The sequence below is a fragment of the Bosea vaviloviae genome (assembly GCF_001741865.1).
In the GTDB taxonomy this organism is placed as follows: domain Bacteria; phylum Pseudomonadota; class Alphaproteobacteria; order Rhizobiales; family Beijerinckiaceae; genus Allobosea; species Allobosea vaviloviae.
The window spans coordinates 1,173,197-1,228,642 of the sequence record NZ_CP017147.1 but is presented as its reverse complement, the minus strand read 5'-3'; the positions used below and the strand labels follow the sequence as shown (position 1 = coordinate 1,228,642).

Below are 55,446 nucleotides of genomic sequence, written 5' to 3'. Positions count from 1 at the left end.
TTGCAGCGACAAGGTTAGCGAATCGTAGCGAACCTTCGGAGGCACCAATCATTCGCGACCTCAGCGACTGCGACCTCAGCGACGCCTGGACTTCGCCAGCGTCAGCTCGAATCCGGTCACGCCGATCGCCACGTTGATCCCGCGCGCGCCCTGAAGCGAAAGCGGCTGCAGGGTGACATCGCCGTTATTGCCGCCAACGAGCAGATTGCCGGAGCCGCCCGCCCCTGCGGAGCCGCCCACCGTCGCCCCGCCATAGCGGCCGGCGAGCGCGCCCAGCGGGGCCCGGGCATAAGGACCGTAAACCCGCCATGACATCGTGCTGCTGCGGATCGTGCCGAGATCGAGGCCGAAATTCCTGACGACGCCGACATAGCGCTGCCCCGGACCGCGGCGCGGCGTGAAGCGGCACTCCATCGGGCGTTGCGAGGTCACCACCAGACCCAGACCCGCGCCGACGCTGCAGTTGAGGCGCCCCGCCGGCGGGCCTGACTGGGCGAAGGCTGGAGCCTGGAATGCGAGCAGGCCCGCAGCCGCGGCAGCAAGGATCGCAACGGTTTGAAACCGGGGAAGCGGGGCAGGCATATTGAAACTCCTCACAATCGAATGACGCTGAAACGCCGCAAACACTCCACAGTTCCTCATTAAACGGAACCCGGTCGGAGGTGTTGTGTTATACTCGGCATCGAGACGGAAAACCCACATGCTCATCAGCTTCCTCCAGGATGATGCGTCTGCCAAGGCATCAACTTGCAAGGCATCAACTTGCAAGGGACTGGCTTGGCGAGGCGAGGTGCGCATGCCGCCGTTCTGGGAACTGGAAGAGCTGATCGCGCAGGGCCATGACACCAGAACGGCTCTGGAGATCATCGCGATCAGGCGCAGCGAAGCCGAAAGCCAGGACCGCCACCCCGCTTGCGACATTGCCTCCCCCTCGCGCATTCCCGCTTGAAGCCAGCGGGTTCCAAATCTCTCCTGGAGCCAAATCTGCCCTGGAGCCAAATCTGCCCTGGAGCATTGATTCTGTTCTAACTCTTTGATGAAAGACGGATTCACTGGCAAAACCGTGTCGACGGCGAACGGCGCGCCTGGATGTCCAGATGCAGGTGATTGGCATGGGCGGCATCCGCGCCCGGCCCTATACTGGTGGTGAAAGCGCCGCAGGCGGCCTGCCTCACCGCTAGGAGGAACCGCTGCTGGACGGTATCCTCGGGGCGTTCGACGCTGACCTTCAGGCCGCCGGCCTCCCCCGCCAGGACAAAGGCGAAGATATCGAGCGCCCGGCCTGTCGCATGCTCGCTCAGCGGCCCGGTCGCCGCCCTGTTGCGACGCCGACATTCCTGGCCGCCTCCGGCCCGCAGACCAACCAGATCCCGGCCGAAATAGCCTTTCGCCAGCGGTTGAACGCTGATCAGGAGAAACTCAGCCGCCTTTGTCGCCATCTCGCAACTCAAGGTGACAGGCGGCTCGAAGACGACCGGCACGGACCCCATCTCAAGCGCCTCGACCAGGACCGGACTTTCGACGCGGCAGGCGGCATCCTCGGATTTGGCGGTATCAGCATTGGCCGCACGAACGCGCGTGCCATAAAGCGCCCGCAGCCCCGCCAGGCAGGCGGCTCCACTCTCGGGGTTCGGCAGGTCTGGCGAGCTCGCGCCAGCGGGGTGTGCAGAGGGGTCGGTGGGCTCCGACGAAGGCAGCGACTGCTGCTGTGGGTGCAGATCAGCCGGGCGCGGCGGCGGCAAGGTCATGATCCCTGCCCCGCTTTGGCCGTTGCTTTCCGCGCCATGAACTTCCGCGCCATGAATGCCGCCCGCCCAGATCGCGACAGCCGCAATGGCCAGGGCGAACCGACCAAGGCTTCGCAGCCATAGAGCATTGCGCGAAAAAGTGGGTACCGGTCTTTCGCTGGAGCAATGCTCTAAACTCCAGGAATCGATCACGTTTTTCGCATTCGGACGGAACCGTCCGAATGCGACGTGATCTAGCGACCGACATATCCGCACTGCCCCGGATGACACTCCCATTCCGGGCACGTTTCGGAAGGCTGTGATGTGCGGATTCAGCTGTCGAGGGCGGCGGCGCTGAGCACCGCCAGGACCGTGGTGCCGGCCAAAGCGAGCGACAAGGCTTCCGCCGTCAGCGCGCCTGCGGATACGACGCCACCAAACAGAACCACCGCCATCGAACCGCCCGCGATCAGGGCTGCAACAAACGTCGTCGCCATGGACCAAGACCTCCCGAAAGGCGGCCGGTTTGGTCCGGCCTGCCGTTGCGCGAAACGCCGGAGCAGCCCGCTGGTTCCCGCCCGGTTCATGCGTTCTGATCAGGCCATCCATGCTTCCCGGACGGCCTATGCCGACAGCCCGAATACCGACAAAAGCTGGCGGCATGAGCATGCCGCCAGCCCGGGATCGTGAACGCTGAGAGCAAGCTCAGGCTGCCTTGCGGCCGGCCCGGCGATCGAAGAACAGAGCCTGGCTGATCGCAGCCTTCACCGCCTCGGGCTGGAACGGCTTGGTGATCAGAAAGGCCGGTTCCGGCCGGTCACCGGTCAGCAGGCGCTCGGGATAGGCAGTGATGAAGATCACCGGAACATCGATCGAGGAGAGGATCTCGTTGACGGCGTCGAGGCCGGAGCTGCCATCGGCGAGCTGGATGTCGGCGAGGACGAGGCCAGGGCGCTTCTTGGCGACGAGCGCGATCGCCTCGCGATGCGTGCGGGCGACGCCCGTCACGGTATGGCCGAGCTCCTCCACCATGGTCTCGATGTCGAGCGCGATGATCGGCTCGTCCTCGATGATCAGCACGTCGGTCGCGACCTGCTCGGCGATCTCCTGGCCTGCCGCCTGGATGAGGCCGGCGGCGTCGGATGCTGAAATATCCATGATCGTGGCAACCTCCTCGATCGAAAACCCTTCGACGGTGCGCAGCAGGAAGGCCTGGCGCGGCCGCGGCGTCAGCGCTTCGAGATTGCGCTCGGCCGAGGGCCGGTCGGTCTCGGCGGAGCCGGTGCTGATGGCGTTGAGGCTGACCGAGGACCACAGCTTCAGGAAGGTATGGTAGAGGCCCAGCCTGGGATCGAACCCGCGCGGGAACGAAGAGGGATCGGCGACGAGCGCTTCAAGCATCGCGACGACATAGGCGTCTCCGCTCGCCTGCGTCCCGCTCAGCGCCCGGGCGAACCGGCGCAGATAGGGCAGGTGCGGTGCAATTTCTTTCGCGATCGACATGCAAAGGTCCCTTGTAACAAGCCGAAAATGAGCACCTGCAGCGGCTTTCTGACAAGCAATTTATTTTTTGTTCTTCCTGGAACCTTTTCCGGCGAAGCCTGTTATCTGGCCGTATGAGTGCCGGCTTGGGCGGGCCGGCATGATCAAGCGCGGGACCAGCTGGAAAAGCAGGCTCGCTTTCGTTGCGAGGGCTGACATGAACAACGCGAGCGCGTCGATGACGGAATCCGGTGGGGGTAGTAATGACGAGGTCGAACTAATCCTTGATCCCAGGGTGCAGGAATCGATCGGGCGGTCGCTGAAGGCGCATTACGACGATATCGTCAACGCGCCGGTGCCCGACAAATTCCTGGTGCTGCTCGCCCAGCTCGAAGCTCAGGAAACCCGCGCCGCTTCGGGGGATATGTCCGATGAGCGCCTCTGATTTCAAGGACGGGCTGATCAAGGAGATTCCGAATCTGCGCGCCTTCGCGGCCTCGCTTTCGGGCTCGATGCAGCTCGCCGACGATCTCGTGCAGGACACGCTGCTCAAGGCCTGGGGTAATTCGGACAAGTTCGAGCCCGGCACGAGCCTGCGCGCCTGGCTCTTCACGATCCTGCGCAACACCTATTACTCGCTCTACCGCAAGCGCGGGCGGGAGGTGCAGGACAGCGAGGGCACCTATGCCGAGCGCATGGCGACGCATGGCAACCAGGAAAGCCATCTCGACCTCGCCGATTTCCGCAAGGCGCTCGCCAAGCTGCCTGAGGAACAACGCGAAGTGCTGATCATGGTCGGCGCGACCGGGCTGTCCTATGAGGAAACCGCCGAGATCTGCGGCGTCGCCATCGGCACCATCAAGAGCCGGGTCAACCGCGCCCGGACGAAGCTGGCCGAACTGCTTTCGATCGGCGGACTCGACGATCTCGGGCCAGATCGCAAGAGCGCCGCTGCCATCCAAAGGGTCGGTTCCGAAATCGTCGGCCTCTGATGCGGCTGGCGCGCTTCAAGACCGTCAGAGGGCGCCTGCTCGCACTGCTGATCGGCATAGCGCTGCCAATCGCCGGCCTGACCGCGATCACCGCCGTCACCACCTACCAGACCGTCACCGCCGCGATCCGCACATCCCAGATGCGCACGGCCGAAGACTACGCCGTGCGCACCCGCGTCTGGTATCGCGGCGCCTTGCGGTCGCTGCTCGCCGGCGGTTCCGCATTGGCCCTGAACGGTCGCGAGAGCAGCGAGTGTGGCAAGGTCGGCGGCCAAACGCTCGCTCGGATCGCCGGCTATCGCGCCATCCATATCCTGCCGCAGGGCGGCGACGCCTGCGCCTTCTCGCTCGATCCCGAGGTCAGCGCCGCCGATCTCGCTGCGGCGGCGGCAATGTTGCGGGCAAAGCCGCCGGTCCAGACCTGGGCCGGGGCGGAGTTCGCCCAGGCGCGCTACGACCATGTGACGCTGGGCGGGAAGCGCTATCTTGCCGTCTACGCGCGAAGCGACGATGCCGGCAGCCCAATGCGGGAAGGCCTGCTGCTGGTCGATCCGGAGTTGCTGGACCAGGTCTTCGACCTCGGCGACGGCGAACCCGGGCTCGTCGTCGCCCTGGCCGGCCGCGACGGGGACATCATCGTCTCGCGCGGCACCGTGCAGCCGGACGACGCGTCCTGGCTGCCGGCGCGGGACCCGGCCTCGCTCTCGAAGGAGCCCTCGCAGACGCAAAGCCGCGCCGGCGTCTCGCGCGTCTACGCCAGCCGCATCGTCACCGACCCTGATTTCTATATCGTCGCCAGCTTCGACGATGCGTTGGGGCAGGCGGCCCGGACACAGTTTCTGGTGCTGCTGCTGGCGCCGCTGCTGACGCTGGCTCTGCTCTGCGTGGTCTATCTGCGCGCGATCGACAAGCATTGCGTGCGCTGGCTGCGCGGCATCGAGGCGGCAGCCAGGACACGCTCGACCCTGACGACGGCACGCGCGGTGATCGCCGACGATATGCCGAGCGACATCCGCAGCGTCGCGGAAGCCTTCAACGTCATGGTCGAGGAGCAGGAGGTCAGGCAGCGCAAGCTGCAGACGGCGCTCGACGACAACCGCTTCCTCGTTCGCGAACTGCATCACCGCGTCAAGAACAGCCTGCAGGTGGTGCAGAGCTATATCGGCCTGACCAAGCGCGACTACCGCGGCGAGGCACGGATGGCCTTGGCCGATGCCGAATGCCGTGTTCACGTGCTCTCGGCCGCCTATCGCTTTACGCTCGCCGACGGCGAGATGCAGCCCGTGCGCGTCGACCTCTTTGTCGACGATGTCGTGACAATGATCTCGAACCTGCTGCGCCGCCGCGACCAATGGGTCACCAGCACCGTCAACACGCGCGCCTCCCTCTCGGTCGACCGGATCATCCCGCTCGGTTTCCTGATCGTCGACGTGATGTCGCGCGCGCTGCGCAGCACGCCGGGCGTCAGCATCCAGATCTCCGTCTCCGATATCGACGACGGGACGATCGAGATCGCCATCGAGGCGGATCGCGAGATCGCCCATAGCGAGCCACCCAAGCTCTTCGCCGGCCTCGTCACCCAGATCGAAGCGGTTCAGGCGGCTGCACCGGAAGGGTCGCGGCTTGGCGCCTGGAGGGTCGCCCATTCCGCCTAGTGATGCCTAGGTTCGGCAACTCCGGGTCATCCTGGACAAGCGGCGAAGCCGCGCAGCTCCGGGATCCATCGTAGAGTTCCGGAGCCCTACGATGGATCCCAGGCCTCCGCGGAGTTTATCCTTGGGCCGATCGAAGATCGGACCCGAGGGCTACGCCCAGGACGACGCAGCGGTTCCGAGCATAGACCGCCTGCTCAAGCAGCGCCGTGCCATCAGGCTGGCTTGTCGATCGGCTCGATGTTGACGCCGACGCTCAGCCCGAGGAACGAACCTGTCCCCCCGGTGAAACTGCCGGAGACCGGCGAGGCATCCTCGGGCACGCGTGCGACGGCGACGCGCAGAAGCTGCCTGTCGGCGACGAGATCGTTGGTCGGGTCGAACTCCACCCAGCCATCGCCGGGGATGAAGACATCGGCCCAGGCATGGGTCAGGCCGATGCTGGAGACCAGCCCGGCCGCGTCGGGCGAGCGGTCGTGGATATAGCCCGTCACGAAACGCGAGGCGAAGCCCATGCGCCGGGCAAGCTCGATGAAGAGCCAGGCATAATCGCGGCAGGAGCCGGCCAGTTGGCGCAGCGTATCGGCGGGATGCTGCGTGCCTTCGTCGAAGCGCACCGCATAACTCAGCCCGGCATAGAGCGCATGGGCGAGGTCGCGCAGCAGATGCCCCGAACCATGGCCGATGCGGGCGCGAAAATCCGCCAGCCATTGGTCGAGCAGGCCGTCAGGATCGGCTGCAGCGAGATCGAGATAGGGCTGGAGCACGGCGCGCTCCGCTTCGCTGTAGACCACACCGGTCACGGCTACGGAATTCTCGATCTCGGTGCGCAGCAGGGCCGAACCGAAGCGCTGGATCACCAGTTCGCTGACGATGTCGAGCGTATTGGCCGGAGCGTCGAAATTCGCGACCGCGACCGAATTGCCATAGGCGTCGTGCATCCAGCGCAGCCGCGCTCGCGGAGCGATCGACAAGGCCGTGTCGACCACCCGCAGATCGAAGGAATCGCGCGGGCGCAGCATCAGCCGATGCGGCCCGAATTGCACCGGAGCGGCATAACGATAGGTGGTGGCGTGGCGGATACGCAGATACATCGTGTTCCCAAGAGCCTTTCCGCGTTTCTCCGAATCGCGAAAATACTCTATCTCCTTGTTTTATCGCATTTTCTTCACGCGAACCGGTGTCCACTTCGCTCGAAAATGCTCTTGAGCATTGCGCGAACAGGTGGGTTCCGGTTTTTCGCGGGAGCAATGCTCTAAACTTTTAGAATCGATCACGTCGCATTCGGACGATGCCGTCCGAATGCGACGTGATCTGGCGGCCCAATCTGCACCAGCACCCGCGACGACCAAAAAACAAGCCGCCCGGAGGCGGCTCGAAGTGCATCGCGCGAGGGAGCGCTGGGTTGTCAACGTGCAACCCTGAAAACGGTTCCTCCCCCGCGAACATAAATCTAATCAGCGGATAACCACCTTTGGGCCGCTCTCCAGCATGGCCTGCTGCGAGGTGGCGATGGCGCGCTTGGTACGATCGACGACCTTCTGGCCGGGGTTCACGGCGGCGAAAAGGATATCGGTCGGCTGGATATCGGTCGGTTCATGGCGCTGGATCTTGGCCTGCGCGACCGTGCTCGAGCTCTGGTCGTCGGGGCGCTGCCAATCCGCACCCATCGTCAGGCTGGCGACGGCCACGCCCATGAGGCCGAAGAACAGGCCAGCGCGTTTGATGGGGGCAAGGCTGTCATTCAACATCTGTCTCTCCCAACGCCACAACCAGCCACCATCAGCCGGTTTATGCAGGAGTTAACGCAAGGATCGCCTCACAGTTCCATTTCGGTACGATCGGGGATCGAACCGGCGGTCACGTCGACGTGACCGCCTCCACTCAGGCCGCGTCGTCATTGGCGGAGCTGCGGCTGCGGAACAGCCGCCAGAGCGACTTCACAAGTCGCCGCGAGCTCAGGCGAGCGCCGGCGAGGCGCTTCTCCAGCGTGATCTTGCGGTCGTGAAACTCCTCGAGTCCGATCCGATGGCCGACGCTGATCACCGTCGCATGGGCGAGTTCGCCCTCGAACAGGTCCAGCAGGGAGTTCTGGCTGTCCTCGTCGAGCGCCGAGGTCGCCTCGTCCATGATGACGATGTCGGGCTTCTGGATGAGGAGGCGGGTGAAGGCGACGCGCTGACGCTCGCCGCCGGAGAGGATCTGATCCCATTTGTCCTCGTCATCGAGGCGCTTGGCGAGATAAGCCAGCCCGCAGCGCTTCATGGCGGCGATGACGACATCGTCTGGAACCGCCATATCCGCTTGCGGGTAGAGCAGCACGGTGCGGAAGCTGCCCATCGGCAGATAGGGCTTCTGCGGCACGAAGGCGATCGACTTGCCACGCGGCATCTCGATCCTTCCCGAACCCCAGGGCCACAACCCCGCCAAAGCGCGGATCAGCGTGCTCTTGCCGGAGCCGCTTTCGCCAACGATCAGCACTTTCTCGCCCAATTCGATCACCACCGAGGCATCGGCGATCACCACGCGGCCATTGCTGTGGGCGATCGAGAGATTCTCGATATGGATCGCGCCGTCCTCGCTCTCGCCGAGGTCGATCTGGGTTTCACCTTCCATGATCGTGCCGATATCGAGCGCCTCCAACGCCTCCTGGAGCTCGTCGACGCGGGCCACGGAGGCGAACCACTCGGCCAGCCGCACGATATTGTCGACGAACCAGATCAGCGCCGCTTGCACGGCGCTGAAGGCTGCGACGACCTGCATCACGGCACCCAGCGTGACCTCGCCGGAAAGATATTTCGGCGCGATCAGCAGCAGCGGCACGATCGGAAACAGCGCGCCATTGGTGTTGAGCACCAGCGCGATGACGCCTTGCCGGCGGATGACGCCCAGCCAGGCCGCGACGACGCGGCCGTAATTCTCGCCGACGGAGGTCCGTTCGTCGGCGTCGCCGCGGATCAGCGCGATGCTCTCGGCGTTCTCGCGCAGCCTTGTCATCTCGGCGCGAAACTGCGCCTCCGCTTCGTTCTTCGCCGAGATGCGGCCGACCAGCGGCCGGCCGGCAACATAGGCGGCGAGCGAGGCGATGATCGCATAAAGGATCGCCGCGATCGCCATATAGCTCGGGATCACGATGTCCGCGCCGCCGAGCACGACGCGGGCCGAGCCTGCGACATGCCAGAGGATAGCGGCGAAGGTGGCGGCAGTGACGGCCGCGCTGATCAGGCCGATCGCGAATTCGACAAGCGGCTCGATGGCAAGGCGGACATCCTCCGCGATACGATATTCCGGCGCGCTCTGCTCCTTGGCGGTGAACTGCATCCGGTAATAGCGCTGGTCGGCGATCCACCAACCGGCGATGCGACGCGTCAGATTTTCACGCCAGCGCATCTGCAGCAGCATGCGGCTGACCACCAGCGCCGACAGCGTCAACGCCGAGACCGCAACGAGCAGCGGCAGCCAGGCGACCGTGCTCCAGACCGCCGCGACATCGCGCTTTTCGAGAGCGTCGAAGAACAACCGGTTCCAGGCATTGATTCCGACGGCGGTCGCGATCTGTGCCGCGACGAAGACGAGCACCAGGATTGTCAGCCCCCAGGCGCGCAGCCGTCTTTTGCCTGTCCAGAATTTCAATGCCGTTGCGAAGAAACGGCGCATACGCGAGCGTTGCGGGACACTCGGCGTGTCGGACATGCAGCGGCCACTCCAGAATCGTCACGGCACCATGACGGACGCTGATTTTAGAACGTCCCGCCGCAGCGCAAGTTCCCCTGCCACCCCATGTATGCTGCGCCGCACAAGGCGGGAACGCGTGCGAGACGGGAGACGGGAACAAGTGATGGGATGCCGGGTTATCCTGTCCGGCCAAACGCGCACGCCAGCCAGACGCGCATGCCGGCAGCCATTGCGAGAGCGGATCGATCAGACACGATGGCGACAAGCGCGAATCAGAGCCGCATCGGCGTGCCCTGCCTGGCCTGTCCGCTCCGGCTCAAGCCGGCCTTCAAGGACAAGACCGACGACGAGGTGCGCTTCATCCAGGCGATGAAGATGGAGCATCGCCTGCTGCCGGCCGGCGCCGACATCATCCAACCCGGACAGGAGGACGCGGCGCTCTACACGCTCTTCTCCGGCTGGGCGTTCCGCTACAAATCCCTGCCCGACGGCCGACGCCAGATCCTGAACTTCCTTTTGCCGGGAGATCTCGTCGGCCTGCAGGCCTCGCTGCTGAGCGCCGCTCAGCACGGCATCGAGGCCCTGACCGAGGTCGAGCTCTGCGCCTTTCCGCGCAAGCGGGTCTGGGATCTGTTCGTGCGGATGCCGAGCCTGTCCTATGAGATCGCCTGGCTCGGCTCACGCGAGGAGAGCCTGATCGACGAGAACCTGACCTCTGTCGGCCAGCGCAATGCCGCCGAGCGCATCGCGGCGCTGCTGATCTCGCTCCACCGCCGCGCCGACGCGCTTGGCCTGGTGAGCGAGAACAGCTTCCGGTTTCCGCTCTCGCAGCAACAGCTCGCCGACGCACTCGGATTATCGCTCGTCCACACCAGCAAGACATGGGCGAAGCTGCGCCGGGCCGGCCTTTTTTCGGTCTCGGGCGGGCGATTGACCCTGCTCAATCCGCGCCTGACCGCCCGCATGGTCTCGCTTTTCGAACGGGAGCTCGAGCCGAGACCGCTGATCTGAGGGCGCCTCCTGCCTCAATGAGCAGCAGATCTTCGTGCCCTCAAGGCTCTTGAACCCTATATGTCAGGCAGGTAACGTCATTATTTCGTCATGGTTGCCGCATGTTGCGTCAGCACTAGGGGTCAAATGTCTCAAACTCTCCAGCCTCGTCGCCCGCGCACCGGCTCACTAGCTGCAAGGCTAGGGCAGTCGAGCATGGCCGTGCGCATCGAGGATGAGGTGCGCGTGACCGCTGCCGACCTCGTCGACAGCATGGCCGAGGCGCGCCTGAGGGTCGCCGCCGTCCGCTACAAGGTCGAGGGCGAGGTCCGCCAGAAGGCCGAGAAGTTCAAGACCCATGTTTCCAGGGTTGCCGGCGAGGCCAAATCGAAGCTGAGCGACGAAGCCCGTTTCATCAAGTCGTGGATCGACGATCCTGGCCGCACCGGCTCCGTGACGCCGTCCAGCCCGTTCCTGGCACGGCGCATGGCGTCCTTCGTCGACCCCGCCATTCCCGGGCCGGTGATCGAGATCGGTCCCGGCACCGGGCCGGTGACCGAGGCGCTGATCGAACGCGGCATCAGCGAGGAACGGCTCATCCTGGTCGAGTACAGCCCGGAATTCTGCGCGCTGCTGCGCCAGCGCTTTCCCCGCGCGACCGTGGTCGAGGGCGACGCCTATGCGCTTTCGACGACGCTGGCAGGCCATCTCCAGGAGAAGGCGATCGCCGTCGTCTCCAGCCTGCCCCTGTTCAATCGCCCACCGGCGATGCGCAGCGCGCTCGCCAAGGACGCCTTCACCTTGCTGGTCGAGGGCGCACCCCTGATCCAGTTCACCTATTCGGTGATCTCGCCCGTGCCCCGCAAGGGCTCCGGGCTGAAGGCCTTTGCCTCGGATTGGGTCTTGCGCAATATCCCGCCCGCGCGCGTCTGGGTCTATCGCCAGGGGGCGTAGGGCTTCGACATAGGGCTTGGACGTAGGGCTTGGGAGGCGGCCTTCCCGACGATCTGACCGCTCGGACATAATCGCGCGCTTCATTGCATCCGCGCAATCGTGACATCGCGCTCGGCGGTCTTGGCGTCGCGGGGGCAACGGCATAGCTTTCGCCTCAGTTGCTCCCAACCGTCCTGATCCGACCGAGGCCGTCATGTCCGCACCCAAGATTCTCGTTTTCTCCGGCTCGTCGCGCCCCGGCTCGCTCAATGCGAAGCTCGCGGCCCTGGCGGCAAAGAAGCTCACGGCGGCGGGAGCGCAGGTCACGCTGATCTCGCTCGCCGATTACCCCTTGCCGCTGGTCGATGCGACCGGATTCGGCCACGCGCCGCAGCCGGCCCATGATCTGCGTGCGCAGATCGACGCCCATACCGGCCTGTTCATCGCCAGCCCGGAATATAATGCGGGCTATGCGCCGGCGCTGAAGAATGCGCTGGACTGGACGAGCGTCGCCAAGCCCGGAGCGCCCGCAACCGGCCTCGCCGGCAAGGTCGTGGCGCTCGGCGGCGCCTCGCCGGGCGCGCTCGGCGCCTATCGCGGTCTGACGCAGTTGCGCACCGTGCTGGAGCTGGGTTTCGGCGCGCTGCTGATCCCCGAAATGGTCGCGGTCGGCGGCGCCGACAAGGCCTTTGGCGAGGATGGCGAGATCACCGACGCTCGCACCAGCGGCTTCCTCGACGCGGCTCTGGAGCGATTGGTCAAGCTGTCCAGCCAGACGGCCTGAGCTCGACCCTCGTCACTGCAACTCGCAAGGCCCTTTCGCGGGCGAGAGCCGCCAGAGCATGTCGTCGGGCTTGCTCGGAATCTTGACGGCCTTGTCCGCGATCTCCTCGGCATCATAGGGGTTGGGGTTGGCGACGATGCCGTCGTTCCTGACGTCAAGCGTGCCGCCGGGGCCGGCGTCGATGCGCCAGGACCCGGCCTCCCATTCCGGCTGGCAGCGCAGGCCCTTGCCATTTGGCCGGCAGAAGCCGCCGAGCTGATAGTCATAGCCTGTCGCCGCATTGCGCCGGCGCAGGTTGATGTAGAACTGGACATAGCTGCCGCCTGGCTCCGGCGGCGCGGCATCGGGCAGGTGAACCAGCCGGATGCTCGCCACGCGCTGCCCCGGATGCGCCTTGAGATGGGCTGCGTCGTAGTCCCGCTCCCAGCAAGCAGCCTGTTTCGGCGGCAGCTCACGTTCGAGCGGGCGCGCCGAGGCGGGCAAAGTGAGACAAAAGCCCAGCATCAGGGCAGGGATCGCGGCCATCCGCATCGCATCGGCTCCCAGCGGTCTATTCTCCCAGGCCGAAGATCACGACAGATTCGGGCGCGGCGCAACGGCTTTCATCCGAGGCGCGCTTGACCCACCAGGATCACTCGGGCTTGTTGCGCCGGGACGGGCTGCAAGGTCGGACTGCAAGACCGGCGGGGTGGAAAGCTTGACGGACATAACCCGACTGGTCCGCGATATCGCCCAGGACATGGCAGCAGCCGAGGACCGCGGTGCGGTCGCGACCTATATTCCGCCTCTGGCGACGATCGACCCCAGCCGCTTCGGGCTCTGCATCGTCACGGCGGATGGCGCGGTCCATGCCGCCGGCGACGCCGAGCAGGCCTTCTCGATCCAGAGCGTCTCGAAGGTGTTCGCGCTGACGCAAGCGCTCGGCAAGGTCGGCGACACGCTCTGGCGTCGCGTCGGCCGCGAGCCCTCCGGCACGCCCTTCAACTCGATCGTCCAACTCGAGCGCGAGCAGGGCATTCCGCGCAACCCCTTCATCAATGCGGGCGCGCTGGTCGTCGCCGACATCAACCTCGCCGGCCATGAGCCGCGCGTGGCGATCGGCGAATTGCTGCGCTTCGTGCGCTATCTCGCCGATGACGACGCGATCACCATCGACGAGGCGGTGGCGCGCGCCGAACAGGCAACCGGATTCCGCAATGTCGCTCTCGCCAACTATATGAAGGCCTTCGGCAACATCCAGCACGCGCCGGAGCTGACGCTCGGCGTCTATTTCCACCAATGCGCCATCGCGATGACGTGCCGGCAGCTCGCCATGGCCGGGCGTTATCTGATGCATGGCGGGCTGTATCGGCCCGGCGGCGCGCGCGTCGTCTCGGCCCAGCGGGCGCGCCGCATCAACGCGCTGATGCTGACCTGTGGCCATTACGACGCCTCGGGCGACTTCGCCTTCCGCGTCGGATTGCCGGGGAAATCGGGTGTCGGCGGCGGAATTCTGGCAATCGCGCCCGGCAAGGCCTCGATCGCGGTCTGGTCGCCCGGGCTGAACGCCAATGGCAATTCCAAGCTGGGCACGCTGGCGCTGGAGCGCGTGGCCGAAGCGACGGGCTGGTCGGTTTTCAGCGCGGCGTAGAGCCGTTGCTCAATACTTGATCCGTGAAACCGCCCGGAGTTCGTCTGCGGTGGCCGCCGGAAATCCGAAGAACTCCAGATAGGCCGGGATCTGCTCGAACAGCATGTCGGTGCCGATCTGGAAGGCGCAACCACGGGCGCGGGCCGCCGCCAGGAAGGGCGTGATCTCCTGCTTCATCACGACCTCACCGACAAAGGCCGAGGGCGCGATACGCTCGACATCGAGCGGCAGCGGATCGCCCTCCTTCATGCCGAGCGGCGTCGCATTGACGACGATGTCGTAGCCGGCGGGGTCGTTGGAGCCGACCGAGACCTTGAGCTTGGGATAATGGGCGCGCAGGCGCTCGCCCAGCCCTCCCGCCATCGGGGTGTAGGCGTCGAACAGGGCAAGCTCGGCGACGCCGGCCTTGGCCAGCGAGGCCGCGATGGCGGAGCCGACGCCGCCCGCGCCGACCACGAGCGCGCGCGCCCCCAGCAGCGTGCGGCCCTTGCGCAGGACGCCGCGCACAAAACCTTCGCCATCGAACATGTCGCCGATAAGCGACCCATCGGGACCAAGGCGGATCGCGTTGCAGGCGCCCGCGACCTTTGCCGTCGTCATGACCTCGTCAAGGAGCGCGATCGTCGCAACCTTGTGCGGCATGGTGACGAGCGCGCCATGAATATTGGAGAGCCTGAACAGCGGCTTGAGAAAGGCGGCATAATCCTGCGCCTTGCAGCCCATCGGCACGACGACGGCATCGATGCCGTGCTGCTCGAAATAGGGATTGTAGATCATCGGCGCCTTGAAGGACTCGGTCGGGTAACCGAGATGGGCGATGAGCTTGGTCGTGCCGCGTATCATGGCGAACAGGCTTTCATGGTCTTGCTTGGCCGATTCTCATCCCGTGATCGTCACGGCCGCGCCCGAGCGTGCGCTCTGGCCGATCGCGTCCAGGGTCAGGGCGATGTCGATGGATTCAGCGGGCGTCGCGCCGGTCCACTGCGCGACGCCTTGGGTCACGAGGCGCTGGAAGGATTCGGCTTCGGCCAGGAAGCCGTTACCGGGCGCGACCTCGACGATCTCCGGGACAGCCGCGATGGTCGTGCCGCGCCGCAGCGTGAGGATCGGTGGGCCGCCGGCCGGAGGATGGTTGAGATAGCTGGTCTCGATCGTCCCGGCATCGCCGGCGATCAGGGCATTGCGGTGATAGGCCGTAGCGAAGCTGCAGGAAATCTGCGCCAGCGCGCCGCTCGGGAATTCCAATGACGCCACGACGCTGAGATCGACGCCGGTCTCGCTCCAACGGGCCATGGCGCTGACGCGCTCGGGCCGCTCGCCCGCGGCCAGCAGCGCCAGGCTGACGGCATAGCTGCCGGCATCGAGCAGCGCGCCACCGCCGACCTCCGGCTTCAGGCGGATATTGCTCGGATCGGAAAAGGCGACGCCGAAGCTGGAGCGGATCAATTGGACCTTGCCGATCGCGCCTTCCGCCAGCAATTCGCGCAGCTTCAGGGTCTGCGGCTGGGCGCGATAGGGATAGGCCTCGACGAGGTGGCGCCCGAGCCGCGTTGCGGCTGCGAACATGGCACGCGCCTCGGCCGCCGTCATCGCCAACGGCTTTTCGCAGAGCACATGCTTGCCCGCTTCCATGGCGCGGATCGACCATTCCGCATGGAGCGAATTCGGCAGCGGATTATAGATCGCGTCGATTTCCGGATCCGCCAGCAGGGCCTCATAGGAGCCGTGCGACCGCGGGATCCCGCATTCCTGCGCGAAGCGCTGCGCCTTGCCGGCATCGCGGCTCGCGACAGCCACGACCGTCACGGTCTTTGAAGGCGCAACCCCGCTGGTGAAGGCGCGCGCGATGTTCGCCGCGCCCAGGACGCCGATGCGCAGCGGCCGCGATCCCGTGTCATCCATGATGCATCTCCTCGAAGAGGTTGAGTTGTCCGGCCGCGAGAGCCAGATGCTTCAGTCGATCGCGACCCTAGAGCAGGATGCGAAAAAGTGGGCACCGGTTTTTCGCATCAATCCTGCTCTAACTCTTTGATGAGAGACGGATTCAGATTTCAGATGGGATCACTTTGTGACCCCATCTGAAATCATCCGGCTCTCGCGCCCGTCGCGGCATGTTCGGCATGGCGCTTGCCGATCAGGCCGCCTTCTCGTCGATCAATCGCGCGACCCGCCGCAAGGCGAGCGTGTAACCCTGCGTGCCGAAGCCGGCGATGACGCCGTCGGCCCGCAGCGAGACATAGGAATGGTGCCGGAAGGCCTCGCGCTTATGAACATTGGAGATGTGCACCTCGACGACCGGCGCCTCGAAGGTGTTGAGCGCATCGAGGATCGCCACCGAGGTGTGGGTGAAGGCCGCCGGATTGATGACGATGCCGCCAGCCTCCTCCCGCGCCGCGTGAATCCAGTCGATGATCTCGTATTCGCGGTTGCTCTGGTGGAAGCGGAGGTCGAGCTTCAATTCGCCGGCAAGCTTGCGGCATTCGGCTTCGACATCGGCCAATGTGACATGGCCGTAGATATGCGGCTGGCGCTTTCCGAGCAGGTTGAGGTTGGGTCCGTTCAGGACATAGACGAGGCGGCTCATCATCGGCTCCGGTCGCTGGCGCGCAAGATTCTAAACGTTGAGAGCATTGCTTATGCGAAAAACCGGTACCCACTTTTTCGCGCAAGGCTCTAATGCCCACGCAGGATCTCGCCGAGAAACTGCTTGGTGCGGACGTGGCTGGGCTTGCTGAAGAAGATTTCGGGCGGGGCCTCCTCGACGATCTCGCCTGAAGCCATGAAGATGACGCGGTCGGCGACCTGTCGAGCGAAACCCATCTCATGGGTGACGCAGATCATGGTCATGCCCTCCTCGGCGAGCGCGACCATGGTGTCGAGCACCTCCTTGACCATCTCGGGATCGAGCGCCGAGGTCGGTTCGTCGAAGAGCATCACCTTGGGCCCCATGCAGAGCGCGCGTGCGATCGCGACGCGCTGCTGCTGGCCCCCGGACAGCTGGGCCGGGTATTTGTCGGCCTGCTCGAGGATCTTGACCCGGTCGAGCAGGCGGCGCGCCGTGGCTTCGGCTTCCTTCCGGCTCTGGCGCAGCGTGCGCATCGGGGCGAGCGTGCAGTTCTGCATCACGGTCAGATGCGGAAACAGGTTGAAGTTCTGGAAGACCATGCCGACCTCGCGCCGGACGGCATCGATCGTGCTGGAATCATCGCCGAGCGCGATGCCGCCGACGCGGATGGCGCCCTTCTCATAGGCTTCGAGATGGTTGATGCAGCGGATCAGGGTCGATTTACCCGAGCCCGACGGCCCGCACAGAACGATCTTCTCGCCTGCGCGGACCGAGAGATTGATGCCGGTCAGGGCCTTGAACCCGCCATACCATTTCTCGACGCTCTCCATCACGATCATGGGCGTGTCCGTGGTGGCGGGCGCGGTCGTGGCATGGCTGGTCATGACTGAGGGCTCCGGCTGCTGGAGGGGGCGTCAGCTGACGACGAAGGAGACGCCTTCGAGGCTGGCGGGGAAGTTCGGCAGCGGCACCTTCATCCATTTCGCGTAGATCTTCGCGAGCTCGCCATTGCCCACGATCTTGTCGATGAAGGCGTTCGCCGCCGCGTTGATCTCCTTCTCGCCGAGCCGCGTGCAGGCACCGTTGTAGAGCCGCGTGAATTCGAGCTTGTCTTCGAAACCATCGGGCTTCTGCGCATTGAGGCGCTGGACATAGAACATGTTGCCGCCCACGGCCTGGACCTGGCCCGAAAGCAGCGACTGGATGGTCGCAGCATCGTCGTCGAAGCGGCGGATCGTGGTGCCTTCGGGAGCATTCTTGGTGATCTGCGCGTCCTGGACGCTGGCGCGCGGCACGCCGATGACGAGCTTGCCCATGTCGGCATTGGTCTTCACCACGGTCGCCTTCGGCGCGACCAGCGTGATGTAGTTCGCGACATAGGGCTTGGAGAACTGCACCGCCTTGGCGCGCTCCGGCAGCATCGCCATGGTCGCGAACAGGATGTCGACGCGGCCGGCGGTCAGCGCGGGAATGCGGTTGGCCACGGCAAGCGGCACGAATTCGACGGCGACGCCGAGCTCCTTGGCGAAGAGCTCGCCGACATCGGCGTCAAAACCTTCCTGCTTGCCGCTGGTGTTGACGAAGCCGAAGGGCGGATTATCGCCCTGGATGCCAATGACGAGCTTGCCCTTGCTCTTGATCTCGGCCGGCGTGATCGCCAGCGCGGGCCGGGTCAGCAGGGCGGGCGCGGCAACGGCAACCGAAGCGCCGAGCAGCAGGTGACGGCGGTTCAGCGTCGCGCGGGTCAGATCAGTCATGGTCTTTACTCCCTGGGTTGGCTTCTTGTTGGGGCAGGCATGTTGAGTCAGGCATTGGCAGAGCGTTGTGCCGGCCGCCTCACCGCGTCGCCGTGGCGAGGCGGCGTTCGAGCCAGGCGCCGTAGAGCGACAGTGGCCAGCACATGGCGAAGTAGAGGGCGCCGACGACGCCGAAGACGAGCAGGGGCTGGAAAATCTGGTTCGAGACGATGCTGCCGGCGCGCGCCAGCTCGGTGAAGCCGACGATGGCTGCCAGCGAGGTGCCCTTGATCAATTGCACCAGGAAGCCGATCGTCGCCGGCAGCGAAATGCGGATCGCCTGGGGCAGGATGACGTCCTTCATCCGCGAGACGTAATTCAGGCTCAGCGCCTTGGCGGCCTCGGTCTGGCCGCGCGGCACGGCCTCGATCGAGCCGCGCCAGATCTCGCCGAGATAGGCGCTGGCATGCAGCGTGAAGCCGATCGCGACCGCGACCCAGGCGTCGAGCTTCAGCCCGACAAGTGCCAGCCCGTAATAGACCACGAAAAGCTGCATCAGCAGCGGCGTGCCCTGGAACAGGCCGATGTAGCCCGCTGCGACGCGCTCCAGCGGGGCGATGCCCGAGGTCCGCGCCAGCGCGACGATGAGGCCGGCAACGCCTCCGCCGACGAAGCCGATGGCCGACAGGGCCAGCGTCCATTTCAGGCCGGCGAGGAGGAAGAGGAATTCGTTGAGACCCATCACGCCCTCCCTCACTTGACCGGATAGCTGAGATAGCGCGACTGGATCAGCCCGAAGATCCGCATCAGCAGCCAGGACATGACGAGGTAGAACAGCGTCACCGCGCCATAGACCTCGAAGCTGCGGAAGCTGTCGGATTCGATCCTCTGGGCGACCGAGGTCAGTTCATAGGCCGCGATCGCCGAGGCTACGCTCGTGGTCAGGGTCAGCAGGATGAACTGGCTGGTGAGCGAGGGGTAGATCGCACGCAGCGCCGGCTTCAGCACGATGAGGCGGAAGACCTGGGTCTTGTGCAGGCCGAGCGCGAGACCGGCCTCGATCTGCCCCTTGCCGATCGATTGCACGCCGCCGCGGATGATCTCGATCGCATAGGCGCCGCCATTGATGCCGAGCGCGATGATCGCCGTCGGCGTCGGATCGAGCCGGATGCCGGCGAGCGGCAAGGCGAAATAGATGAAATAGATCTGGACAAGAAAGGGGGTGTTGCGGATCAGCTCGACGAAGGCGATGACGAGCCAGCGCACCTGCCTGATGCCGGAATCGCGCAGCACCACGCCGCCGATCCCGATGATGATCGCGAGGATCATGCCGCCCAGAGCCAATCCGAGCGTGCCGAGACAGGCCGCCAGCAGGCTGGGCAGCCCGTCGATGACGGGCAAGAAGTCGAGCGTGTAGTTCACGGCGTTTTCCCTGGAGCGGCCAACCTTCTGAACGGGTCGGTCCGAGCACTATATCGTCATTTTCGGCGCCTCTGAGCGGGCGCCTTAGCCGGTATCGCCGCGCTCGGCGCATCGCGCGCCATGCCTGCGATAGATCCGTGAATTTCAATTGTACTAGATAGTTCAATTGGTCAAGTGAAATTAACGGTCTGGTCCATTTACAGCAGCGCCAGGCGCGCTAGGGTCGCGACCGGTTTGGAACGTAGCGAGATGAATCGGATGGTGACCGCCCCGCCCCTGCCGGCGAAGCGCCGCAAATCGGCGAGCTGGACGCAGGATCCCGAAGGCGTGCGCCGCGACATCCTCGCGGTGGCGCGCGCCGAATTCGTGGAGAACGGCCTCAGCGGCGCCCGCGTCGACGAGATCGCGGCCAAGACCTCCAACAGCAAGCGGATGATCTATTATTATTTCGGCGACAAGGAGGGGCTCTACCGGGCCGTGCTGGAGGAGGCCTATGCCCGCATCCGCACCTTCGAGCGCAGCCTGGATCTCGCCGCCCTGCCGCCGCGCGAGGCGATCGCCACACTGACGGGCTTCACCTTCGATTATCACGCCGACAATCCGGATTTCGTCCGCCTCGTCATGGTCGAGAACATCCATCACGGCCGCCATCTCGCGAGCTCCACCAAGATCAGCGTGCTGAACCTCTCGGCGATCGACATGATCCGCGAGGTCTATGAGCGCGGGCTGGCGGATGGCCTGTTCCGGGAGGGGCTCGACCCGATCGACATCCACCTGACGATCAGCGCGCTGAGCTTCTACAATGTCTCCAACCAGGCCAGCATCCGTCAGGTCTTCGGCCATGACATGGCGGCCCCCGAGGCGCGCGAGCGCCGCCGCCGAAGCGCCATTGAAACCGTGCTGAGGATGGTCTGCCGCTGACGGGCAATGATTGGGTGCCTGTGTCATCGCCTCAGGCCGATCCAGCCAGATCGCGGGCCGCGATCACCGCCATCGCGGCATCGAAGACGGCTTGCGCATGCTCCAGCGCCGGGGCGCCATGATTGGGCACCTCGACCGAAAGCGTCACATCGGCCGGGAGCTCGGCCAGCAGATCCTGCAATGGCAGGACGCCTTGCCCCGGCAATAACCGCCCGCCGCGCGCTTCCTGGATGATCGCCTCGATCGATACGGGCCGCCCGGCTCCTGCATCGCAAAGCTGGGCGCTCCTGATGAGATGTCGCGGCATCTCCCGCAGATCCGCCGGGCTTCCGCCGCCGCGCGCGAGATGCAGTGCATCGACGAGCACGCCGCCATTGGTGCGTTCTGCCTCCAGCACGACACGCGCCGCATCCTGTATGGTCGCCACCTGCCGCCAGGGCATGTTTTCGAGATCGACGCCCAGGCCGAAGCCGGCCGCCAGGTCGCAAAGCCCGGCGAAGTTGGCGACAAGCCGGCCAAGCTCGGGATCGTCACCGCAGACGCTCAGCCGCTGCGCTCCGAGTTCGGCCGCGCTTTCGAGAATCGGCGCCAGGCTGACCGGCGAGAAGCTGCCGTCGATGACGACGAATTCGATATCGTGGACGCGCAGGCCCGTATTCGCGAGCAAAGCCCGCATCGACGCCATCAGCGCGCTGCCCGGCCGGATCTCGTAGAACGGCGCGCCCGGGAAAGCCGGGTGGAGCCGCAAGCCCACCGTGGCGTAGCCGATCTTCGCGGCAAGGGCGACGAAGTCGAGCGGTGCGACATCGATCGTGGTGAAATGCGCGATCCCGAGCGGTGGCAGCGAGGCGGATGACGGCTGCATCGGGATCGCGCTCCCTCGGCTCAGGGCTGAAGCTGGTCGGACAGGCGGGCGCGCAGATTGGTGCCGGTGCGCAGGATATGCTCGCGCAGCTTCTCGCAGGCGTAAGTCCCATCGCGCGCCACCGCGCCCTGCGCGATCTCGCTGTGCTCGGCGGCGACATTGCGATCGCCACCCTGCGCCACCAGAAAAATCCGGCGATAGCGATCGTTCAGATTGTGCAGCATGGCGCAGAAATTCAGCAGCAGCGGCAAACCGCAGCCTCCGATCAGCGTCATATGGAAGTCGCGATGGGCGTGTTCCCAGGCTTCCAGCGTCGCCGGGTCACCAGCAACCCGCTCGGTGCGGTTGAGGCGATGGAGCGCACGCATGACGTCGCTCTCCCAGCTCAGATCGCCATTGGCGATGGCCGAGGAGAGTGCGAGGCTCTCGAATTCGACCCGCAGCCGGGTGATTTCCGCGAGATTGCTCAGCGAAACCGGCGCGACCGAATAGCCCTTGTTGTCGTGCAGTTCGACGAGGCCGACCGCGATCAGGCGGGCCAGCGCCTCGCGCAGCGGGCTCAGCGAGACATCGAGTTCGCGCCTGACCGCGTCGAGATTGATCTTGGTTCCGGGGCGCAGCTCGCCCGACAAAATCGCCTCGCGCAGCCGATCGACCAGACGCGAGGCCTTGGTGTTCTTGCTGTCGCTCGAACCATGGGTCGGTGAGCTGGGCATGGATGCGGGTTCCTCGGAAACGGGACTCCCACCTCTGGCAAATCCAACCTTCGACGCCAATGCATCGGCCGGCTCATCGGCGACAAAACTCATGCTGCCACCTCCTTCCGCCATGCCGGTTCAACCATCACCGATAGCTAGAATAATCGATTATCAATGTCAAATATCAAGACCCGAAAAGCCAAGGCGCGCCAACCCGCATCGTCAATATTTGGCAAGGCAGTCAAAAATGATGTTTGAAATAAGCGCATTACCCCGAAAGTTGATGAAGCGTGCCCGGCAGGCACCCAGCCCCCGGCGCCTGCTCGGGCTCTCTCAAGTTGACAGATAATCGATTTTACTCGATGGAAAGGCGCAAGGAGGACGCCATGATCATCGAGACTCATCACGATGTGACGCGCGATGCGCTGGCCGTGATGGCGCGCACGAAAAACCCGCGTCAGCGCGAAATCCTGGCCTCGCTCGTGACCCATCTCCATGCCTTCATCCGCGATGTGCGCCTGACCGAAATCGAGTTTCGCGAAGCGACCGCGCTCCTGAACGAGATCGGCAAGCTCACCAGCGACAGCCATAACGAGATGGTGCTGATGGCCGGCTCGCTCGGCGTCTCCTCCCTGGTCTGCCTGCTCAACAATGGCGATGGCGGCAACACCGAAACCTCGCAATCGCTGCTCGGCCCGTTCTGGCGATTGAACGCGCCGCATGTCGCGAATGGCGGCACGATCATCCGCTCCGATACGCCAGGCGATCCGCTGCTGGTGACGGCCCGCGTCGTCGACCAGGCCGGCGCGCCCATCGCTGGCGCCGAGGTCGATGTCTGGCACGCCTCGCCGGTCGGGCTTTACGAGAATCAGGATCCCGAACAGGCCGAGATGAACCTGCGCGGCAAATTCACCACCGATGCGGATGGCCGCTTCTGGTTCAGCACGGTGAAGATGGTCGGTTACCCGATCCCGACCGACGGCGTCGTCGGCCGGCTGCTGGCGGCGCAGGACCGGCATCCCTACCGCCCGGCGCATCTGCATGCGCTGGTCGTCAAGCCGGGCTTCAAGGTCCTGATCTCGCAGGTCTACGACCCCAAGGATCCGCATATCGACAGCGACGTCCAGTTCGGCGTCACCAGGGCCCTGCTCGGCGATTATGTCCGCCATGACGAGCCGCACCCATCCGATGCCGGCATCGCCACGCCCTGGTACGCGCTGGACTACACCTATGTGATGGAGCCCGGCGAAACCGTGCTGCCGCGCCCGCCGATCAAGTAGCGGATCCACCGCTTCATTCCGCAAGCCGCCGCGCAGGCGACCATCATGCGCGCAGGAGACCATCATGCTGACCGAAGGCGAGCGCCAACAGGGCGCCGACGCATTGCTCCAGGCGGAGCGCACGCGCCAGGCGATTCCCCAGCTCAGCAAGACCTATCCCGGCATCGAGATCGAGGATGCCTACCGCATCCAGGGTCTCTGGGCGCAGGCGCGAATCGCCAATGGCGCCCGCATGGTGGGCCACAAGATCGGCCTGACCTCGCGCGCCATGCAGATGGCGTCGAAGATGACCGAGCCGGATTATGGCTGCATCCTCGACGACGCGCTCTACAATGACGGAGCTCGGATCAAGGCGAGCGACTTCATCAAGCCGCGCCTGGAGGTCGAACTCGCCTTCGTCATGGGGCAGGACCTGGAAGGCCCTGGCGCGCGCATCTACGACGTCATGCGCGCGACGGAAATGGTGCTGCCGGCGCTTGAGATTATCGATTACCGCACCGAGGTTCCGCGCGCGATCACCGACACCATCGCCGACAATGCCGCCTTCGGGGCGATCGTGGTCGGTGGACGGCCGATCCGTCCGATGGATGTCGATATCCGCTGGATCGGCGCGACGCTGTCGAAGAACGGCCTCATCGAGGAATCCGGCGTCTCGGCCGCGATCATGGGCCACCCCGCAGCCGGCATTGCCTGGCTCGTCAACAAATTGCACGCTGTCGGAACGGGGCTGAGGAAGGGCGAGATCGTGCTCGCCGGCTCCTTTACCCGGCCGGTCGACATCGCAGCCGGCGACGTCGTCCAGGCCGATTACGGTCCGCTCGGCGCCATCGGCGTCTCGTTCAGTTGAGGTTCGCCATGGAACTCCCGCCCAATCTCTTCAAGCGCGCCCTGAATGAGGGCCGCTCGCAGATCGGCCTATGGTGCAGCCTGCCGGGCAGCTATACGGCCGAGGCGGTCGCGGGTTCCGGCTTCGATTGGCTCCTGCTCGACACCGAACATTCACCAGGCGATCCGCTGACCGTGCTGGCGCAGCTCCAGGCGGTCGCGCCCTATCCGGTCTCGGCAGTGGTGCGGCCAGCCAGCAACGACGCCGTGCTGATCAAGCGATTGCTCGATTTCGGCGCGCAGACCCTGCTGATCCCCTATGTCCAGAACGCTGGGGAGGCGCGGGCTGCGGTCTCGGCGATGCGCTATCCGCCCGAGGGCATCAGGGGCGTCTCGGGCGTGACGCGGGCAACCCGCTTCGGCCGCGTCGCGGATTATGGCCGGCGCGCCCATGAGGAGCTCTGCCTGCTCGTGCAGATCGAGACCGGCGAGGCGCTCGACCAATTGGAGGCGATCGCCTCGGTCGATGGCGTCGACGGCGTCTTCATCGGCCCGGCCGATCTGGCGGCGAGCCTCGGCCATGTCGGCCAGCCCGGCCATCCGGAGGTCAAGGCGCTGATCGAGACGGCGATCGGCCGCATCAGGGCCTGCGGCAAGCCGGCCGGCATCCTGACGCCCGACAACGCCTTCGCCGCACGCTGCATCGAGCTCGGCACCACCTTCACGGCCGTGGGCGTCGATGCGGCCATGCTGGTCCGCGCGAGCGAAGCGCTCTGCGAGCAGTTCAAGGGCCCGCGCAGCTGAAGCGGGATCGCTTCAGCCCTGGTCAAGCGCCCGTCGCGCGTGAGCGGCGGCGATATAACGTCCCACCATGTCGGAAAAAGCATCCGCCTTCATCTCGCGGATACCGAGAGCATCGAGTTCGATCATGCGTCTTTTGCGGTTTACCTTGTTGTAAAAGGAAAACCGTGTCCGGTCGGGGAGCGGCGCACCATCGGCCAGAAAGAGCTGTAACGCGAGACGATGCGCGACATGGACCTGGTATCCGACAACAGCGTCCCATCGCACAGGCTGCGCCAGCCAATGCGAGCGCAGCGTCTCCGGCGTAAGGACCATGAGGGGGTGGCTTACCCGGTGACGCACAAAGACGAACAAGCCAAGGCAAAAGACGATACCAGCTCCAAGGATGGCAGCCACTGTCGCCTTGGTGGTCTCGTCATCGCCGAATCCCATCTGGATGGGGAAAAGATAGGTGCAGGCGATGAAGGCGCCGAAGAGCACCGCGATCAGCATCATCGCCGGGGCGGCTATCGGACGGATATTCTCGAAGAGGACGATCTCCTTATCGGCAACACCTGCCACCGCGATCTGTAATTCCTGCCTATATTCGACTTGCGCCTTATCGGCGTTCACCAGGAAATCACTGGACAGATCGCGGCAGAATGCGTCCCAGTCGGCAAAAGCGCGGGCGCCGAAAGACGATGTGTCAGCACCTCGCCGGCGTGTCGCATGCGCCAGCAGCTTTTCATCGACCGGCACGCCAAGCGCCTGAATGCGCTGGGTCGTCGGCGGGTGGCTGTCGGTCGGATGCGGTTGCCTGTCCTCCAGATGCTCGTCGGGGTTTTGAAAACCCTGCTTGGCCGTCAGCGCCGCAACGGCCGCCACCAGATTCGAGCCGAACTGGCGGTCGCCTCGAAAGGCGGCCTCGAGAATGACCTCTATATTTGAATCGGCAATGTGGCTGCGTATGAGTGCGGAAGCGGCTGCATCTGGCCCGCTGGCAAGGCTGCCGCGGCGATCGGCTTCGAATTCCCGTATCCGGCTCCAATGCGCCACTGCCGTATCGAAGCGCGACAAGGCGTGATAGCCGAGGCGAAGACCGGCGCCAATGCCGAAATCGCCATTGAGATCAGCCTGATAGAGGGCTCCGAGCGAACGTTGCAGGCTGGAATAGATGGGCACGAAGCGTTGCGAATAGCGTGTGTCCTCCCCGACAAAGTGGGCGAGTTCATGTCCGACGATTGCGGCGATCTCCGCCGTGTCCAGGAGTTCGAGGAACGGGGCCGGCATATGCAGCGTTCGGCCTTCGACAAGCTGGTCTCCAGGGAGAAGGCGCACGCGGCTCTCCGTCACGTAGAAGCCGCGGGTGAGACCGACCACGATGGTGTCGGGCGGCCCGGCCTGCATGCGCGAGGCGAGATGACGCACGAAGCTCCACAAGGCTGGCGCATCCTGCTCCGTCGCTATGCGTGCCCGCTCGACGATCGGTTCGGGTTCGACGAGCGCGAAGACACGGCGCAGCCCGCGAACCGCGGTGACCGCGCAATACAGGCCGATCCCGGCGAGGAGGATACCTGCAAGGCCAAGCTTGATAGCATCGCCGGAAAGATCGCCCCAGAATGGCAGGCTTATGGTTTCGAACAGCGTGGCGCCCACGCCAGCAAAGCCAAGGCCCAGCATCACCGCAGCCAGCAGGAACGGCAACAATAGCCGGAGGCGCATAAAGCTTCGTACAAGTTGGTCACGAGAGCGGCGAGCACGCCGTCCTGCGAGGTTGGATGCCAGAATGCCAACGGCCCCGCCTAAAAAAGCCAGGATGCCTCCCGCAATCGTCAAATAGGCAAAGGGATGCCGAAGCGCTGATACCGTTTGAAGAAAGCCGTTCTTGCCAGCAGCCTTCTCTACCATGGCAAGCGCCATGGAGGCCGGATAAGACCGCCCGCCTACAAAACGTATCATCGCATTGGGTGTCTCCGCTGCGATAGGCCGAAGTTCGGCGATCGTCCGCGCCATATTCTCGCTGGCGACGCCGACCGACTGGCGGGCCTGACCAGACCTTTCGAGCTGCCATACGCCAAGGGCAGCGAGGGCCAATGGCAGGACGATTAGCCAGAACGTCATCGCGACGACCGGTGGCACACCGCGCCTCCGACCGGCTCCATTTACCTGTGTTGCATCTGTCATCGAACTTGCAGACCCGTTTCAAAACCAAAATGGAAAGCATGCGCCGGCACAGCTCTGTTCATGCCCGTCCATCAACGCATATCGATGGGCGAGGACAAATGACAAAGCAGGACAAAGCTGAGCTGCCCGTTTAGGTGGCCCGGTTACAATCTAACGCCGTGGGCTTGGCGGCGACAGTCGAGCTGGCGGGCGGAGCGGTTTTGCGCGAACGCAAGGGCCGCACGCTACCTTTCGTGTTCAAGTCAGAGGGGGCCTCGCTGCCGACCATCGGCCAACGCGTGCATTCCCCGCTACGGTTCACGCTGATGCAGCGCTGCATACATGGCAGAAAGCTTCTTCTCCCGCCTGCGCCGCACTGAGATCGGCACGCATCACCATATGGCCGGTCCGTACCTCAACGCCTATTCGTCAAAGATGGCGTGGCGTGAGGATCATCGCCGGGCGAGCAATGGTGAGCAGTATTTGATGGTCACCAGCGCGGCTCCTGCGCACCTCGCTAGCCGGATTTGGAAAGGCTACTGGCAGTGCTCCGCGTAACCTTGTATCGTCAGTCTGAGAATGTTGGCGTTTGTATTTTATGGCCATTGAGCTTTCGCATTTAACGCAACTTATTCTTGGGCAGAGAACCGTCCTTACGGTTGGAGATTTGCCACGCCCTGTTGCTAATTACCTTAAAGCCCATCCAGGTATTGTATATTTGAGGCACGCAGAATTGAAGCACATCCTAGGAGATCATAAATTTATTACTCCTTTTGACGTGATGCACTTGACCTTCGCTGTAGAGAAGGGCCGCTATTTTGCTGATCCCAAGCGACCAAACGCAGTAACCTGTATCTACCACAATCCAGACAACCAACTTTTTTACGCTGTGGGGATAAAGACCGCTTCTAACGGCTCCGAAACTTGGATCGCTACATTTCATCGAGCGAAGGATCGCTTTGTTAGCTCTCGCGAACGCAAGTGGCAGCACATCTGCGGTCCGCGAAAATAAAGGCGGCTCCCTTGGGCAAAGGGAGCCGCCATTTCCACGCGCGGTGGGGCCTGCCGGGAACCCCACAAAGCACACATGTCCGCCCGAGACATGGCTACGGCTGGCAGAATTTCACCGTGTTACGTGCGCAGCGATCGTCACTAAGCATAGGCTAGCGAATCAGAATATAACTCATTGTGATTCCTGCGAGAATCCCCATGAACACACATTTTTTCAACAGGGTTATCAAGCGGGTAAGAATACACAACACGTTGCGATGAATCGCCTTTTCGGCTTTTCCACAGGCCATTCCATCGTTTTGCGGCCAGCCCGCGGAACGTTCCCTTTGCATTTGCGCCCGACGTAACCATACTCATGTGCCGCATCTGATGCAGCCTTTTGCCGCGCTTAGCTGCCGCTCCACGGGCGCACTCTGTCTCGCTTACCCTCTGAGGTAATCAGCCCTCGCTTTAGCTGCATGCTCAACGCCTACACCACGCGATGTGCGACGGCGCTGCGCAATACCTTGTCGCCTTAATCCATCCCCTTCGCGCGGATCACGCGCACGGCAAGCTCCCGCGGTCCAGGGGCGCTTCCTCGGCCAGCGCAGCTGGCATAGCTTCCCAAGCTCACGAGGCCGGAACAGCCTTCCTAGCTCCATATAGACGGGGAACTGGAGTTATCCCCAACCTCGAACAACCGGATCGTCGCGTTCGAGTGCGACAGGTCACGGCGCGCATCCACCAGCTTGTCTTCATACGCCTTGATCGCCTCTAGGATGGTGTCGCGGCGGTGGTTGAGGGTGAGGATAACGTTTGGCTCGCTCATCAGAAAACACTACCTGCGCCTCCCTGAACTTCGATGCCGTCACGGAACTCTCCTCGTCCCGATCGCTGGATCGGAACTGGAAAATTCCAGTTCCGATCGGCCGAAACGAGCACGTCAGGTTTGGTTTACCGGTCTCGTGTTCCGGCTTTCGCGTCTCGCTTGATGGTTTTCAGGCCAGCCCCGACAACGCAGCTCAGGTATCGACCGTCGCGTTCAGGGCGTTGCTCTGGATGAACTCGCGGCGCGGCTCCACGACATCGCCCATCAGTTTGACGAAGAGATCGTCGGCCTCGTCGTTCTGGTCATTCTTGACGCGCAGCAGCGAGCGGGCTTCGCGGTCGAGCGTGGTTTCCCAGAGCTGTTCCGGGTTCATCTCGCCGAGACCTTTGTAGCGCTGCAGCGAGACGCCCTTCTTGCCGATGGCCGTGACGGCGTCGAACAGGTCTGTCGGACCGTTGACGGCATGGTCGTCGCCCTTGCGGCTGAGCAGGCCTGGCTTGGCATAGGCCTCCTGCAGCGAGTCGCTCGACGCATCGAGCTTGCGTGCCTCGGCACTGGCGAGCAGGCCGGCATCGATCACTGCGACCTGCTTCACGCCGCGCACCATCCGAGAGAACAGGAAGCCGCCATCGGCGACCTTGCCTTCCCAGCCGCGCTCAAGATCGTCGGAGATCGCATCGAGGCGCACTGCCACGGCGGCCGCCTTCTCGTTGGCCTGCGCTTCGCTGTCCTCGGAGAAGGGATGAAGCGCACCGGCGATCGCCATCTGCTCGACGACGCGGCGGTCATAGCGCGAATGCAATTGCCCAAGGGTGAAGCGGATGCCGCGCGCCTCCTCGATCAGGCCGCGCAGATCGGTGCCGGCCCGCTCGGCGCTGTCGCTGGTCTTGAAGACCGCGCCGTCGAGCGCGGTTTCGACGAGGTAATCCTCGAGCGCGCGCTCGTCCTTGAGATAGGTCTGCGATTTGCCGCGCGCCGCCTTGTAGAGCGGCGGCTGGGCAATGAAGAGATGCCCACGCTCGATCACCTCCGGCATCTGCCGGTAGAAGAAGGTCAGGAGCAGGGTGCGAATGTGGGAGCCGTCCACGTCCGCGTCGGTCATGATGATGATCTTGTGGTAGCGCAGCTTCTCGATATTGAACTCTTCGCGGATGCCGGCACCGAGCGCGATGATCAGCGTGCCGACCTGCTCGGAGGAGAGCATCTTGTCGACGCGCGCCCGCTCGACATTGAGGATCTTGCCGCGCAGGGGCAGCACAGCCTGGTATTCGCGGGCGCGGCCCTGCTTGGCCGAACCGCCGGCCGAGTCACCCTCGACGATGAAGAGTTCCGACTTGGCTGGATCGCGTTCCTGGCAGTCGGCGAGCTTGCCCGGGAGCGAGGCGATGTCGAGCGCGCCCTTGCGGCGGGTGAGGTCGCGCGCCTTGCGGGCGGCCTCGCGTGCGGCAGCGGCTTCGGCGACCTTGCCGACGATCAGCTTGGCCTCGGGCGGGTGCTCTTCGAGCCAGGTCGAGAGCGCCTGGTTGACGACGTTCTCGACGACGGGGCGCACCTCCGAGGAGACCAGCTTGTCCTTGGTCTGCGAGGAGAATTTCGGGTCGGGGACCTTGACCGAGACGATCGCGGTCAGGCCCTCGCGGCAATCATCGCCGGTGAGCGCGACCTTCTCCTTCTTCAGGATGCCCGAGGTCTCGGCATAGCCGGTGATCTGGCGCGTCAGCGCGGCGCGGAAGCCGGCAAGATGGGTGCCACCGTCACGCTGCGGGATGTTGTTGGTGAAGCAGAGCACGTTCTCGTGGTAGCTGTCGTTCCACCACAGCGCGACATCGACGGTGATGCCGTCCTTTTCGGCCGAGAGCATCACCGGCTTGGGGATGATCGCGGTCTTGGCGCGGTCGAGATAGCGCACGAAGGCCTCGACGCCGCCCTCATACATCAACTCCTCGCGCACCACCTCGGCATGGCGGGCGTCGGTCAGGACGATGCGGACGCCCGAATTCAGGAAGGCGAGCTCGCGCAGGCGATGTTCGAGCGTCTTGTAGTCGAACTCGATCATGGTGAAGGTTTCTTGGGACGGGGTGAAGGTCACCTCCGTCCCGCGCTTGTCGCCGGCCGGCCCCACGACCGCGAGCGGCGCCACCGCATCGCCATGGTGGAACTCCATGAAATGCTCCTGGCCACCGCGCCAGATGCGCAGCTTCAGCGAGACCGAGAGCGCGTTCACCACGGAGACGCCGACGCCGTGCAGGCCGCCCGAGACCTTGTAGGAGTTCTGGTCGAACTTACCGCCGGCATGGAGCTGGGTCATGATGACCTCGGCCGCCGAGATGCCTTCCTCGCTGTGGATATTGGTCGGGATACCGCGGCCATTGTCGGTGACGGTGACCGAACCCTCGGCGTTCAGCGTGACGGTGACGAGGTCGGCATGGCCGGCCAGCGCCTCGTCGATCGCGTTGTCGACCACCTCATAGACCATGTGATGCAGGCCCGAGCCGTCATCGGTGTCGCCGATATACATGCCGGGGCGCTTGCGCACCGCATCCAAGCCTTTGAGAACCTTGATAGAATCGGCGCCATAGGCGGCATCTTCAAGGTCGCGGGCAGCATCGCTCATGTCGTGGTCCTTCGGCGGAGGCGCGGGCATCCGCGATCGTCTTGATTCGTATGGCTGAATATAGGGGGTAATGACGGCTTTTTCACGCGTGTACGCGTGCGTGCGCGAGTCCGGACCGGACCGGAGTGAAACTTAACACTTGTGTTGACTTCAACATTAATGTGGAATGTGATAATTCACATCGAGATGCACGAGTTCAGATGAACGCTCAGGAGTTGAAGAAGTGGCTTGCGGCCAGGGGCTGCACTTTCGAAGCCAAGAAGGGCGGATCAGGCCATCTCGTGGTGCGCCGTGGTGCGCTGAAATCCGAAATTCCGATGCATGGGGCGCGTAAGGAACTCGGCACGGGTCTCGTTAACGCGATCAAGAAACAACTGGGACTGAAGTGATGCTGGCTTATCATGTCGAACTGACGCCGGACGACAACGAGACGCTGCTTGTCCTTTGCCCGTCCCTGCCCATGGTCGCAAGCTTCGGGGCGACCCGCGAGGAGGCGCTTCTTCATGCTAGGGACGCCATTGAAACCGCACTCGCGAGCATGATCGCGGACGGGGAGATCATTCCGCTGGCCGATACAGCGGGAACGCTCGTGCGCTTGCCCATGCTGACGACGCTCAAGGTCGAACTCTACCGCGCCTTGCGCGAATCCGGGATGACGCGCGCTGACTTGACCCGGCGTCTCGGCTGGAAGCGCGAATCCGTCGACCGGCTGTTCAGGCTCGATCACGCCTCGCGTCTGGAACAGATCGAGGCGGCGATGGCTGCCGTCGGTAAGGCCTTCGACGTCGAAGTTCTCGCAGCCGCCTGACGTCCTATCCGTCAAACCCCGCGATCGCCTCCAGGAAGGCCTCGCCATATTGCGTGAGCTTGCGCTCGCCGACGCCTTCGATCGCGCGCATCGCCTCCAGCCCCAGCGGCCGCTCGCGCGCCATCGCGATCAGGGTGCGGTCGGTGAAGATGATGTAGGCCGCGACGCCCTCCTCGCGGGCGATCGACAGGCGCAGCTGCCTGAGATGTTCGAACAGCCCGGCCGTGCCCTCGTCGAGCCCGTCGGCGCGGGCCGCCTCGCGCCCGGCGCGACGCGTACGGCGATCGGCATGGAGATCGGCCCGAAGCGCGATCGCCTCGCGGCCGAACAGGATATCTTCGCCCTTCGGGGTCAGGCAGAAGCCGCCATGCTCGACGCTGGCCTCGGCCAGGGCGCCGGCGGCGAAGAGTTTTCGCGTCAACGCGGTCCAGGCGCTCTTGGACTTATCCTGGCCGACGCCGAAGGTCTTCAGCCCGTCATGGTTCTGGCGGCGGATAGTCTCGGACATGGTGCCGGTCAGGATGTCGGCGAGATGGCCCGCGCCGAAGCGCTGGCCCGAGCGCGCCACCGCCGAGAGCAGCTTTCGCGCATCGAGCGTAGCATCGGTCAATTCGGCCTCGCCGCCGCAGAGATCGCAGCGGATCGGCGCGTTGCCATGCCGGCAGGTCTGCGTCTCCTCGCCGAAATAGGCGAGCAGCGCGCTCCTGCGACAAAGCGCGGATTCGCACAGGTCGATCATGGCGTTCAGGCGCTTGTGCTCGATCCGGCGGCGCTCGTCCTCGACCGCCTTCTCGTCGATCTGGCGGCGGCGCAGCGCCATGTCCTCGATGCCGTAGAGGGTCAGCGTGTCGGCCGGCAGGCCATCGCGGCCGGCGCGGCCGATCTCCTGGTAATAGCTCTCGATCGAGCCCGGCATGTCGGCATGGACGACGAAGCGGACATCGGGTTTGTTGATGCCCATGCCGAAGGCGATGGTGGCGCAGACGACGACGCCGTCCTCCTGCAGGAAGATGTCCTGATTGCGGTTGCGCAGACCCTGCTCCATGCCGGCATGATAGGGCAGCGCATTGTAGCCCTTCTCGCGCAGACCCTCGCTCAAACGCTCGGTACGGCCGCGCGAGGAGCAGTAGACGATGCCGCTGCCGCCGCGATGGCGCGTCAGGAACTCGGCGATCTGGCGCTTGGGCTGGTCCTTGGGCGCGAAGGCGAGCTTCAGATTCGGGCGGTCGAAGGAGTGGACGACGCTGTGCGGCGGCTTGGGGAAGAGCTGCTGGGCGATGTCCTCGCGCGTCTGCCGGTCGGCGGTTGCGGTCAGGGCCGTCACCGGCACGCCGCCCAGGGCCTCGCGCGCCTTGGCGAGCAGGCGGTATTCAGGGCGGAAATCATGGCCCCATTGCGAGACGCAATGCGCCTCGTCGATGGCGAGTCGGGTCACGCCGAGCCGGCGCAGGCGCGAGACCAGCCCGTCGCCCGCCAAGCGCTCGGGCGAAACGAAGAGCAGGCGCAATTCGCCTGCATTGAGCTTGTCCCAGGCTTCAGTGGCCTCGGTTTCGCTGTTCATCGAATTGAGCGAGGCGGCGGCGACGCCGGCCCGCGTCAATTGCCCGACTTGATCGCGCATCAGGGCAATCAATGGCGAGACCACCAGCGTCAAACCACCCGCGACCAGCGCCGGTAGCTGATAGCACATCGATTTACCCGAGCCCGTCGGCATCACGGCGAAGACGTCTTCGCCGGCAAGCGCGGCCGCGATCACCTCCCATTGGCCGGGACGGAATTCGTCATAGCCGAAGACGGATTTGAGGATCGCGCGGGCGTCTGATTCGCGGGATTGCGGCATGAGGAGTGGTGTGCCCGACCGCCGCGCGGATTGCCAGCCTCAGGACAGCCCGGCCAACAGATGAAGCGCGGCCGCAAGGGCGAAAGCCGCCGTGATCAGCCCGGATGCGAGCGGGCGCAGATCGAACCAGAGCAACTGGAGCGCCAATCGCAGCAGCCAGAACAGGCCGCCCGCGACGGGAAGCAGCCAGGATGCCTCGGGATCTCCCGCCTGCCAGATCAACGCCGCGCCATAGACGACGAAGACGAAGCTCAGCATCACATTGAGCGTTTGCGTGATAGCGCTGTTCAGCCCGCCCGATGGCGCAAGCCGTTCCGGCCAGCCGAAGAGCCGCCAGAACGCCGCATGGAACAGCGCGAAACCGAGATCGAGCAGGCCCGCCGCCAGCAGCACGGAGGTTCAGCTGCGCATGGCGATGGCGGCGGCAGCCCCCGCCATGACGCCGCCCGTCAATCGGTTGATCCGGCGCAGCGCGCGCGGGCTCGCTACCAGCCTGCGAGCGCGGTCGGCCGCATAGGCATAGGCGATCAGGGTCGAGCTGATGATCAGTGCGATCAGCGTGGCGATCTCGGCGAAGGCAAGCAGCGTCAGGGCGGAGAGGTCGACGACCAGCGGCAGGATCGACAGGAAGAAGACGATGACCTTGGGATTGCCCATCGTCAGCGTGATGCCGCCCAGGAACAGGCGCCACCCTTCGCCGCGTGCCGCCGGAGTCTGCTGCAACGCTCCCGCGGGCGCCCTCCAGAGCCTGAAGGCGAGATAAAGTAGATAGGCGCAGCCGGCATATTTGATCGCGATGAACAGCCCGTGGAAGCTCTGCATCAGCACGGCGAGCCCGAGCGCGGTCAGCGAGAGCCAGACCAGATCGCCCGCGGCAATGCCGGCGGCAAAGGGCAGCGAGCGGCGAAAGCCGGCGGCGAGCGAACGCGCAACCAGCGCCGCAATGGCTGGCCCCGGCGAGGCGACGGCGAGGAAGTAGACGCCGGCGAAAATCAGAAGGCTCGAAAGGTCCATAGCGCCCACCGCATTGCCGTGTTGGAGCGCAAGCTAGCAGCCTTGCCGCATCCCGTCTCATCGCATTGCGTGGCCTGATCGATCAGACGGCCGCGAGCAGGATGCGAAAAAGTGGGAACCGGTTTTTCGCATCCTGCTCTCACTTTTAGATGAGAGACGGATTCAGATTTCAGATCGGATCACTTAGTGATCCGATCTGAAATCATCCGGCTCTCGCGCACGACCGCATGATGCTTGTCGGCGCGAGCCTGCGCGAGCTCGCCGAGGAAGTCGCCGATCGAACGCTCCAGCTCCTGCGACAGGCTAGACGCCGCCTTGACACGCTGGTCCATCTGCCGCGCCAATTCCGCCGCCTCGCCCGCGAGCCCCTCGACGAGTGCGGCGTGATGGGCGATCGCATCGACACCGGAGGACGAGGTCTCGGCGCGCTCGGCGATGGCGTGGATCCGGCCGGTCTGTTCCGCGACGGATTCGGCGACGATCCGCGCGCTCTCCTGCATCGCCTGCATGGTCTGGCTGAGTTCGCGCACCGCGCCCTCGATCGCCTGGCCCGCGCTGACGACTTCGGCGACACCCTGGCGGATCGTCTCGGTGGCGCTGTTGGTCGCGGTCGCCAGCGATTTGACCTCGGCCGCCACGACCGCGAAGCCGCGCCCGGCCTCGCCCGCGCGCGCCGCCTCGATGGTGGCGTTGAGGGCGAGCAGATTGGTTTGGGAAGCGAGATTGCGGATCAGTTCGACGACGCTGCCGATCCGCTCATTCGCCTGGCGCAGCGCGGCGACATTATCCGTGATGCCGCGACATTCGGCGCTGGCCTCGTCGGTGGCGCGGCGCGAGATTGCGCTCTCCTGCCTGATCCGCTCGCTGGAGGCTCCGAAAGCCCGGGTTGCCGCGACGATTTCCGCCACCGAGGCCGAGACCTGCTCGGGACGGCGCTGGGTTCCCGCGACCGCCGAGAGCGTGGCCCCGGCCTTGCCGGACAGCGCCTCGGAGAAGCCCGTGACCTCGCCCATGCCGGCCTCGATCGCCTGGATGCGCTCGGCGATGCCATTGCGGAAGGCGTGCTCGATCGCGTTCAGGCGGCCTTCCGTCTCGATTTCGATCGCCTCGTCGAAGCAGGCGAGCGAGAACGAGATATCCGTCAGCATCAGCCTGCAGAAGACGCGCAGGGCGTCGTCGATCGAGCCCCAGCGCCGCTTCCAGCGCGAGACGATGACGGCGAGGAAGTTGGAGAAATCCTCGAGGAAGAACTGCGGGTAGTCGGCGAGGTGGATCTTGCTGCCATTGGCGCGGGCGACGATCCGCTTCTTCGCTGCGACATAATCGGCGTCGAGCCGCAAACGGAACAGATGGCGGTATTTCAACGCCTCGTCGGCGAAGGTATCCTGATGCCGCCAGAGTTCGTCGCTGCCGAAGGTCTTCCTGTAGAGCGAGCGTATCGAAGCGTCGAAATGCGGCTCCAGAATCGCCAGAAGGCGAGCGGCGAGAGCGGCCTCGGCAGCCGTGAAAGCGGGTAGCGACGGTTGCATCGCCCTCACTCTCGTCAAAAATGATTAACCGTCCTTGCTGGAGCCCGCGCTTCCGCACGGCGGTCTCAGCTCAACGGGACAACGCGCCCGGCATTGACCAGGAAACGTTCCGAGCCCTCCGGCAGACCCGCGAACAATGCCGGGTCAGCCCCAGTCATCCAGACCTGGCAGCCGAGCGCGAGCAAGGCGTCGTAGAGCGCGGCCCGCCGGCGCGGGTCGAGATGGGCGGCGATCTCGTCCAGCAGCACGAGCGGAGTGATGCCGCTCATCGCCGCGACGAGCCTGGCATGAGCGAGCACGAGGCCGATCAGAAGCGCCTTCTGCTCGCCGGTCGAGCCCAGCTCGGCGGGAATGTCCTTGGGCCCGTGGCGGACTTCGAGATCCGACGCCTGCGGCCCGATCAGCGTTCGCCCGGCGGCGCGATCGCGGGCGCGATTCTGCCGCAGCAAGGCGCGGTACTCGTCCTCGGCGTCGAGCGCCGGCCGCTGCGCCACCAGAGTGTCGAGTTCGCCGGCCAGCGCCAGCGCCGCATCGGGGAAGGGCGAGGTGTCGTCGCGGGTCTCCTCGATGATCGCGCTCAAGCGCGCCACCGTCTCGGCGCGGGCGGCCGCGACCGCGACGCCGAGCTCGGCGACCTCGCGCTCGACGGCATCGAGCCATTGCGTCTGATGCGGCGTCTCCTCGAGGATGCGGTTGCGCGAGCGCAAGGCGCGCTCCAGCGCGTTCGAGCGGGCCGCATGCGTCGGGTCGACCGCCAGCACCAGCCGGTCGAGGAAGCGGCGGCGGTCGCCGGCGGCGCCCCTGAACAGCCCGTCGACATCCGGCGTCAGCCAGACCAGGCGCAGATGCTCGCTGAAAGCCAGCGCCGAGCCGACCGGCACACCGTCTATGCGCGCGAGGCGGCTGCGCTTGCCCTCGCCGTCGCGCTCGCTCAGCCCTATACCGAGGCGCGGCCCGTCATCGGCGAGTGCGATCGAGACGGCAAAGGAGCTCGGCCCGCCCTGGCGCGCCATGTCGGCAAGGTCGACGCGGCGCAAGCCGCGCCCGGGCGCGAACAGCGAAAGTGCTTCCAGCAGATTGGTCTTGCCTGCTCCGTTCTCGCCGACAAGCGCAACGATTTGGCCCTCGATCGTCAGATCGAGGGCCTCATAGGAACGGAAATCCTGGAGGATCAGGCGCGCAACGGCGGCCACGGCACCGAACGCTGCCTAAACCCGCATCGGCATGAGCACATAGAGCGCAGACGCGCCTTCGCGATCCTGGATCACGGTCGGCGAGCCGGGGTCGGCCAGCTTGAGCAGGGCCGTGTCGCCATCGAGCTGGGCGGCGATATCCATCAGATAGCGGGCGTTGAAGCCGATATCGAGCGGGCTCGAATCATAGTCGACCTCGATCTCCTCGGTCGCCGAGCCGGAATCGGGATTGGTGACCGAGAGCGTCATGCGGCCATCGGCCATGGAGAGCTTCACGGCCCGGCCGCGCTCGGAGGAGATCGTCGAGACGCGATCGACCGAGGCCGCGAAATCGCCCTTGTCGACGGTCAATCGCTTGTCGTTGCCGCTGGGGATGACGCGCTGATAATCCGGGAAGGTGCCGTCGATCAGCTTCGAGGTCAGCACCACAGCCTGGGTCGCGACGCGGATCTTGGTCGCGGACAATTCGATCGCCACTTCGGTCTCGCCGTCCTCCAGCAGCTTCTGGATTTCGGAGACGGCCTTGCGCGGGATGATGACGCCCGGCATGCCGGCAGCGCCGGCAGGCGCTGCGGTGTCGACGCGGGCGAGGCGGTGGCCGTCAGTGGCGACCGCGCGCAGCAGGCTGCGGCCCTCGACATCGAGCGTGTGGAGATAGATGCCGTTCAGATAATAGCGCGTCTCCTCGGTCGAGATCGCGAACTGCGTCTTGTCGATCAGGCGCTTGAACTCGCCGGCCGGGAGCACGAAGCGATGCGCCATCTCGCCGGCCGTGATGTCCGGGAAGTCGCTTTCCGGCAAGGTCTGGAGCTGGAAGCGCGAGCGGCCCGAGCGCAAGGTCAGCCCGGTCTCGCCGGTCGTCTCGAGCGAGACCTGCGCGCCGTCGGGCAGCTTGCGGACGATATCGTACAGCGTATGGGCCGGGACGGTCGTCGCGCCGGGCTCGGCGACATCGGCGGCGATCGTTTCCACGACCTCGATATCGAGGTCGGTCGCCTTGAGCCTCAGGCCGGCCTCTGCTCCGCTGAGCAGCAGGTTCGACAGGATCGGGATCGTGTTGCGGCGCTCCACCACGCGATGCACGTGGCCCAGCGACTTCAGCAGCGTGGAACGTTCGACCGTGACCTTCATATCTCTTAGTCTTCTGGCGTGATTGCGCCCGGGCCAAGGAGGCGCGGGCGGCGGAATGGCCCGCGACATTGCCGGAGGCGCGCCACCGGCGCAAGGGCAGGCGCGCCGGCAATCACAATCAATGCGGGCGGAGGGGCTTCAATGCCCGCCGCTCACTCCTGCAGCATGCGCTTCAGCAGATCGACCTCGTCATGGAGCATGCGATCCTCGGTGATCTGCTTCTCGATCTTGCGTACCGCATGCAGCACCGTGGTGTGGTCGCGCCCGCCGAAACGGCGGCCGATCTCGGGCAGGGAGCGCGGGGTCAGCGCCTTGGAAAGATACATCGCGATCTGGCGCGGCTTCACCACCGCCGCCGTCCGCCGCTCCGAAAGGATATCGGCCCGGCTGACATTGTAGCGCGTCGCGACCAGCTTCTGGATGTCCTCGATCTTGACGCGGCGCGGCTCGCGGGTCCGCACCAGATCGCGGATCGCGGCCTCCGCCGTTTCCAGGGTGACCGCCTGGCCAGACAGCGTGGCATGGGCGAGCAAGCGGTTGGCGGCGCCGTCGAGATCGCGGCCATTGGTGGCGACGACGCAAGCGACATAGGCGACGACATCGGGATTGACGTGGAAATTCGGATGGGCGGCGTGCAGCGCCGCCAACCGGCCGCCGAGAATCTTGCCGCGCAGCGTCTCGTCGAGATCGCCGACCTCGACCACGAGTCCGCCGCCCAGGCGCGAGCGGATGCGCTCGTCCAGGGCCTCGAGGTCGTTGGCCAGCCTGTCACCGGCCACGACGATCTGCTTGCCGGCGTCGATCAGCGCATTGATCGTATGGCCGAACTCCTGCTGGATCGACTTGCCCTGGATGAACTGCACATCATCGACCACGAGCAGGTCGATGCCGCGCAGCTTCTCCTTGAAGGCGAGCGCGGTCTGCGACTTCAGCGCGGCGACGAAGCCGTACATGAAACGGTCGGCGGTGAAATAAGCGACGCGCTTGCCCTGGCGGCGCGCTTCCTGGGCGATCGCCTGCAGCAGATGCGTCTTGCCCAAGCCGACACCGGCATGAAGGTAGAGCGGGTTGTAGGGCGTCGACCCGGCAGGAGCCGCAGCGATACGCTCGGCAGCCGCGAAAGCGAGCTGGTTCGACTTGCCGACGATGAAGTTCTCGAAGGTCAGGCGCCGGTCGAGCAGCGTGCCGCAAGCGTCGACGATGTCGCGCTCGCACGGCATCGCGGCCTCACCATGGCGGATCTCAGCGGAAGCCGCCGCAGGCGCAGCCACCGCAGAGCGCGGACGCACGGCGACCGTCTCCCGCACCGGGGCCGGCGCACTGTCACGCGACACCTGGCGGACGGACAGGATGACACCATTCACGGCGCCGAGTTCGGCCTGGCAATTGACCTGAAGACGTTCGGCGTAATGCGCCTCGAGCCAGCTCTTCAGAAAACGGGTCGGCACGGTCAGATAGGCGACGCTGTCGACGAGCCCGCCGATCTCGACGCGGGCGAACCAGCTTGAGAACACGTCCTCGCCAAGCTCCGCACGCAAGCGGCGGCGAACGCGGTCCCAGGCCTCCCCGAGCGAACCCTGCAGGGGGGCTATCGTCTCCGTGATCGTGGCCGCAACCAACGGAAGTGGCGCCGCCACTGCCTCGATCGCTTCCACCGTCTCCTGCCGTTCAAACATGTGTGTTGCCCCGTTTCTTTTAAAAAAATTGGCGCGCTTGAGCGAGAACCGCCGCAATGCGGCAGCCTCGCCGGCGCTACTGTCCGGTCGATAGATCAGGCTTCCCACGAACGCTGCGCGCTCGCAGGGGGCCTGCCTTCGCTCTTGTCGATTACGCTTGGAAAGCCCGCTGCGAGACGAGGCCGCACTTCATCTCAACCTGACAAGACAAAGAGCAGCATCCTCCAACCCCCCTAGGTCGCGAGCCAAAACACTATTATTTCTTCGGAAATCCCCGGTGGCCATTGCTGTCCGCCCGGCGATGAAAATGACCTTACAGGGCGCTCTCGAAAGGGATCAACATCCCCTTCAGCCGGCTTCCGAGAGTCGAGGCCCGAAAGGGGTACCCTGACCTACCGGCATTCACCGTGCAATTGGTTGTGGAACTTAAGATTTTCTTTACGGATGCCCCGTGCCTCCGGGGGCGAATCTTTTTTTTCCAAATGTGCCATCCGCCCGAGGAGAGTCGGAGGGAATCCCGAGGGCCAAATCCTTTGCCCGCTAAACTCATGAAAAATAAGCGCTTTCGCTGCGCGGTCAAAAGCGCCGGAGAGGCCGATTTTGCGCCCTCAGAGCGCGCCTGGAGTCAACCCCGCAAAGCCGTGGAAAGATTGCAGAATCGTGCTGACAAGCGATCCGAATCAATCATTCGCGCAATGTAGCAGCCGGGTAACAGCAAGGTTTGCAGCCAACGAAAAAACCCGGCCTCACGGCCGGGTTTTTCAGTCGAAAATCCGCTCTGCGGAATGACGAAAATCAGGAAGCGAGAGCGCTAACCCGATGCGCCAGGCGCGAGACCTTCCGGGACGCCGTATTCTTGTGAACGATGCCCTTCTGAGCAGCCCGCATGATCTCCGGCTGGGCAGCCTTCAGAGCGTCGGCAGCGGCGCTCTTGTCGCCGGAGGCGATCGCCTCCTCGACCTTGCGCAGGAAGGTGCGCATACGCGAGCGGCGCGCCTTATTGACCTCGGTGCGACGCACGATCTTGCGCGTGGCCTTCTTGGCCGACGTCGTATTGGCCATCGAAACGTCCTCGTTCTCATCGCGTCCGTTCGCCTCAGGCAATATGCCTGGCGGGGTCGGACCGCGACCGTGATGGAAAATGCGTGGGCGGCGGCCGTTGCTTGCGCGGACCGTCGCGAGAGGCAGGCGTATAGTCGCTGCCGTGCCCGGCGTCAACGCCGGAATGGCGCGCGGCCGCAGGTTTTAAGAGCATTGCGCAAAAAATGGGTACCGCTTTTTCGCAAGAGCAATGCTCTCAGCTTTTAGAGTCGATCACGTTCTTTCGCATTCGGACGGAAACGTCCGAATGCGACGTGATCTAACCGGCCGGCGCGATGAAACGGGCAAAGCTCGCCAGATCGACATTGCCACCGCTCAAAATCACGCCGACGCGCTTGCCCGCGACCGGCACCGCACCGGTGAATGCGGCCGCGGCGGCCAGGCATCCGGTCGGCTCGACCACGAGCTTCATCCGCTCAGCGAAGAAGCGCATCGCGTCGATCAGCGCGGCGTCGCTGACGGTGACGATGTCCTCGACCAGGGCCTGGATGATCGGGAAGGTGAGATCGCCCAGGAAGGCGGTCTGCGCCCCATCGGCGATCGTCTTGGGCACCGCGATCTTGACGATCTTGCCGGAGCGGAAGGATTGCTGGCCGTCATTGCCGGCCTCGGGCTCGACGCCGAAGACGCGGCAGCCCGGATTCAGCGCCTTGGCGGCCAAGGCCGCCCCAGCCAGCAGGCCGCCGCCGCCGAGGCAGACCAGCAGGATGTCGAGGGGGCCGGCATCCTCGATCAGCTCCTTGGTCGCCGTGCCCTGCCCGGCGATGACATGAGGGTGGTCATAGGGCGGGATCACGGTCAGGCCGCGCTCGGCCGCGAGCCTGCCACCGATCGCGAGGCGGTCCTGGCTGTAGCGGTCATAGCGCACGATCTCGCCGCCATAGGCCTGCGTCGCCTCGACCTTCGCCACCGGAGCATCCTCCGGCATGATGATCGTCGTCGGCACGCCGAGCAGCTTGCCCGCAAGCGCAATCGCCTGGGCGTGATTGCCCGAGGAATAGGTCACGACGCCGGCGCGCTTCTGCTCCGGCGACAATGCGGCGATCGCATTATAGCCGCCGCGGAACTTGAAGGCGCCCATGCGCTGCAGGTTCTCGGCCTTGAAGACGAGGCTGGCGTCGGTGCGCCTGTTGGCGGTGGCCGAGGTCAGGACCGGGGTATGGTGGGCGACGCCCTTGATGCGCAACGCTGCCGCCTCGACATCGGCATAGGTCGGCAGGGAGGGCTTGCTGGCGGCTGCGTCGGTCATGGAAGTTGTGTCCTGCGGCGGGATCGTCTCAACGCTATCTGCCAGCACAGGCAGTCCCGCTTCAAGTCAGAGACGGTGACATCAGCCATGCGTGGCGTTGATCGACGCGCAAGCCGCGGGGACCCTGAGCCACCCGGCAAGAGCCGCTCGGGTCAAGCCCGAGCGTGACGAGATCGCCGGTTCACCTGAAGAAAATCAGCGTCTGCACCAGAAACAGCGGGATCAGGATCGCGCCCGACCAGAGCATGTAGCCGAAGAAGCTCGGCATCGCGACCTTCCGGTCCTTGGCGATGGCATAGACCATGAAGTTCGGCGCGTTGCCGATATAGCTGTTGGCGCCCATGAAGACCGCGCCGGCCGAGATCGCCGTCAGCGTCAGCGCGCCCGTCGTCATCAGCCTTTGCGGATCGCCGCCGGCGAGCTCGAAAAAGACGAGATAGGTCGGCGCATTGTCGAGGAAGGAGGACAGGCCGCCGGCGAGCCAGAAATAGGCGGCGTTGTTGGCGCTTCCGTCCGGGTTCGTCACCAACCCGACCAGCGGCGCGAAGGCCCCGTTGCGGCCCGCCTGCAGCATCGCCAGCACCGGGATGATGCAGATGAAGATGCCGGCGAAGAGCTTTGCGACCTCCTTGATCGGCCCCCAGCTGAATTCGTTGCCGGCGCGCACCGGACCCGGCGTCAGCTTCAGCGAAAACCCCGCCAGCGCGAGCAGAATGACGTCGCGCGCCAGGTTCTGCCATTCCACCGCGATGCCGTGCACGGTGAAGGCGACGCCCGGCTTCCAGCTCGCCGACATCAGGATGGCGAGGATGACGCCGCCGAGCAGGGCGATGTTGACCTTGCCATAGAGCTTGATGTCGCGGTCCGGCGTCGGGTCCTTGAGCGACCGCAGGCCGCCTTCCTTGCGGTAGAACCAGCTGTCGAGCCCATAGAACAGCGCGAGCAACACGATGACGGCAAAGCTGGTCTCCGGCAGCAGATGCGTGGTCGTCCAGAAGAAGCTCACCCCGCGCAGGAAGCCGAGGAACAATGGCGGGTCGCCGAGCGGCGTCAGCGAACCGCCGATATTCGAGACCAGGAAGATGAAGAACACGACGATATGGACATTGTGGCGCCGCGCGTCATTGGCGCGCAGGATCGGGCGGATCATGATGATCGAGGCGCCCGTGGTGCCGACGAAGCTCGCCATCAGCGTGCCGATCGCCAGAAGAACCGTGTTGGTCGCGGGCGTGCCGCGCAGATTGCCCATGATCAGGATGCCGCCGGCGATCGTGAACAGGGCGAAGAGCAGGATGATGAAGGGGATATAATCGAGCAGCCCCATATGCAGGAGCGCCCCCAGCGCGGGGTCGAAACCGCGCGACAGGACCAGCGGCGCCAGCACCAGCACCGACCAGAACGCTGCGAACTTGCCGTAGTTCAGCTCCCAGAAATGCGGGAACAGCACGGGGCCGAGCGCGATCGAGAGCAGCATGCCGGCGAAGGGCAGCGCCCAGGCCGCTCCCATCGTCGCGCCGCCGATATCGCCTGCGGCCAGCGCCGCGCTGGAGATCAGGCATAGCGCGAGCACCGCGCCGGTTCGTCTCAGAAAGCTCGCCAAAGCCATTCCCCGCCCGCTTTTCGCGTGGTTGTCATCATCATCAATGCCTAGCTGGTTAGACGAGGACCGAAAGCCTCGCAACCAAGGGCCAAATCAGTATAGGCCCGGTTGACGCAACGAGAGACGACGAGGGAATTTCGAGGATGCGAGCGCTTCTGCCAGTCCTGCTGGCCCTTATCTTCGTCCCGGCCCTGGCCAGCCCGGTCTTCGCCCAGGTCTCGGTCGCCGAGATCAGGGCCCAGATCTTCCTCGAACGCTCCGGCAAGCTCTCGGATAATCTCATCGGCGCCAACAAGGCGCTGCACAACACGGTCATTGGCGAGGGCGATGCCGGCGAGCCGGCAGACGCGGTTCTGGTCACACTGGTGTTCACCGGCGCGAAGAACACCAAATCCTCCGACAAGATCGCCCGCGACCTTGCCTCCATCACGGTCAAGCAGCGGGCCAAGACCGGCGAGAAGACCCTGCTGCGGCGCGTTTATGGCGGTTTCCTGTTCGGCGAGAGCGGGCGCATCCACAAGGCCTTCCTGCTCGACAACGCGACCTGCGCGCCGCTCGATATCGAGGTCAAGGTCGGCCGCAGCGCCAAGAGCGCGAAGCTCGATTTCAGCTGCGGCGAGTAGCCTGCCTGGAACCTGTCCGTCATGGTCGGGCTTGTCCCGACCATCCACGTCTTCGTCTCTCGAGCGCGGTGTTCGAGACGTGGATGCTCGCCACAAGGGCGAGCATGACGGCAAGCTTGGGACGATCATCCCATTGTTATGCCGGCATTCATCCCTGTAGAATAATCTCCTCCTAGCGGCACCCCGGCCGCGGCCGATTCGGGACCGAACATGTGCCGTTTCCTCGCCTATTCAGGCGCGCCAGTCTTTCTTGAGGATCTCGTTGCGGCGCCCTGCCATTCGCTGATCCACCAATCGCTCCATGCCGAGGAAACCAAGACCGGTACGAATGGCGACGGTTTTGGCGTCGGCTGGTATGGCGACAGGCCCGAGCCCGGGCTCTACCGCGAGGTCAGGCCCGCCTGGGCGGACGAAAACCTGCTCTCGATCGCGCGCCAGGTCCGCTCGCGCCTGTTCTTCGCCCATGTCCGCGCCGCGACCGGCACTGCGACGACGCGGGCCAATTGCCACCCCTTCGCCCATGGCCACCACCTCTTCATGCATAACGGCCAGATCGGCGGCTACGGCCTGATCCGTCGCAAGCTCGAGAGCCTGATTCCCGACGCGCTCTATGGCGACCGCGTCGGCACGACCGATTCCGAGGCGATCTTCCTGCTCACCCTGGCCGGCATGGCTGACGGAATGGCGCCTGGCGCGGCGCTGGCCTGGGCGCTGGGCGAAGCGCTCGCCTTGATGCAGCAGGCCGGCATTCGCGAGCCCTTGCGCTGCGCCGCGGCGCTTGCCGATGGCGACAGCGTCCATGCCGTGCGCTGGTCCTCCGACCCCAAGCCGCCGACGCTCTATCTCTGCGACCGCGGCGACAGCGTCATCATCGCCTCCGAGCCGGTCGATGCCGCGCGCGATTGCTGGCAGGCGCTGCCGGCCAACACGCTGGTCACGGTGCGCACCGGTGCGGTCGCGCTGTCGCCCTTCGTGGTCGGGCTGAAGCAGGCCGCCTGACGCGGAGATACCCGCGAAAGCGGACTGTTTCTGTTCGAAACTATGCCGGAATCCTCACGATCCCATAGGGATTGAACTTGAATTCGTCCTCGTCATAGGTCGAGACGAATGACCGGCTCGCCTTGCGCTCGCGCAGCGTCGCCTCCAGCCCGCGCCTTGCGATCTCGTCGGCGACCTCGTCCATGAGCGCGACAATCACCCGTTCGCTGCCCAGCGACTTCGGCGCATAGACCTCCGGCAGCCCGACGAGGTGAAAGCCGACGCTTTCGAGATAGCCCTTGGCCTCGAGCGGGCGTTTTGCAAAGGCCAGGCGGCAGATCCGGCCGAGCGCCAGGCTGTCACCGACTTCACGTGCCGCTTGCGCCTGGGTCGCCAGCTCCTGCCAGCGCGCCAGCCCATGCGCGATCCCGGCGCTTTCGCCTTTGACGGCCACCGCCCCAGTCCCGATGAGCTGCTGCACCAGCAGCAAGGCGGTAGCGGAGGTCTCGACGGCCGTCTCGGCCGTCATTTGCGGCCCCATCACATAAAGCACCGCGCCATGCTCGGCGACGGCGCGCTCGTCCGAGACCGTCCAGGCATTGGGCTGCACGCGGTCCCAGCACACCGCAAATGACCGCTCCATCCGGTCATCCGCCTCATCCTGGGAATAATCCATGTCGACGCTGAAGCCCTTGGCGATGGTGCCGATGGCGTTGCGGGCGGCTTCCGACAGCCGCGCCAGATCATGCGCGCGGCCGAGAAAGCACAGGACATGGCGCGGCATGACGGAGATCGCAGGGGCGGGCTTCGGCTCGGATGGCGCAGGTTTCGGCTCGTCGGCGCGGGACGAGCCGCCCAACGCCAATGCGCCGATGAACCACAGGAAGCCGCGACGAATGAGGTTCACATACATTGGGTCTCTCGTAGACGGAGCCGTGTTTCAGCGCTGCTGATAGCGCGATCCTGCCGAATCCTGTCGGCGCTGGGCAATCCTATCCTGTTGCGAGCATCCTGGGTGAGCATCAGGCCTCCCCGGAAACCCGGATGCCGCATTCCGCTCCAAGGCTTGTGCTCCAAGGCTTGTGCTTCGAGGCTTGTGCTTCGAGGCTTGCGCTTCGCCTCTCGCCGCGCCACAGGCGAGACGTCATGCGCGCCTTCGACACGAAGCTCCCCATCGATACCGTCCTGGACGAGCTCGCAGCCTCGCTGCGGGAACGACCCAACGCCGTCCTCGTCGCGCCCCCCGGCGCGGGCAAGACCACGCGCGTGCCGCTCGCGTTGCTCGACCAGCCCTGGGCGAAGGGCGGCAAGCTGATCCTGCTGGAGCCGCGCCGTCTGGCGGCACGCGGCGCCGCCAACCGCATGGCGCAGACGCTGGGCGAGCGCGTTGGCGAGACGGTCGGCCTGCGCGTCCGGCTCGGCTCCAAGATCGGCCCGAAAACCCGCATCGAGGTCGTCACCGAAGGCGTTTTCGCTCGGATGATCCTCGATGATCCCGCGCTCGATGGGGTCGCCGCCGTGCTCTTCGACGAGTTCCACGAGCGCTCGCTCGATGCCGATTTCGGCCTGGCGCTGGCGCTCGATGCGCAAGCCGGCCTGCGCGAGGATCTGCGCATCCTGGTGATGTCGGCGACGCTCGACGGCGCGCGCGTGGCGCGCTTGCTCGGCGAAGCGCCGGTGATCGAGAGCCAGGGGCGGGCCTTTCCCGTCGAGACCCGCTATCGCGGCCGCGATCCGCTGAAGCGCATCGAGGATCAGGTCACGGAGGCCGTGCTTCTGGCGCTGAACGAGCAGGCGGGCTCGCTGCTCGTCTTCCTGCCCGGCCAGGGCGAGATCCGCCGTGTCGAGGAGCGCCTGCGCGAACGCATCCGCGAGGCTTCCGTCGAGATCGCGCCGCTCTATGGCGCGCTCGACCAGGCCGAGCAGGATCGCGCCGTGCTGCCTGCGCCCAAGGGCCGCCGCAAGGTCGTGCTGGCGACCGCCATCGCCGAGACCTCGCTGACGATCGAGGGCGTGCGCGTGGTGATCGATTCAGGGCTTGCCCGCGTGCCGGTCTACGAGCCCGATATCGGCGTGACCCGATTGGAGACGCGCCGCGTCAGCCGCGCGGCGGCAGACCAGCGTCGCGGCCGTGCCGGGCGCACCGAGCCCGGCATCTGCTATCGCCTCTGGGAGGAGGCCGGCACCGGCGCGCTGGAGGCCTTCGCACGGCCCGAAATCCTCTCCGCCGACCTTGCCCCCCTGCTGCTCGATTGCGCCGCCTGGGGGGTGACCGACCCGACCAGCCTCGCCTTCCTCGATACGCCACCCGCACCGGCCCTGAAGGAGGCGCGCGCCCTGCTGACGGCGCTGCACGCGCTCGACGGCGATGGCCGCATCACGCCGGAGGGCAAAGCGCTCCAGGCGCTGCCCCTGCCGCCCCGGCTGGCGCGCATGGTCGTGGCCGCCGCGGGCTTCGGCCAGGCAAGCTCGGCCGCCGAACTGGCCGCGCTGCTGGTCGAGCGCGGCCTGGGCGGCGACGCGATCGATCTGGCCGAGCGCCTGGAGCGGCTCGGTCGCGAGCGCGGCGGCCGCGCCGCCGATATGCGCCGGCTGGCTGAAGGCTGGGCGCGCAGCGCCGAGAAGGCGCGTCCCAAGCTGCGGGAGCTGGCGCTGTCGCCGGGCCTCCTGCTGGCGCTGGCCTATCCCGACCGCATCGCCAGGGCGCGCAGCGCGGGCTCCGGCCAGTATCTGCTCGCCAATGGCCGCGGCGCGGCGCTGGAGCCCTCCCAGCGGCTGGCGCGCGAGCCCTGGCTCGTGGTGGCGGAGGTCACCGGGGCCGCCCAGCAGGCGCGCATCATGGCGGCTGTGGCGATCACGGAGGCGGACATCCTCTGGCTCGCGGGCGAGGGGCTCGCGCCTTTCACGATCGAGGAGCGCAGCGAGGTCACGTTCGAGCGCGCCGCGCGCGCGCTGCGTGTCCGCGCCATCAGGCGCTATGGCGCGCTGCTGCTGGCGGAACGGCCATTGCCGGTCGAGGCTTCCCTGGACAACGCCATGGCGCTGGCCGGGGGCATCGCCGCGCTCGGCATCGGACTCCTGCCCTGGACGAAGGCGCAAATGCAATTGCGCGAGCGCGTCGCTTTCCTGCGCAGGGCGATGCTGGCCTCGGGCAGCGACAATCCCTGGCCCGACCTGACGGATGAGGGTCTTGGTCCCGATGCCTCAACATGGCTCACGCCGCATCTTCTGGGGCGCGCCTCACTTGCGGCGATCCAGGCCTCCGATCTCGAGGCGGCGCTGGCCGAGCTTTTGCCCTGGGACCTGAAACGCCGGCTCGATGCCGAGGCGCCGACGCATTTTACCGCGCCGACGGGCTCCAACCTTGCGGTCGACTATGCCGCCGAGGCCGGCCCGACGATCTCGGTGCGGGTGCAGGAACTCTTCGGGCTTGGCCTCCACCCGGCGCTGGCCGGCGGGCGCGTGCCATTGGTGCTGGAATTGCTCTCGCCGGGGCACAAGCCGATCCAGATCACCCGCGATCTGCCGGGCTTCTGGCGCGGCTCATGGTCCGCGGTGAAGTCCGAGATGAAGGGCCGCTACCCGCGCCATCCCTGGCCGGACGACCCGGCCGCCGCCCCGCCGACGACAAGGGCGAAGCCGCGCGGGACCTGAGGCGCTGCCCTCATGCTCGCCCTTGTGGCACTGCTGTCCGGTTGGGGTTTTGGCCCCTAAGCGGATCGTGGACGGCTCTGCCCTCGCGGGCGAGATGAAGCGAAGTGTCGGATGAAGAGCGCGGGGAACCCTTCTCCCGGATGGGAGAAGGGTTCCCCGCGCCTGTCTCATTCGTCACCGCCAGCTGGAAAGCCTGCGATGAACGGAGCTTTTCGATCGGGCGCTCGCGGCGAACCGGACAGTCGTGCCGTTGTGGCGAGCATCCATGTCTTGCACACAGGCTCGGCCAGCGAAGACGTGGATGGTCGGGACAAGCCCGACCATGACGAAGGAGTAGAATTCCCGCGAGTCGCTGCTCAATTCCCCATGCGGTCGCGCCATTGCCGCTCGCCCGCCAGGCAGCTCGGGTTCTGGCCGGTCGACTGCGCCTTCTGGACGAGCGCCTCGCCATCACGCGGCATCTCGGCGATCTCGCGCACCAGCTTGGTCCGCGTCGCATCGACGAATTGATGGCGCTCGCGAATCGGGATCACGAAGGCACCGATGCCGGTGATCACGCAGTCCTTGTAGTAGACGTCGAGGTTGTCGATGTCGAAATAGCTCGCCTGCTTCAGCATGATCGGCAGGCCGTTGATGTTGACGCCCTTGGCGGCGGCGGCATCGCGCGCGGCGGCGACGGGGCGCCCGTCATTGTTGGCGCCGTCGCCGGAGATGTCGATGACCCGGCGCATCGCCGTGACGTTGGACTTTTCCAGGAGCGCCATGCCGAGGTCGATCGCCCCCGAGATCGAAGTGCGCCGGCCGCGCCGCGTCGGCGCCTCGCCCAGCTCCTCGGCGAAGGCCAGCGCCGATTGCGGCGTGTCGATGATGGTCCAGGATTTGACGATGTGCTGGAAGTCGCCGCCGGCCCATTCGAAATAGGTCACGGCGATCTTGCCGATCGCCCCCTTGGCGATGGCGTTATGCAGCTCTTTCGAGCGGAAGGCCTCGATATAACCGTTGCGCTGCAAGGCGAGCTCGTCGATATCCATCGAATAGGACACGTCGAGCGCCAGGACGAGCGCGACATCGACCTCCTCGGCGGGCACCGTGGCTTGGGGCACAGGCGCTTGCTGCGCTCTGGGCGCCGTGCCGGTCAGCAGACTCGCCGCCGTGAGACTCAAGAGACCGAACAGCCAACGCCGCATCGCCACCTCCGTCATCCTATCGTGACGGCAGTGTGCGCTTCGTTTCGATTCCCGCCAAGGGCGAAAGCTGGGCAGGCTCAGTCGCTTATTATCGCATTCTCGTGACTTGGATTGGCGCGACGGGCATCGACGATGCCGATCGCGGCTGCGGCCGCTTCCTCGATGGTCAGGGCCGAGGTGTCGAGCAGGACGGCGTCCTCCGCCAGCTTGAGGGGAGCGTCGCTGCGGCCGGAATCGCGCGCGTCGCGCCGGCGGATATCGGCCAGGATGCCTTCGAAAGTGGCAGGCTCGCCGCGTGCCGTCAGCTCGCGATGGCGGCGCGCGGCGCGCACTTCGGGCGTGGCGGTGACGAAGAGCTTCGCGCGCGCCTCCGGGCAGATCACCGTGCCGATATCGCGCCCGTCCAGCACCGCGCCGCCGGCTTGCCCGGCGAAGCGACGCTGGCGCGCGATCAAACCGCTGCGCACGGCCGGCATTGCCGCGACGACGGAGGCAGCCTCGCCGATCTCGCGCCCGCGCAGGCTGTCTTCGGGAAAGGCGGCTTCATCGAAGCTCGCGACGATTGCCGCTGCGGCGTCCGCGTCCTGGATGTCGTGGCCTGCATCGAGCACGGCCTTGGCGACCATGCGGTAGAGCAGTCCGGTATCGAGATAGGGCAGGCCGTAATGCGCGGCGAGCCGGCGCGCCAGCGTGCCCTTGCCGGAGGCGGCGGGACCGTCGACCGCGATGACAAGTCGTCCCCGCTTGTCGTTCGAGCTCATGCGATGTCGCCTCCAAGCCCGTTCATCAAGGCGATGAAGCTCGGGAAGCTCGTTGCGATCATCGCCCCGTCATCGACCGTCATCGGTTGCCGCGTCGCCAGCCCCATCACCAGGAAGCTCATGGCGATGCGGTGGTCGAGATGGGTCGCGACCAGGCCGCCGCCGTCGACCGCGCCGTCTCTGCCCTCGACGACCAGATCATCGCCTTCGATCGCGCAGGTGACGCCGGCTGCCTTCAGCCCGGCCTCGACAGCGGCCAGGCGATCGGATTCCTTGACGCGCAGCTCCTGCAGGCCGCGCATCCGCGTCGTGCCCGTGGCGAAGGAGGCTGCGACCGCCAGCACCGGATATTCGTCGATCATCGAAGGCGCGCGCTCGGGCGGAACCGTGACGCCCTTCAGGACGCCGGCCCGCACGCGCAGCGTCGCGACCGCCTCGCCACCCTCATTCGCCTCGCTCTCGACGCTGATATCGGCGCCCATCTCGCGCAAAGTGGTCAAAAGCCCGCTGCGCAGCGGATTGGCCATCACGCTCTCGATCAGGATGTCCGAGCCCGGCACGATCAGGGCCGCGACCAGCGGAAAGGCGGCCGAGGAGGGGTCTGTCGGCACCACGATCGGCGCGGCCTGCAATTCGGGCTGGCCCTTGAGCACGATGCGTCGTCCATGCGCCCCATCCGGTGAAACCGCGACATCCGCGCCGAAATGCCTCAGCATTGTCTCGGTATGGTCGCGCGTCGCCTCCGTTTCGATCACGGTCGTCTCGCCCGGCGCCGCCAGGCCCGCCAGCAGCACGGCCGACTTGATCTGCGCCGAGGCGACCGGCGTGCGATAGGTGATCGGCACGGCCTCCTTCGGCCCGCGCAGGGTCAGCGGCACGCGCCCGCCCTCCTCCTGCGAGACGATCGTCGTGCCCATCAGTTCGAGCGGGTCGAGGATGCGCCGCATCGGGCGCTTGCGCAGCGAGGCGTCGCCGTCGAAAACCGTGGTGATCGGGTGGGCGCCGCAGACGCCCATCATCAAGCGCGAGCCGGTGCCGGCATTGCCGAAATCGAGCACGCCGCCGGGTTCGCGCAAGCCACCGACGCCGACACCGCGGACGCGCCAGCTGCCCGGACTGTCGTGATGGACGATCGCGCCGAGCGCGCGCGCGGCATCGGCCGTGCGCATCACGTCCTCGCCCTCGAGCAGGCCGCTGATCCTCGTCTCGCCGATTGCGAGCAGGCCGAAGATGAGCGAGCGGTGCGAGATCGACTTGTCGCCGGGCACGCGCACGCGTCCCGCAAGTGGGCCCCTGCTGCGTGCGGTGACGGGGATCGGGGGCTGCGCGTGGGCCACTTTGGTCTCTGCCGGCTGGTCTTAGGGAAGCGCGGGCTGCCTAGCATGACCCTTAGCCAGGCGTCACGCGCCCCTCGGGGCGAAATCAACATTTGACAGGGCCGCCTGCCCCGACTAACGGACGCGCCTGCTTTTCAGAACATGCATGATTGAAGGTCCGACGCAGTGGCGAAACCGGAACTTGGCACTAAGCGCGTTTGCCCGACAACGGGCCGCAAATTCTACGACCTGAACAAGGATCCGATCGTCTCGCCCTATACCGGGCAGACCTTCCCGCGTTCGATGTTCGAGCCCCAGGCGAAGGCGGCGGCCGTTGCCGCCAAACCCGCCGATGACGAGGATGAGGTCGAGGTCGCCGACGGCGCAGTCGAACTCGTCTCGCTCGACGAGGCCGATGCGGAAGCCACCGAGAAGGAGGCTGTCGTCACCAGCGAGGACGATATCGAAGTCGAGGACGACGATATCGCTCCCGAGGACGACACCTTCCTCGAGGAAGACGAGGAAGGCGATGACGACGTCGCCGACCTGATCGATGGCGACATCGAGGGCGACGAGGACGTCTGAGGATTCCGCCCTCTCGGCGGGCGCTGTGAAGGCAGGCGCTGTGAAGGAATGACGATTAGGCGACATTCAGCGCTTGAGTCTTCCGGCACTCCCGCCTATAGAGCGCTTCGCCGCTCGCAGCGGCGACAAGGACGGGACGGTCGATCACCGCAAAGGTGTGGCATGACCGCCCGGGAATATCCCGGCTGACCCCCAAATCAGCCGGCTAGCGTGGGGCCATAGCTCAGTTGGGAGAGCGCTTGAATGGCATTCAAGAGGTCGGCGGTTCGATTCCGCCTGGCTCCACCAAATCTTCCCAAGCTGACAGCTGGAACGAGGCGGGATTGTCCGGGATCAACCGGGCCTATCCCCGCCTTCACCCCCAAACGATCAAGATTGGTGACGGTTACCGGCGAATCAGTCGGCAGCACGCCCTGCGACCGTGGCTAGGTATCAGCCTGCGCGACACCGAGCTGTCGCCGGAGCTGCGTCCTGTCCAGGCAGGAGACGTCATAGGTTACTTCGCGACCTTTGAATTCCTGATGAGTGGCGAGCTGTTTGGTCATGGAGCGCGTGATCTCGTCGATCCGCGCTTCGCAGGCCTCGGCACTGGTGAAGCCCATCTCGCTGATTCGCGTTGCCGTGCATGTCGGCTCCCCCGACACGCAGGCCATGATGACCATCGTAAAGGCATCCATGAATTCACTCCCAAGGTGGCTCTGCGCCGGGGGGCCTCTCTCCGCTCAAAAGTGATGCTTCATGGTTACCCGAGCATTAAGAAGCCTCGCCGGGCATAAGGAGCAAATCCCGAGCCATCGCCGTCTTCACGGGGAGTGCCTGGCTGCGGCTCGAGCAGGGTGCGAAAAAATGGGAACCGGTTTTTTGCATTGATCCTGCTCTCGAGCATTTCCGATCCGGCCGGGTCGCTCGCTCGAAAACACTCTAACGCCTGCGCCGCCGGTTGGACCGCGCACGCCGGCGCCTGACGGCTTTCATCATCAGTGTCAGCATGGCGAGCAGCATGTTCGACAACGTTCGCTTCTGGAGTTTCGTCCGGCATCCTCCCGACCCTCGAAGGCAGCCTTATGTCGAAAGGCTACAGCGATGCTGGCACGTTTAAGGCAGCAGTCTGTGCGGCCGCGACGCTCGGCATGGCTGGTTAGAGGGCTCTCCTCACGCAAACCGGTGTCCACTTCGCTCGAAAGCGCTCCAGGCGCCCGATCCGGAATGTGGCGCGCCTTGTGAACCTGTTCCGGTTCTGCCGCGACTAACCGATCGGGCGTCGCGTTTGCGCAGCCTTGCCGCCCCGGCGCTTCCCCTCCCAGAGCATTGCGCGAAAAAGTGGGTACCGGTTTTTCGTGGGAGCAATGCTCCAAGCTTTTAGGATCGATCACGTTTTTCGCATTCGGACGGCATCGTCCGAATGCGACGTGATCGAGTGGTGGCCGGGGCGGCATCTGTCGCAATCAAGCAGCCTCACCCGTTGATGCCGGTTTGGGCACGGCCGTAACCTGCGGACACCAAGCTTCGCGCGTAAATGAACATTCATCGCTGGCGGAAGTTCACCCCTTTTAAGTTTTAGCTGATCTGGGGAGAGTTTCATGGACCGTCGGTCATTTCTGCAAGCGGCAATGGTTTCTGCTCTCCCCTCAGTAGCATTTGGACAAA

General features: G+C 65.3%; 53 protein-coding genes, 1 tRNA gene and 1 pseudogene (1 of these 55 running past the window's edge). 21 read left to right on the top strand and 34 right to left on the bottom strand.

The window, feature by feature from the left end; genetic code table 11:
- Window positions 1-75 precede the first annotated feature (75 nt).
- Window positions 76-582, bottom strand: a complete 507-nt coding sequence (locus BHK69_RS32570; RefSeq protein WP_069689272.1) for a DUF992 domain-containing protein — start codon at window positions 580-582, stop codon at window positions 76-78.
- 118 nt (window positions 583-700) lie between these two features.
- On the opposite strand from BHK69_RS32570, the gene BHK69_RS32565 reads away from it, so the two are divergent.
- Complete coding sequence (locus BHK69_RS32565; RefSeq protein WP_069689271.1) at window positions 701-949, top strand: hypothetical protein; 249 nt, start codon at window positions 701-703, stop codon at window positions 947-949.
- Between the two features lie 100 nt (window positions 950-1,049).
- Here the strand turns inward: BHK69_RS32565 and BHK69_RS31295 are convergent, their stop codons facing one another.
- From BHK69_RS31295 to BHK69_RS05785, 3 genes are all read right to left on the bottom strand, one after another.
- Window positions 1,050-2,024, bottom strand: coding sequence for an extensin-like domain-containing protein (locus BHK69_RS31295; protein WP_158516162.1), 975 nt, complete (start codon window positions 2,022-2,024; stop codon window positions 1,050-1,052).
- A 35-nt stretch (window positions 2,025-2,059) separates the two neighbouring features.
- On the bottom strand, window positions 2,060-2,224 hold the full coding sequence (locus BHK69_RS32560; protein WP_158516161.1) for a hypothetical protein: 165 nt from the start codon (window positions 2,222-2,224) through the stop codon (window positions 2,060-2,062).
- A 208-nt stretch (window positions 2,225-2,432) separates the two neighbouring features.
- Window positions 2,433-3,230 carry a response regulator gene (locus BHK69_RS05785; RefSeq protein ID WP_069689269.1) on the bottom strand — a complete coding sequence of 266 codons (798 nt, stop codon included), beginning with the start codon at window positions 3,228-3,230 and terminating at the stop codon, window positions 2,433-2,435.
- A gap of 139 nt (window positions 3,231-3,369) precedes the next feature.
- On the opposite strand from BHK69_RS05785, the gene BHK69_RS31290 reads away from it, so the two are divergent.
- From BHK69_RS31290 to BHK69_RS05770, 3 genes are read left to right on the top strand one after another with little or no spacing between them, the layout of a single operon-like run.
- Entirely contained in the window at window positions 3,370-3,654 is a 285-nt protein-coding gene (locus BHK69_RS31290; RefSeq protein WP_244548413.1) for a NepR family anti-sigma factor, read from the top strand.
- A complete protein-coding gene (locus tag BHK69_RS05775; protein ID WP_069689267.1) occupies window positions 3,641-4,201 on the top strand; it encodes a sigma-70 family RNA polymerase sigma factor in 561 nt (186 codons plus the stop codon). Before BHK69_RS31290 ends, BHK69_RS05775 begins: the two co-directional genes overlap by 14 nt.
- Window positions 4,201-5,856, top strand: a complete 1,656-nt coding sequence (locus BHK69_RS05770; protein WP_069689266.1) for a sensor histidine kinase — start codon at window positions 4,201-4,203, stop codon at window positions 5,854-5,856. Before BHK69_RS05775 ends, BHK69_RS05770 begins: the two co-directional genes overlap by 1 nt.
- 212 nt (window positions 5,857-6,068) lie before the next feature.
- Here BHK69_RS05770 and BHK69_RS05765 read toward each other — a convergent pair whose 3' ends face one another.
- The 3 genes from BHK69_RS05765 to BHK69_RS05755 all read right to left on the bottom strand — a co-directional run bounded on the left by BHK69_RS05765 (window position 6,069) and on the right by BHK69_RS05755 (window position 9,546).
- Window positions 6,069-6,947, bottom strand: a complete 879-nt coding sequence (locus BHK69_RS05765; RefSeq protein ID WP_069689265.1) for a transglutaminase family protein — start codon at window positions 6,945-6,947, stop codon at window positions 6,069-6,071.
- A gap of 363 nt (window positions 6,948-7,310) precedes the next feature.
- The gene (locus BHK69_RS05760) at window positions 7,311-7,604 is read right to left on the bottom strand and encodes a hypothetical protein (protein WP_069689264.1); all 294 of its coding nucleotides are present in this window, start codon (window positions 7,602-7,604) and stop codon (window positions 7,311-7,313) included.
- Between the two features lie 133 nt (window positions 7,605-7,737).
- Window positions 7,738-9,546, bottom strand: a complete 1,809-nt coding sequence (locus BHK69_RS05755) for an ABC transporter ATP-binding protein/permease (protein WP_083269142.1) — start codon at window positions 9,544-9,546, stop codon at window positions 7,738-7,740.
- Between the two features lie 237 nt (window positions 9,547-9,783).
- Between BHK69_RS05755 and BHK69_RS05750 the strand changes: the two genes are divergently transcribed.
- The 3 genes from BHK69_RS05750 to BHK69_RS05740 all read left to right on the top strand — a co-directional run bounded on the left by BHK69_RS05750 (window position 9,784) and on the right by BHK69_RS05740 (window position 12,235).
- Entirely contained in the window at window positions 9,784-10,539 is a 756-nt protein-coding gene (locus tag BHK69_RS05750; protein WP_069689262.1) for a Crp/Fnr family transcriptional regulator, read from the top strand.
- Window positions 10,540-10,734: 195 nt separating this feature from the next.
- On the top strand, window positions 10,735-11,472 hold the full coding sequence (locus tag BHK69_RS05745; RefSeq protein ID WP_244548412.1) for a class I SAM-dependent methyltransferase: 738 nt from the start codon (window positions 10,735-10,737) through the stop codon (window positions 11,470-11,472).
- Window positions 11,473-11,665: 193 nt separating this feature from the next.
- A complete protein-coding gene (locus tag BHK69_RS05740) occupies window positions 11,666-12,235 on the top strand; it encodes an NADPH-dependent FMN reductase (protein ID WP_069689261.1) in 570 nt (189 codons plus the stop codon).
- A 12-nt stretch (window positions 12,236-12,247) separates the two neighbouring features.
- Here the strand turns inward: BHK69_RS05740 and BHK69_RS05735 are convergent, their stop codons facing one another.
- Entirely contained in the window at window positions 12,248-12,760 is a 513-nt protein-coding gene (locus tag BHK69_RS05735; protein ID WP_069689260.1) for a hypothetical protein, read from the bottom strand.
- Between the two features lie 214 nt (window positions 12,761-12,974).
- Between BHK69_RS05735 and BHK69_RS05730 the strand changes: the two genes are divergently transcribed.
- Window positions 12,975-13,865 carry a glutaminase gene (locus BHK69_RS05730; RefSeq protein WP_069693409.1) on the top strand — a complete coding sequence of 297 codons (891 nt, stop codon included), beginning with the start codon at window positions 12,975-12,977 and terminating at the stop codon, window positions 13,863-13,865.
- A gap of 9 nt (window positions 13,866-13,874) precedes the next feature.
- On the opposite strand, the gene BHK69_RS05725 is transcribed toward BHK69_RS05730, so the two are convergent.
- The 7 genes from BHK69_RS05725 to BHK69_RS05695 all read right to left on the bottom strand — a co-directional run bounded on the left by BHK69_RS05725 (window position 13,875) and on the right by BHK69_RS05695 (window position 19,589).
- The gene (locus tag BHK69_RS05725; RefSeq protein ID WP_069689259.1) at window positions 13,875-14,708 is read right to left on the bottom strand and encodes a shikimate dehydrogenase family protein; all 834 of its coding nucleotides are present in this window, start codon (window positions 14,706-14,708) and stop codon (window positions 13,875-13,877) included.
- 36 nt (window positions 14,709-14,744) lie between these two features.
- Window positions 14,745-15,767: a Gfo/Idh/MocA family protein gene (locus tag BHK69_RS05720; protein ID WP_069689258.1), complete on the bottom strand. Its 1,023-nt coding sequence runs from the start codon at window positions 15,765-15,767 to the stop codon at window positions 14,745-14,747.
- A 232-nt stretch (window positions 15,768-15,999) separates the two neighbouring features.
- The gene (gene aroQ / locus BHK69_RS05715; protein ID WP_069693408.1) at window positions 16,000-16,449 is read right to left on the bottom strand and encodes a type II 3-dehydroquinate dehydratase; all 450 of its coding nucleotides are present in this window, start codon (window positions 16,447-16,449) and stop codon (window positions 16,000-16,002) included.
- 89 nt (window positions 16,450-16,538) lie between these two features.
- Window positions 16,539-17,270: an amino acid ABC transporter ATP-binding protein gene (locus tag BHK69_RS05710; RefSeq protein WP_148663642.1), complete on the bottom strand. Its 732-nt coding sequence runs from the start codon at window positions 17,268-17,270 to the stop codon at window positions 16,539-16,541.
- Between the two features lie 75 nt (window positions 17,271-17,345).
- Window positions 17,346-18,188 carry a transporter substrate-binding domain-containing protein gene (locus BHK69_RS05705; RefSeq protein ID WP_425285549.1) on the bottom strand — a complete coding sequence of 281 codons (843 nt, stop codon included), beginning with the start codon at window positions 18,186-18,188 and terminating at the stop codon, window positions 17,346-17,348.
- A gap of 79 nt (window positions 18,189-18,267) precedes the next feature.
- Window positions 18,268-18,909: an amino acid ABC transporter permease gene (locus tag BHK69_RS05700; RefSeq protein WP_069689256.1), complete on the bottom strand. Its 642-nt coding sequence runs from the start codon at window positions 18,907-18,909 to the stop codon at window positions 18,268-18,270.
- 11 nt (window positions 18,910-18,920) lie between these two features.
- Window positions 18,921-19,589, bottom strand: a complete 669-nt coding sequence (locus tag BHK69_RS05695; RefSeq protein WP_069689255.1) for an amino acid ABC transporter permease — start codon at window positions 19,587-19,589, stop codon at window positions 18,921-18,923.
- A 249-nt stretch (window positions 19,590-19,838) separates the two neighbouring features.
- On the opposite strand from BHK69_RS05695, the gene BHK69_RS05690 reads away from it, so the two are divergent.
- Complete coding sequence (locus BHK69_RS05690; RefSeq protein ID WP_083269140.1) at window positions 19,839-20,510, top strand: TetR/AcrR family transcriptional regulator; 672 nt, start codon at window positions 19,839-19,841, stop codon at window positions 20,508-20,510.
- Window positions 20,511-20,541: 31 nt separating this feature from the next.
- Here the strand turns inward: BHK69_RS05690 and BHK69_RS05685 are convergent, their stop codons facing one another.
- Window positions 20,542-21,375, bottom strand: a complete 834-nt coding sequence (locus BHK69_RS05685; RefSeq protein WP_069689254.1) for a sugar phosphate isomerase/epimerase family protein — start codon at window positions 21,373-21,375, stop codon at window positions 20,542-20,544.
- A 20-nt stretch (window positions 21,376-21,395) separates the two neighbouring features.
- Complete coding sequence (locus BHK69_RS05680) at window positions 21,396-22,091, bottom strand: GntR family transcriptional regulator (protein ID WP_069689253.1); 696 nt, start codon at window positions 22,089-22,091, stop codon at window positions 21,396-21,398.
- A gap of 368 nt (window positions 22,092-22,459) precedes the next feature.
- Between BHK69_RS05680 and BHK69_RS05675 the strand changes: the two genes are divergently transcribed.
- From BHK69_RS05675 to hpaI, 3 genes are all read left to right on the top strand, one after another.
- Window positions 22,460-23,353 carry a dioxygenase family protein gene (locus BHK69_RS05675; RefSeq protein WP_069693405.1) on the top strand — a complete coding sequence of 298 codons (894 nt, stop codon included), beginning with the start codon at window positions 22,460-22,462 and terminating at the stop codon, window positions 23,351-23,353.
- Between the two features lie 64 nt (window positions 23,354-23,417).
- Entirely contained in the window at window positions 23,418-24,200 is a 783-nt protein-coding gene (hpaH, locus tag BHK69_RS05670; RefSeq protein ID WP_069689252.1) for a 2-oxo-hept-4-ene-1,7-dioate hydratase, read from the top strand.
- Window positions 24,201-24,208: 8 nt separating this feature from the next.
- Window positions 24,209-24,982, top strand: a complete 774-nt coding sequence (gene hpaI / locus BHK69_RS05665) for a 4-hydroxy-2-oxoheptanedioate aldolase (RefSeq protein ID WP_069689251.1) — start codon at window positions 24,209-24,211, stop codon at window positions 24,980-24,982.
- Window positions 24,983-24,994: 12 nt separating this feature from the next.
- On the opposite strand, the gene BHK69_RS05660 is transcribed toward hpaI, so the two are convergent.
- Window positions 24,995-27,097 carry a M48 family metallopeptidase gene (locus tag BHK69_RS05660; protein ID WP_244548411.1) on the bottom strand — a complete coding sequence of 701 codons (2,103 nt, stop codon included), beginning with the start codon at window positions 27,095-27,097 and terminating at the stop codon, window positions 24,995-24,997.
- Between the two features lie 369 nt (window positions 27,098-27,466).
- On the opposite strand from BHK69_RS05660, the pseudogene BHK69_RS05655 reads away from it, so the two are divergent.
- A pseudogene (locus BHK69_RS05655) lies at window positions 27,467-27,679 on the top strand (transposase); the annotation flags it as partial.
- A 1,454-nt stretch (window positions 27,680-29,133) separates the two neighbouring features.
- On the opposite strand, the gene gyrB reads toward BHK69_RS05655, so the two are convergent.
- Complete coding sequence (gene gyrB / locus BHK69_RS05650) at window positions 29,134-31,554, bottom strand: DNA topoisomerase (ATP-hydrolyzing) subunit B (protein WP_069693404.1); 2,421 nt, start codon at window positions 31,552-31,554, stop codon at window positions 29,134-29,136.
- A gap of 200 nt (window positions 31,555-31,754) precedes the next feature.
- On the opposite strand from gyrB, the gene BHK69_RS05645 reads away from it, so the two are divergent.
- Both BHK69_RS05645 and BHK69_RS05640 read left to right on the top strand, forming a co-directional pair.
- Window positions 31,755-31,943, top strand: a complete 189-nt coding sequence (locus BHK69_RS05645) for a type II toxin-antitoxin system HicA family toxin (protein ID WP_069689248.1) — start codon at window positions 31,755-31,757, stop codon at window positions 31,941-31,943.
- Window positions 31,943-32,362, top strand: coding sequence for a type II toxin-antitoxin system HicB family antitoxin (locus tag BHK69_RS05640; protein WP_069689247.1), 420 nt, complete (start codon window positions 31,943-31,945; stop codon window positions 32,360-32,362). The genes BHK69_RS05645 and BHK69_RS05640 overlap by 1 nt, the downstream gene beginning before the upstream one ends.
- Window positions 32,363-32,366: 4 nt before the next feature.
- Here BHK69_RS05640 and recQ read toward each other — a convergent pair whose 3' ends face one another.
- The 10 genes from recQ to BHK69_RS05590 all read right to left on the bottom strand — a co-directional run bounded on the left by recQ (window position 32,367) and on the right by BHK69_RS05590 (window position 44,701).
- Entirely contained in the window at window positions 32,367-34,202 is a 1,836-nt protein-coding gene (recQ, locus tag BHK69_RS05635; RefSeq protein ID WP_069689246.1) for a DNA helicase RecQ, read from the bottom strand.
- A 39-nt stretch (window positions 34,203-34,241) separates the two neighbouring features.
- Window positions 34,242-34,595 (bottom strand): hypothetical protein, encoded by a 354-nt coding sequence (locus tag BHK69_RS05630; protein WP_069689245.1) that lies wholly within the window; start codon window positions 34,593-34,595, stop codon window positions 34,242-34,244.
- 6 nt (window positions 34,596-34,601) lie between these two features.
- Window positions 34,602-35,216 (bottom strand): LysE family translocator, encoded by a 615-nt coding sequence (locus BHK69_RS05625; RefSeq protein ID WP_069689244.1) that lies wholly within the window; start codon window positions 35,214-35,216, stop codon window positions 34,602-34,604.
- Between the two features lie 179 nt (window positions 35,217-35,395).
- Window positions 35,396-36,229, bottom strand: a complete 834-nt coding sequence (locus BHK69_RS33545; protein WP_425285559.1) for a methyl-accepting chemotaxis protein — start codon at window positions 36,227-36,229, stop codon at window positions 35,396-35,398.
- Window positions 36,230-36,810: 581 nt separating this feature from the next.
- On the bottom strand, window positions 36,811-37,938 hold the full coding sequence (recF, locus tag BHK69_RS05615; RefSeq protein ID WP_069689242.1) for a DNA replication/repair protein RecF: 1,128 nt from the start codon (window positions 37,936-37,938) through the stop codon (window positions 36,811-36,813).
- A 15-nt stretch (window positions 37,939-37,953) separates the two neighbouring features.
- Window positions 37,954-39,069, bottom strand: coding sequence for a DNA polymerase III subunit beta (gene dnaN / locus BHK69_RS05610; RefSeq protein WP_069689241.1), 1,116 nt, complete (start codon window positions 39,067-39,069; stop codon window positions 37,954-37,956).
- Window positions 39,070-39,221: 152 nt separating this feature from the next.
- Window positions 39,222-40,745: a chromosomal replication initiator protein DnaA gene (gene dnaA / locus BHK69_RS05605; RefSeq protein ID WP_083269138.1), complete on the bottom strand. Its 1,524-nt coding sequence runs from the start codon at window positions 40,743-40,745 to the stop codon at window positions 39,222-39,224.
- A 795-nt stretch (window positions 40,746-41,540) separates the two neighbouring features.
- Complete coding sequence (gene rpsT / locus BHK69_RS05600; RefSeq protein ID WP_069689240.1) at window positions 41,541-41,807, bottom strand: 30S ribosomal protein S20; 267 nt, start codon at window positions 41,805-41,807, stop codon at window positions 41,541-41,543.
- A 298-nt stretch (window positions 41,808-42,105) separates the two neighbouring features.
- Complete coding sequence (locus BHK69_RS05595; RefSeq protein ID WP_069689239.1) at window positions 42,106-43,095, bottom strand: threo-3-hydroxy-L-aspartate ammonia-lyase; 990 nt, start codon at window positions 43,093-43,095, stop codon at window positions 42,106-42,108.
- Window positions 43,096-43,276: 181 nt separating this feature from the next.
- Window positions 43,277-44,701, bottom strand: coding sequence for a sodium:proton antiporter (locus BHK69_RS05590; RefSeq protein ID WP_083269137.1), 1,425 nt, complete (start codon window positions 44,699-44,701; stop codon window positions 43,277-43,279).
- Window positions 44,702-44,838: 137 nt separating this feature from the next.
- Between BHK69_RS05590 and BHK69_RS05585 the strand changes: the two genes are divergently transcribed.
- Window positions 44,839-45,318 carry a hypothetical protein gene (locus BHK69_RS05585; protein ID WP_069689238.1) on the top strand — a complete coding sequence of 160 codons (480 nt, stop codon included), beginning with the start codon at window positions 44,839-44,841 and terminating at the stop codon, window positions 45,316-45,318.
- Window positions 45,319-45,528: 210 nt separating this feature from the next.
- A complete protein-coding gene (locus BHK69_RS05580) occupies window positions 45,529-46,317 on the top strand; it encodes a class II glutamine amidotransferase (RefSeq protein ID WP_069689237.1) in 789 nt (262 codons plus the stop codon).
- Between the two features lie 40 nt (window positions 46,318-46,357).
- On the opposite strand, the gene BHK69_RS05575 is transcribed toward BHK69_RS05580, so the two are convergent.
- On the bottom strand, window positions 46,358-47,203 hold the full coding sequence (locus BHK69_RS05575) for a hypothetical protein (RefSeq protein WP_069693401.1): 846 nt from the start codon (window positions 47,201-47,203) through the stop codon (window positions 46,358-46,360).
- Window positions 47,204-47,442: 239 nt separating this feature from the next.
- Between BHK69_RS05575 and hrpB the strand changes: the two genes are divergently transcribed.
- The gene (gene hrpB / locus BHK69_RS05570) at window positions 47,443-49,950 is read left to right on the top strand and encodes an ATP-dependent helicase HrpB (RefSeq protein WP_069689236.1); all 2,508 of its coding nucleotides are present in this window, start codon (window positions 47,443-47,445) and stop codon (window positions 49,948-49,950) included.
- 356 nt (window positions 49,951-50,306) lie between these two features.
- Here hrpB and BHK69_RS05565 read toward each other — a convergent pair whose 3' ends face one another.
- The 3 genes from BHK69_RS05565 to aroA all read right to left on the bottom strand — a co-directional run bounded on the left by BHK69_RS05565 (window position 50,307) and on the right by aroA (window position 53,235).
- Window positions 50,307-51,137, bottom strand: a complete 831-nt coding sequence (locus BHK69_RS05565) for a DUF1194 domain-containing protein (protein WP_069693400.1) — start codon at window positions 51,135-51,137, stop codon at window positions 50,307-50,309.
- Between the two features lie 77 nt (window positions 51,138-51,214).
- Window positions 51,215-51,898 carry a (d)CMP kinase gene (gene cmk, locus BHK69_RS05560; RefSeq protein ID WP_069689235.1) on the bottom strand — a complete coding sequence of 228 codons (684 nt, stop codon included), beginning with the start codon at window positions 51,896-51,898 and terminating at the stop codon, window positions 51,215-51,217.
- Entirely contained in the window at window positions 51,895-53,235 is a 1,341-nt protein-coding gene (gene aroA / locus BHK69_RS05555) for a 3-phosphoshikimate 1-carboxyvinyltransferase (RefSeq protein ID WP_069689234.1), read from the bottom strand. The genes cmk and aroA overlap by 4 nt, the downstream gene beginning before the upstream one ends.
- 165 nt (window positions 53,236-53,400) lie before the next feature.
- Here aroA and BHK69_RS05550 point away from each other — a divergent pair, with 165 nt between their 5' ends.
- Together BHK69_RS05550 and BHK69_RS05545 are read left to right on the top strand one after the other, a co-directional pair.
- Window positions 53,401-53,799 (top strand): TIGR02300 family protein, encoded by a 399-nt coding sequence (locus BHK69_RS05550; protein WP_069689233.1) that lies wholly within the window; start codon window positions 53,401-53,403, stop codon window positions 53,797-53,799.
- A 212-nt stretch (window positions 53,800-54,011) separates the two neighbouring features.
- Window positions 54,012-54,087, top strand: a tRNA-Ala gene (locus BHK69_RS05545).
- A 137-nt stretch (window positions 54,088-54,224) separates the two neighbouring features.
- On the opposite strand, the gene BHK69_RS05540 is transcribed toward BHK69_RS05545, so the two are convergent.
- Entirely contained in the window at window positions 54,225-54,476 is a 252-nt protein-coding gene (locus BHK69_RS05540; protein WP_069689232.1) for a hypothetical protein, read from the bottom strand.
- 903 nt (window positions 54,477-55,379) lie between these two features.
- Here BHK69_RS05540 and BHK69_RS05535 point away from each other — a divergent pair.
- Window positions 55,380-55,446: the beginning of a DUF4142 domain-containing protein gene (locus BHK69_RS05535; protein ID WP_069689231.1), read on the top strand. 446 nt of this gene lie beyond the right edge of the window; only the first 67 of its 513 coding nucleotides appear in the window; it begins with the start codon at window positions 55,380-55,382; its stop codon lies off the right edge, out of view.

Excerpts from the sequence above, each read along its gene's own strand:
- BHK69_RS05705 (WP_425285549.1), bottom strand. The coding sequence starts at position 18,188 with ATGACTGATCTGACCCGCGCGACGCTGAACCGCCGTCACCTGCTGCTC.
- BHK69_RS05725 (WP_069689259.1), bottom strand. The coding sequence starts at position 14,708 with ATGATACGCGGCACGACCAAGCTCATCGCCCATCTCGGTTACCCGACC.
- BHK69_RS05645 (WP_069689248.1), top strand. The coding sequence starts at position 31,755 with ATGAACGCTCAGGAGTTGAAGAAGTGGCTTGCGGCCAGGGGCTGCACT.
- cmk (WP_069689235.1), bottom strand. The coding sequence starts at position 51,898 with ATGAGCTCGAACGACAAGCGGGGACGACTTGTCATCGCGGTCGACGGT.
- BHK69_RS05745 (WP_244548412.1), top strand. The coding sequence starts at position 10,735 with ATGGCCGTGCGCATCGAGGATGAGGTGCGCGTGACCGCTGCCGACCTC.
- BHK69_RS05540 (WP_069689232.1), bottom strand. The coding sequence starts at position 54,476 with ATGGATGCCTTTACGATGGTCATCATGGCCTGCGTGTCGGGGGAGCCG.
- BHK69_RS32570 (WP_069689272.1), bottom strand. The coding sequence starts at position 582 with ATGCCTGCCCCGCTTCCCCGGTTTCAAACCGTTGCGATCCTTGCTGCC.
- BHK69_RS05585 (WP_069689238.1), top strand. The coding sequence starts at position 44,839 with ATGCGAGCGCTTCTGCCAGTCCTGCTGGCCCTTATCTTCGTCCCGGCC.
- BHK69_RS05680 (WP_069689253.1), bottom strand. The coding sequence starts at position 22,091 with ATGCCCAGCTCACCGACCCATGGTTCGAGCGACAGCAAGAACACCAAG.
- BHK69_RS32560 (WP_158516161.1), bottom strand. The coding sequence starts at position 2,224 with ATGGCGACGACGTTTGTTGCAGCCCTGATCGCGGGCGGTTCGATGGCG.
- BHK69_RS05740 (WP_069689261.1), top strand. The coding sequence starts at position 11,666 with ATGTCCGCACCCAAGATTCTCGTTTTCTCCGGCTCGTCGCGCCCCGGC.
- BHK69_RS05565 (WP_069693400.1), bottom strand. The coding sequence starts at position 51,137 with ATGCGGCGTTGGCTGTTCGGTCTCTTGAGTCTCACGGCGGCGAGTCTG.
- BHK69_RS05700 (WP_069689256.1), bottom strand. The coding sequence starts at position 18,909 with ATGGGTCTCAACGAATTCCTCTTCCTCCTCGCCGGCCTGAAATGGACG.
- BHK69_RS33545 (WP_425285559.1), bottom strand. The coding sequence starts at position 36,229 with ATGGGCGAGGTCACGGGCTTCTCCGAGGCGCTGTCCGGCAAGGCCGGG.
- hpaI (WP_069689251.1), top strand. The coding sequence starts at position 24,209 with ATGGAACTCCCGCCCAATCTCTTCAAGCGCGCCCTGAATGAGGGCCGC.
- dnaA (WP_083269138.1), bottom strand. The coding sequence starts at position 40,745 with ATGTTTGAACGGCAGGAGACGGTGGAAGCGATCGAGGCAGTGGCGGCG.
- BHK69_RS31295 (WP_158516162.1), bottom strand. The coding sequence starts at position 2,024 with ATGGGAGTGTCATCCGGGGCAGTGCGGATATGTCGGTCGCTAGATCAC.
- BHK69_RS05750 (WP_069689262.1), top strand. The coding sequence starts at position 9,784 with ATGGCGACAAGCGCGAATCAGAGCCGCATCGGCGTGCCCTGCCTGGCC.
- BHK69_RS05785 (WP_069689269.1), bottom strand. The coding sequence starts at position 3,230 with ATGTCGATCGCGAAAGAAATTGCACCGCACCTGCCCTATCTGCGCCGG.
- BHK69_RS05775 (WP_069689267.1), top strand. The coding sequence starts at position 3,641 with ATGAGCGCCTCTGATTTCAAGGACGGGCTGATCAAGGAGATTCCGAAT.
- BHK69_RS05770 (WP_069689266.1), top strand. The coding sequence starts at position 4,201 with ATGCGGCTGGCGCGCTTCAAGACCGTCAGAGGGCGCCTGCTCGCACTG.
- BHK69_RS05730 (WP_069693409.1), top strand. The coding sequence starts at position 12,975 with ATGGCAGCAGCCGAGGACCGCGGTGCGGTCGCGACCTATATTCCGCCT.
- dnaN (WP_069689241.1), bottom strand. The coding sequence starts at position 39,069 with ATGAAGGTCACGGTCGAACGTTCCACGCTGCTGAAGTCGCTGGGCCAC.
- BHK69_RS05675 (WP_069693405.1), top strand. The coding sequence starts at position 22,460 with ATGATCATCGAGACTCATCACGATGTGACGCGCGATGCGCTGGCCGTG.
- BHK69_RS05580 (WP_069689237.1), top strand. The coding sequence starts at position 45,529 with ATGTGCCGTTTCCTCGCCTATTCAGGCGCGCCAGTCTTTCTTGAGGAT.
- gyrB (WP_069693404.1), bottom strand. The coding sequence starts at position 31,554 with ATGAGCGATGCTGCCCGCGACCTTGAAGATGCCGCCTATGGCGCCGAT.
- rpsT (WP_069689240.1), bottom strand. The coding sequence starts at position 41,807 with ATGGCCAATACGACGTCGGCCAAGAAGGCCACGCGCAAGATCGTGCGT.
- BHK69_RS05625 (WP_069689244.1), bottom strand. The coding sequence starts at position 35,216 with ATGGACCTTTCGAGCCTTCTGATTTTCGCCGGCGTCTACTTCCTCGCC.
- BHK69_RS05640 (WP_069689247.1), top strand. The coding sequence starts at position 31,943 with ATGCTGGCTTATCATGTCGAACTGACGCCGGACGACAACGAGACGCTG.
- BHK69_RS05685 (WP_069689254.1), bottom strand. The coding sequence starts at position 21,375 with ATGCAGCCGTCATCCGCCTCGCTGCCACCGCTCGGGATCGCGCATTTC.
- recQ (WP_069689246.1), bottom strand. The coding sequence starts at position 34,202 with ATGCCGCAATCCCGCGAATCAGACGCCCGCGCGATCCTCAAATCCGTC.
- BHK69_RS05710 (WP_148663642.1), bottom strand. The coding sequence starts at position 17,270 with ATGATCGTGATGGAGAGCGTCGAGAAATGGTATGGCGGGTTCAAGGCC.
- BHK69_RS05720 (WP_069689258.1), bottom strand. The coding sequence starts at position 15,767 with ATGGATGACACGGGATCGCGGCCGCTGCGCATCGGCGTCCTGGGCGCG.
- BHK69_RS05690 (WP_083269140.1), top strand. The coding sequence starts at position 19,839 with ATGAATCGGATGGTGACCGCCCCGCCCCTGCCGGCGAAGCGCCGCAAA.
- BHK69_RS05735 (WP_069689260.1), bottom strand. The coding sequence starts at position 12,760 with ATGGCCGCGATCCCTGCCCTGATGCTGGGCTTTTGTCTCACTTTGCCC.
- BHK69_RS31290 (WP_244548413.1), top strand. The coding sequence starts at position 3,370 with ATGATCAAGCGCGGGACCAGCTGGAAAAGCAGGCTCGCTTTCGTTGCG.
- aroQ (WP_069693408.1), bottom strand. The coding sequence starts at position 16,449 with ATGAGCCGCCTCGTCTATGTCCTGAACGGACCCAACCTCAACCTGCTC.
- hrpB (WP_069689236.1), top strand. The coding sequence starts at position 47,443 with ATGCGCGCCTTCGACACGAAGCTCCCCATCGATACCGTCCTGGACGAG.
- BHK69_RS05765 (WP_069689265.1), bottom strand. The coding sequence starts at position 6,947 with ATGTATCTGCGTATCCGCCACGCCACCACCTATCGTTATGCCGCTCCG.
- BHK69_RS05590 (WP_083269137.1), bottom strand. The coding sequence starts at position 44,701 with ATGGCTTTGGCGAGCTTTCTGAGACGAACCGGCGCGGTGCTCGCGCTA.
- BHK69_RS05760 (WP_069689264.1), bottom strand. The coding sequence starts at position 7,604 with ATGTTGAATGACAGCCTTGCCCCCATCAAACGCGCTGGCCTGTTCTTC.
- BHK69_RS05595 (WP_069689239.1), bottom strand. The coding sequence starts at position 43,095 with ATGACCGACGCAGCCGCCAGCAAGCCCTCCCTGCCGACCTATGCCGAT.
- BHK69_RS05755 (WP_083269142.1), bottom strand. The coding sequence starts at position 9,546 with ATGTCCGACACGCCGAGTGTCCCGCAACGCTCGCGTATGCGCCGTTTC.
- BHK69_RS32565 (WP_069689271.1), top strand. The coding sequence starts at position 701 with ATGCTCATCAGCTTCCTCCAGGATGATGCGTCTGCCAAGGCATCAACT.
- hpaH (WP_069689252.1), top strand. The coding sequence starts at position 23,418 with ATGCTGACCGAAGGCGAGCGCCAACAGGGCGCCGACGCATTGCTCCAG.